Origin of the sequence: Shewanella sp. SP1S2-4 (assembly GCF_031932075.1) — a bacterium.
Taxonomy (GTDB): Bacteria; Pseudomonadota; Gammaproteobacteria; order Enterobacterales; family Shewanellaceae; genus Shewanella; species Shewanella baltica.
Map to the genome: position 1 here is coordinate 1 of NZ_JAUOET010000025.1, position 57671 is coordinate 57671.

General features: G+C 46.9%; 47 protein-coding genes (1 of these 47 running past the window's edge). 26 read left to right on the forward strand and 21 right to left on the reverse strand.

Features of this window, described 5'->3' with window-relative positions; translation table 11 throughout:
- Positions 1–371 precede the first annotated feature (371 nt).
- Positions 372–1523 carry a methionine adenosyltransferase gene (gene metK / locus Q4Q52_RS17900; RefSeq protein ID WP_006080333.1) on the reverse strand — a complete coding sequence of 384 codons (1152 nt, stop codon included), beginning with the start codon at positions 1521–1523 and terminating at the stop codon, positions 372–374.
- Positions 1524–1923: 400 nt separating this feature from the next.
- Between metK and tkt the strand changes: the two genes are divergently transcribed.
- The 9 genes from tkt to Q4Q52_RS17945 all read left to right on the forward strand — a co-directional run bounded on the left by tkt (position 1924) and on the right by Q4Q52_RS17945 (position 13305).
- Positions 1924–3918, forward strand: a complete 1995-nt coding sequence (gene tkt, locus Q4Q52_RS17905) for a transketolase (RefSeq protein ID WP_311991254.1) — start codon at positions 1924–1926, stop codon at positions 3916–3918.
- 116 nt (positions 3919–4034) lie between these two features.
- Positions 4035–5051 carry an erythrose-4-phosphate dehydrogenase gene (gene epd / locus Q4Q52_RS17910; RefSeq protein ID WP_012588472.1) on the forward strand — a complete coding sequence of 339 codons (1017 nt, stop codon included), beginning with the start codon at positions 4035–4037 and terminating at the stop codon, positions 5049–5051.
- Positions 5052–5188: 137 nt separating this feature from the next.
- On the forward strand, positions 5189–6364 hold the full coding sequence (locus Q4Q52_RS17915; RefSeq protein ID WP_006080336.1) for a phosphoglycerate kinase: 1176 nt from the start codon (positions 5189–5191) through the stop codon (positions 6362–6364).
- A gap of 249 nt (positions 6365–6613) precedes the next feature.
- Entirely contained in the window at positions 6614–7681 is a 1068-nt protein-coding gene (gene fba, locus Q4Q52_RS17920; protein WP_006084020.1) for a class II fructose-bisphosphate aldolase, read from the forward strand.
- A 205-nt stretch (positions 7682–7886) separates the two neighbouring features.
- Positions 7887–8624 carry a DUF481 domain-containing protein gene (locus Q4Q52_RS17925; protein WP_311991255.1) on the forward strand — a complete coding sequence of 246 codons (738 nt, stop codon included), beginning with the start codon at positions 7887–7889 and terminating at the stop codon, positions 8622–8624.
- A 242-nt stretch (positions 8625–8866) separates the two neighbouring features.
- Complete coding sequence (nhaD, locus tag Q4Q52_RS17930; protein ID WP_311991256.1) at positions 8867–10336, forward strand: sodium:proton antiporter NhaD; 1470 nt, start codon at positions 8867–8869, stop codon at positions 10334–10336.
- Positions 10337–10502: 166 nt separating this feature from the next.
- Positions 10503–11252: a helix-turn-helix domain-containing protein gene (locus Q4Q52_RS17935; RefSeq protein WP_311991257.1), complete on the forward strand. Its 750-nt coding sequence runs from the start codon at positions 10503–10505 to the stop codon at positions 11250–11252.
- Positions 11245–11808 carry a hypothetical protein gene (locus Q4Q52_RS17940; protein WP_311991258.1) on the forward strand — a complete coding sequence of 188 codons (564 nt, stop codon included), beginning with the start codon at positions 11245–11247 and terminating at the stop codon, positions 11806–11808. Before Q4Q52_RS17935 ends, Q4Q52_RS17940 begins: the two co-directional genes overlap by 8 nt.
- A 93-nt stretch (positions 11809–11901) precedes the next feature.
- On the forward strand, positions 11902–13305 hold the full coding sequence (locus Q4Q52_RS17945) for a hypothetical protein (protein WP_012090100.1): 1404 nt from the start codon (positions 11902–11904) through the stop codon (positions 13303–13305).
- Here the strand turns inward: Q4Q52_RS17945 and Q4Q52_RS17950 are convergent.
- The 6 genes from Q4Q52_RS17950 to Q4Q52_RS17975 all read right to left on the reverse strand — a co-directional run bounded on the left by Q4Q52_RS17950 (position 13286) and on the right by Q4Q52_RS17975 (position 23664).
- Positions 13286–15523, reverse strand: a complete 2238-nt coding sequence (locus Q4Q52_RS17950; RefSeq protein WP_006080344.1) for a PAS domain-containing protein — start codon at positions 15521–15523, stop codon at positions 13286–13288. The two genes, Q4Q52_RS17945 and Q4Q52_RS17950, sit on opposite strands and share 20 nt — an antisense overlap.
- Positions 15524–15714: 191 nt before the next feature.
- On the reverse strand, positions 15715–16422 hold the full coding sequence (locus Q4Q52_RS17955; RefSeq protein WP_311991259.1) for a TatD family nuclease-associated radical SAM protein: 708 nt from the start codon (positions 16420–16422) through the stop codon (positions 15715–15717).
- A 263-nt stretch (positions 16423–16685) separates the two neighbouring features.
- On the reverse strand, positions 16686–19877 hold the full coding sequence (locus tag Q4Q52_RS17960) for an efflux RND transporter permease subunit (protein WP_311991260.1): 3192 nt from the start codon (positions 19875–19877) through the stop codon (positions 16686–16688).
- Positions 19877–21088 carry an efflux RND transporter periplasmic adaptor subunit gene (locus Q4Q52_RS17965; RefSeq protein WP_311991261.1) on the reverse strand — a complete coding sequence of 404 codons (1212 nt, stop codon included), beginning with the start codon at positions 21086–21088 and terminating at the stop codon, positions 19877–19879. The genes Q4Q52_RS17960 and Q4Q52_RS17965 overlap by 1 nt, the downstream gene beginning before the upstream one ends.
- Positions 21089–21451: 363 nt before the next feature.
- Positions 21452–22711 carry an ATP-dependent RNA helicase SrmB gene (gene srmB, locus Q4Q52_RS17970; RefSeq protein ID WP_006080348.1) on the reverse strand — a complete coding sequence of 420 codons (1260 nt, stop codon included), beginning with the start codon at positions 22709–22711 and terminating at the stop codon, positions 21452–21454.
- Between the two features lie 236 nt (positions 22712–22947).
- Entirely contained in the window at positions 22948–23664 is a 717-nt protein-coding gene (locus tag Q4Q52_RS17975; protein WP_311991262.1) for a methyltransferase, read from the reverse strand.
- Positions 23665–24192: 528 nt separating this feature from the next.
- Here Q4Q52_RS17975 and brnQ point away from each other — a divergent pair.
- The 6 genes from brnQ to Q4Q52_RS18005 all read left to right on the forward strand — a co-directional run bounded on the left by brnQ (position 24193) and on the right by Q4Q52_RS18005 (position 30109).
- On the forward strand, positions 24193–25605 hold the full coding sequence (gene brnQ / locus Q4Q52_RS17980) for a branched-chain amino acid transport system II carrier protein (RefSeq protein WP_311991263.1): 1413 nt from the start codon (positions 24193–24195) through the stop codon (positions 25603–25605).
- A 114-nt stretch (positions 25606–25719) separates the two neighbouring features.
- Complete coding sequence (gene xerD / locus Q4Q52_RS17985) at positions 25720–26622, forward strand: site-specific tyrosine recombinase XerD (protein WP_006080351.1); 903 nt, start codon at positions 25720–25722, stop codon at positions 26620–26622.
- A gap of 140 nt (positions 26623–26762) precedes the next feature.
- Positions 26763–27488, forward strand: a complete 726-nt coding sequence (dsbC, locus tag Q4Q52_RS17990; protein WP_311991264.1) for a bifunctional protein-disulfide isomerase/oxidoreductase DsbC — start codon at positions 26763–26765, stop codon at positions 27486–27488.
- A 94-nt stretch (positions 27489–27582) separates the two neighbouring features.
- Positions 27583–29307 (forward strand): single-stranded-DNA-specific exonuclease RecJ, encoded by a 1725-nt coding sequence (gene recJ / locus Q4Q52_RS17995; protein ID WP_311991265.1) that lies wholly within the window; start codon positions 27583–27585, stop codon positions 29305–29307.
- 84 nt (positions 29308–29391) lie between these two features.
- Entirely contained in the window at positions 29392–29814 is a 423-nt protein-coding gene (locus Q4Q52_RS18000) for a GNAT family N-acetyltransferase (protein ID WP_311991266.1), read from the forward strand.
- 52 nt (positions 29815–29866) lie between these two features.
- Positions 29867–30109: a DUF4287 domain-containing protein gene (locus tag Q4Q52_RS18005; RefSeq protein WP_311889764.1), complete on the forward strand. Its 243-nt coding sequence runs from the start codon at positions 29867–29869 to the stop codon at positions 30107–30109.
- A gap of 261 nt (positions 30110–30370) precedes the next feature.
- Here the strand turns inward: Q4Q52_RS18005 and ahpF are convergent, their stop codons facing one another.
- From ahpF to Q4Q52_RS18025, 4 genes are all read right to left on the reverse strand, one after another.
- The gene (gene ahpF, locus Q4Q52_RS18010; protein WP_311991267.1) at positions 30371–31957 is read right to left on the reverse strand and encodes an alkyl hydroperoxide reductase subunit F; all 1587 of its coding nucleotides are present in this window, start codon (positions 31955–31957) and stop codon (positions 30371–30373) included.
- Between the two features lie 164 nt (positions 31958–32121).
- Complete coding sequence (gene ahpC, locus Q4Q52_RS18015; protein ID WP_063884140.1) at positions 32122–32691, reverse strand: alkyl hydroperoxide reductase subunit C; 570 nt, start codon at positions 32689–32691, stop codon at positions 32122–32124.
- 361 nt (positions 32692–33052) lie between these two features.
- Positions 33053–34585 carry a leucyl aminopeptidase gene (locus Q4Q52_RS18020; protein ID WP_311991268.1) on the reverse strand — a complete coding sequence of 511 codons (1533 nt, stop codon included), beginning with the start codon at positions 34583–34585 and terminating at the stop codon, positions 33053–33055.
- An 89-nt stretch (positions 34586–34674) separates the two neighbouring features.
- Positions 34675–35418 (reverse strand): spermidine synthase, encoded by a 744-nt coding sequence (locus Q4Q52_RS18025; RefSeq protein ID WP_311991277.1) that lies wholly within the window; start codon positions 35416–35418, stop codon positions 34675–34677.
- Between the two features lie 106 nt (positions 35419–35524).
- Here Q4Q52_RS18025 and Q4Q52_RS18030 point away from each other — a divergent pair, with 106 nt between their 5' ends.
- Both Q4Q52_RS18030 and Q4Q52_RS18035 read left to right on the forward strand, forming a co-directional pair.
- Positions 35525–36070 (forward strand): mechanosensitive ion channel family protein, encoded by a 546-nt coding sequence (locus Q4Q52_RS18030; RefSeq protein WP_106651494.1) that lies wholly within the window; start codon positions 35525–35527, stop codon positions 36068–36070.
- A gap of 233 nt (positions 36071–36303) precedes the next feature.
- The gene (locus Q4Q52_RS18035; protein WP_261272210.1) at positions 36304–36852 is read left to right on the forward strand and encodes a DUF3332 domain-containing protein; all 549 of its coding nucleotides are present in this window, start codon (positions 36304–36306) and stop codon (positions 36850–36852) included.
- Positions 36853–36965: 113 nt separating this feature from the next.
- On the opposite strand, the gene Q4Q52_RS18040 is transcribed toward Q4Q52_RS18035, so the two are convergent.
- The 3 genes from Q4Q52_RS18040 to Q4Q52_RS18050 all read right to left on the reverse strand — a co-directional run bounded on the left by Q4Q52_RS18040 (position 36966) and on the right by Q4Q52_RS18050 (position 41254).
- Positions 36966–37748: a PepSY domain-containing protein gene (locus Q4Q52_RS18040; protein WP_311991269.1), complete on the reverse strand. Its 783-nt coding sequence runs from the start codon at positions 37746–37748 to the stop codon at positions 36966–36968.
- The gene (locus tag Q4Q52_RS18045) at positions 37745–38410 is read right to left on the reverse strand and encodes a peptidase (protein ID WP_311905253.1); all 666 of its coding nucleotides are present in this window, start codon (positions 38408–38410) and stop codon (positions 37745–37747) included. The genes Q4Q52_RS18040 and Q4Q52_RS18045 overlap by 4 nt, the downstream gene beginning before the upstream one ends.
- 129 nt (positions 38411–38539) lie before the next feature.
- A complete protein-coding gene (locus tag Q4Q52_RS18050; RefSeq protein ID WP_409373434.1) occupies positions 38540–41254 on the reverse strand; it encodes a TonB-dependent receptor in 2715 nt (904 codons plus the stop codon).
- 242 nt (positions 41255–41496) lie between these two features.
- On the opposite strand from Q4Q52_RS18050, the gene Q4Q52_RS18055 reads away from it, so the two are divergent.
- Positions 41497–41901 carry a DUF1801 domain-containing protein gene (locus tag Q4Q52_RS18055; protein WP_259573063.1) on the forward strand — a complete coding sequence of 135 codons (405 nt, stop codon included), beginning with the start codon at positions 41497–41499 and terminating at the stop codon, positions 41899–41901.
- A 218-nt stretch (positions 41902–42119) separates the two neighbouring features.
- Here Q4Q52_RS18055 and Q4Q52_RS18060 read toward each other — a convergent pair whose 3' ends face one another.
- The 3 genes from Q4Q52_RS18060 to fccA all read right to left on the reverse strand — a co-directional run bounded on the left by Q4Q52_RS18060 (position 42120) and on the right by fccA (position 45971).
- A complete protein-coding gene (locus Q4Q52_RS18060; RefSeq protein ID WP_311991271.1) occupies positions 42120–42857 on the reverse strand; it encodes a dienelactone hydrolase family protein in 738 nt (245 codons plus the stop codon).
- 68 nt (positions 42858–42925) lie between these two features.
- Entirely contained in the window at positions 42926–43915 is a 990-nt protein-coding gene (locus Q4Q52_RS18065) for a 2-hydroxyacid dehydrogenase (RefSeq protein ID WP_311991272.1), read from the reverse strand.
- A 265-nt stretch (positions 43916–44180) separates the two neighbouring features.
- Positions 44181–45971, reverse strand: coding sequence for a fumarate reductase flavoprotein subunit FccA (gene fccA, locus Q4Q52_RS18070; protein WP_261272204.1), 1791 nt, complete (start codon positions 45969–45971; stop codon positions 44181–44183).
- A 498-nt stretch (positions 45972–46469) separates the two neighbouring features.
- Here fccA and Q4Q52_RS18075 point away from each other — a divergent pair, with 498 nt between their 5' ends.
- From Q4Q52_RS18075 to Q4Q52_RS18085, 3 genes are read left to right on the forward strand one after another with little or no spacing between them, the layout of a single operon-like run.
- Positions 46470–46880 carry a hypothetical protein gene (locus tag Q4Q52_RS18075; protein ID WP_311991273.1) on the forward strand — a complete coding sequence of 137 codons (411 nt, stop codon included), beginning with the start codon at positions 46470–46472 and terminating at the stop codon, positions 46878–46880.
- A gap of 5 nt (positions 46881–46885) precedes the next feature.
- On the forward strand, positions 46886–47431 hold the full coding sequence (locus Q4Q52_RS18080; protein ID WP_311991274.1) for a methyltransferase domain-containing protein: 546 nt from the start codon (positions 46886–46888) through the stop codon (positions 47429–47431).
- A gap of 31 nt (positions 47432–47462) precedes the next feature.
- Positions 47463–47753, forward strand: coding sequence for a hypothetical protein (locus Q4Q52_RS18085; protein WP_311905196.1), 291 nt, complete (start codon positions 47463–47465; stop codon positions 47751–47753).
- A gap of 82 nt (positions 47754–47835) precedes the next feature.
- Here the strand turns inward: Q4Q52_RS18085 and Q4Q52_RS18090 are convergent, their stop codons facing one another.
- The 3 genes from Q4Q52_RS18090 to Q4Q52_RS18100 form a co-directional block, all read right to left on the reverse strand.
- Positions 47836–48021 (reverse strand): cytoplasmic protein, encoded by a 186-nt coding sequence (locus Q4Q52_RS18090; protein WP_106651481.1) that lies wholly within the window; start codon positions 48019–48021, stop codon positions 47836–47838.
- A 122-nt stretch (positions 48022–48143) separates the two neighbouring features.
- On the reverse strand, positions 48144–49577 hold the full coding sequence (locus Q4Q52_RS18095; RefSeq protein WP_311905195.1) for a cytochrome C biosynthesis protein: 1434 nt from the start codon (positions 49575–49577) through the stop codon (positions 48144–48146).
- 274 nt (positions 49578–49851) lie between these two features.
- Positions 49852–50277: an organic hydroperoxide resistance protein gene (locus tag Q4Q52_RS18100; protein ID WP_311899791.1), complete on the reverse strand. Its 426-nt coding sequence runs from the start codon at positions 50275–50277 to the stop codon at positions 49852–49854.
- A 139-nt stretch (positions 50278–50416) separates the two neighbouring features.
- On the opposite strand from Q4Q52_RS18100, the gene ohrR reads away from it, so the two are divergent.
- From ohrR to Q4Q52_RS18125, 5 genes are all read left to right on the forward strand, one after another.
- Complete coding sequence (gene ohrR / locus Q4Q52_RS18105) at positions 50417–50914, forward strand: hydroperoxide resistance transcriptional regulator OhrR (protein ID WP_311899790.1); 498 nt, start codon at positions 50417–50419, stop codon at positions 50912–50914.
- A gap of 133 nt (positions 50915–51047) precedes the next feature.
- Positions 51048–52223, forward strand: a complete 1176-nt coding sequence (locus tag Q4Q52_RS18110; RefSeq protein ID WP_311905194.1) for an FAD-dependent oxidoreductase — start codon at positions 51048–51050, stop codon at positions 52221–52223.
- Between the two features lie 109 nt (positions 52224–52332).
- Positions 52333–53505, forward strand: coding sequence for a 23S rRNA (uracil(747)-C(5))-methyltransferase RlmC (gene rlmC, locus Q4Q52_RS18115; protein WP_311905193.1), 1173 nt, complete (start codon positions 52333–52335; stop codon positions 53503–53505).
- Between the two features lie 200 nt (positions 53506–53705).
- The gene (gene chrA / locus Q4Q52_RS18120) at positions 53706–54854 is read left to right on the forward strand and encodes a chromate efflux transporter (RefSeq protein WP_311905192.1); all 1149 of its coding nucleotides are present in this window, start codon (positions 53706–53708) and stop codon (positions 54852–54854) included.
- A 127-nt stretch (positions 54855–54981) separates the two neighbouring features.
- The gene (locus Q4Q52_RS18125; protein ID WP_311991275.1) at positions 54982–56646 is read left to right on the forward strand and encodes a methyl-accepting chemotaxis protein; all 1665 of its coding nucleotides are present in this window, start codon (positions 54982–54984) and stop codon (positions 56644–56646) included.
- A gap of 186 nt (positions 56647–56832) precedes the next feature.
- Here Q4Q52_RS18125 and fdhF read toward each other — a convergent pair whose 3' ends face one another.
- On the reverse strand, positions 56833–57671 hold the 3' portion of the coding sequence (gene fdhF, locus Q4Q52_RS18130) for a formate dehydrogenase subunit alpha (protein ID WP_311991276.1). It continues 3439 nt past the right edge of the window; the window shows 839 of its 4278 coding nt (coding positions 3440–4278); its start codon lies off the right edge, out of view — the gene reads right to left on this strand; the stop codon is at positions 56833–56835.

Genomic DNA, 57671 nt, shown 5'->3' on the forward strand with positions numbered 1-57671 from the left:
CGTCGAGCCTATAGGGATATATTTACGGCGAGTCACTGGGGAAATAATGACAATTCATGCTGCATAACTGACGATAAAGTTATCTTGCTTTGGGGTAATAGCTTTTTAGCTGAACGAACAGCTAGAGGGTTGGTGAGGATTGGCATTGTTACACCTGTGACCTTCTAAAACAGGATGTTTTAGTTGAGCCCTCAGGGACGCTTTTTGTTAAACAAATGAGGTGGCGAGTCACAGGGGAAACAATGACAATAAATGCTGCACAACTGAAGATACCATTATCTTGCTTTGGGGAACCAAATTGCAGGCATAAAAAAACCGCTGGGTAGCGGTTTTTATATTTTGCAATCTTAACGGGGTTTAATCGAAACCGATTATAGACCCGCGTCAGCGCGCAGTGCTTCAGCTTTGTCCGTTGCTTCCCAAGGGAATTCGTTACGACCAAAGTGGCCATAAGCGGCAGTCGCTTGATAAATCGGACGTGCTAAATCGAGCATGGCCGTTAAACCGTATGGACGCAGTTCGAAGTGTTGACGTACTAACTTGATCAGCAAATCTTCAGACACTTTACCCGTACCGAAGGTCTCGATGCTGATAGAAGTCGGCTCTGCCACACCAATAGCGTAAGACACTTGGATTTCACAGCGATCAGCAAGACCTGCTGCAACGATGTTTTTTGCCACATAACGGGCAGCGTATGCCGCGCTACGGTCCACTTTTGATGGATCTTTACCAGAGAATGCGCCACCACCATGACGGGCCATGCCGCCGTAGGTGTCAACGATGATCTTACGACCGGTTAAGCCGCAATCGCCTACTGGACCACCGATAACAAAACGGCCAGTTGGGTTGATAAAGAACTTAGTGTCTTTGTTTAGCCATTGAGCCGGTAATACTGGCTTGATGATGGTTTCCATCACGCCTTCAATTAAGTCGGCTTGTGATACGTCATCTCTGTGCTGAGTTGACAATACGACGGCATCAATACCCACAATTTTGCCATCATCATAGGCAAATGTGACTTGGCTTTTCGCATCTGGGCGTAACCAAGGCAGGGTGCCGTTTTTACGCACTTCAGACTGACGCTTCACTAATGCGTGGGCATAAGTGATAGGCGCTGGCATTAGGACGTCGGTTTCGTTGTTGGCATAGCCAAACATTAACCCTTGATCGCCTGCACCTTGCTCAGCAGGGTCAGCACGGTCTACACCTTGATTGATATCAGGTGATTGCTTACCAATGGCGTTTAATACCGCACACGAGTCTGCATCAAAACCCATATCTGAGTGGGTATAACCAATTTCACGCACCGTTTTACGGGTGATTTCTTCGATATCAACCCAAGCAGAAGTCGTGACTTCGCCACCGACTAATACCATGCCTGTTTTGACATAAGTTTCACACGCCACGCGTGCTTTTGGATCTTGAGCCAGAATTGCATCTAGCACAGCATCAGAAATCTGATCTGCAATCTTATCGGGATGACCTTCTGAGACCGACTCAGAAGTAAACAAGTGCTTTGCCATAGTAGGAAAATCTCGTCGTTAGCATTCAAACGTGTAGAAGCATCTACATCTAGACGGCTATTTTAGTTTAAATCCGATTGCCGATCACCCCCAGTGAGAAAAAATCCTCTCAGATTGTGACCTGAAAATGACTATGCTCAGTCTTAAAATGGTTATTTTACTTATATTTCATGGTATTAGGAGCAATCGATTTTTAATAAATTTATTTCTCCATTACAAGTGATCCTTGTGATGCCCACTCAAGTAAACGCCAGTAAAGTGACTAGCTTGTTTCTGCGAGTTTACGATTCGGCCATCTTTTGCTGAGTGAATGATAATTTTAGTTTGCGTCACACTGGCATGTAGGGGAAAATATGCGTCCAAATTGCCCGCTAGACCCCACAAACAAGCAGGAGAGAGCATGTCTTCCCGTAAAGTACTCGCAAACGCAATCCGTGCGTTAAGTATGGATGCAGTTCAAAAAGCAAATTCAGGCCATCCCGGCGCCCCAATGGGTATGGCAGATATTGCTGAAGTGCTGTGGAATGATTTCCTTAAGCACAACCCGACCAATCCTAAATGGGTAGATAGAGACCGTTTCGTCCTTTCTAACGGTCACGGTTCAATGCTGATCTACTCTTTACTTCACCTGACAGGTTATGAATTACCAATCGAAGAACTGAAACAGTTCCGTCAATTGCATTCAAAAACCCCGGGTCACCCAGAATACGGTTACACCCCAGGTGTTGAAACCACAACGGGTCCACTCGGCGCGGGCATCAGCAATGCTGTCGGTATGGCGATTGCTGAAAAAACCTTAGCGGCACAGTTTAACCGTGATGGTCACGATATCGTTGATCACTACACTTACTGCTTCGTCGGCGACGGCTGTTTGATGGAAGGTATTTCCCACGAAGCCTGTTCATTAGCCGGTACTTTAGGTCTAGGCAAACTGGTCGCATTTTGGGATGACAACGGTATTTCTATCGATGGTCATGTTGAAGGCTGGTTCACCGATGATACGCCAAAGCGTTTTGAAGCTTACGGCTGGCATGTGATTGCCGGTGTTGACGGTCATGATAGCGCGGCAATCCGTGCTGCTATCGAAGCGGCGAAAGCGGTTAGCGATAAACCAACCATGATTTGCTGCAAAACCATTATCGGTTTTGGTTCACCCAACAAATCTGGCAGCCACGATTGCCACGGCGCGCCATTAGGCGATGCGGAAATCGCCGCAGCCCGTGAATTCCTTGGCTGGCCATATGCACCATTTGAAATCCCTGCTGACGTTTATGCGGGTTGGGATGCCAAAGAAGCTGGTGCTGCCCGTGAAGCGGCATGGAACGAGAAGTTTGCGGCTTATGGCGCAGCTCACCCAGAACTGGCTGCTGAATATGAGCGCCGCGTACTGAAAGGTGAATTACCTGCTGATTTCGAAGAAAAAGCGCAGGCATTCGTGCAAGCATCACAGGACAAAGCCGAAGGTATTGCGAGCCGTAAAGCCTCACAAAATGCTATCGGTGCTTTCGGTGCTATGTTACCTGAACTGTTAGGCGGCTCTGCTGACTTAGCGGGTTCTAACTTGACTTTGTGGTCTGGTTCTAAAGGTATTCAAGACGATCCTGCCGGTAACTACATTTATTACGGCGTGCGTGAATTCGGCATGAGCGGCATTATGAACGGTGCTTCGCTGCATGGTGGTTTCATCAATTACGGCGCAACTTTCATGATGTTCATGGAATACGCCCGTAACGCAGTCCGCATGTCGGCGCTGATGGGCATTCAAAACATCTTCGTTTATACCCATGACTCTATCGGTCAAGGTGAAGATGGCCCAACGCATCAACCAGTTGAGCAATTAGCTAACCTGCGTATGACGCCAAATATGGCCGTATGGCGTCCATGTGATGCGGCAGAAACGGCAGTTTCTTGGAAAGCTGCGATTGAACGTCGCAATGCCCCAACGTCACTGATCTTCAGCCGTCAAAACCTGAAAGCCCAAGCACGTACCGCTGAGCAATTAGCCAACGTGGCTAAAGGTGCTTATGTACTGCAAGACTGTGCGGGTACACCAGAACTGATCCTGATCGCAACCGGTAGCGAAGTACAATTGGCGATGGATTCTGCAGCGGCATTAACTGAGCAAGGTAAACAAGTTCGCGTGGTCTCTATGCCATCGACAACTGAGTTCGATAAGCAAGATGCAGCGTATAAAGAATCTGTATTACCACGCGCTGTGACTAAACGTGTGGCTATCGAAGCGGCGCATACCGATTTCTGGTACAAGTACGTCGGTTTTGAAGGCACTGTTGTTGGCATGACCACTTTTGGTGAGTCAGCGCCGGGTAACGTGTTATTGAATCACTTCGGTTTCACCGTTGAAAATGTGCTGAATGCTGCAAAATCATTGGGCTAATCGCTCAAGGGATTAGATTCAATACAAAAGGTTAAACTTTTTAAGTGTTAATCTGTATAATGCGGCCTGCAATCTTTTGCAGGCCGTTTTTGTATTTAGAGGAAATTGAGACCTCAATGATCCGAGTCGCTATCAATGGTTATGGCCGTATCGGCCGCTCTATTCTTCGTGCTTTGTACGAGTCTGGAAAACGGCAGCAAATGCAGATTGTCGCGATTAATGAATTAGCTAAACCTGAAGCCATTATTCATCTGACCCAGTACGACACCACCCACGGTCGGTTTGCGCACAAAGTGAAACTCGTCGATGATCACATGCTGATTGGCGACGATGCGATAAAAATTCTCCACGAGCCCGATCCCACAAAACTCCCTTGGCATGAAATGGACATAGACATTGTCTATGAGGCCACTGGTGTATTACTCGATCGTCAAAGCTGCGAAGCCCATATTCATGCCGGCGCTAAACAAGTGCTGATAAGCCATCCATCCTCGGCCGATGTCGATGGCACTATTGTCTATGGTGTGAATCACGATTTACTCCGCGCCGAACACACAGTGGTTTCCAACGCTTCTTGTACGACTAACTGTATCGTACCTGTGATCGACGTGCTCGATCGCCACTTCGGCGTTAAAAGCGGTGCCATTACCACTATCCATTCGGCAATGAACGATCAGCAAGTGATTGATGCTTATCATGATGATTTGCGTCGTACCCGCGCCGCTGGCCAATCGATTATCCCTGTAGACACTAAGCTTGCCCGCGGTATTGAGCGGATTTTGCCGCACATGAAAGATAAATTTGAAGCGATTTCGGTGCGCGTACCGACCATCAACGTGACCGCAATTGATTTGTCTGTGACGCTTGAGAAAACCGTCGATATTGCCACTGTGAATCATGTGCTGGAGTCGGCCGCCAATGGGCGATTTAACGGCATTTTGGGTTATACTGATGAACCCTTGGTTTCATGTGATTTCAACCATGATCCGCGCTCCAGTATCGTTGACGGTACCCAGACCCGTGTCAGCGCCGGTCAGTTGGTGAAGCTGTTGTTGTGGTGCGATAACGAGTGGGGTTTTGCCAACCGTATGTTAGATACGAGTTTGGCGATGATCGCAGCCAAGCGAGGCTGATAAAAAGTAGATTATTCACCGGTGGGTCACTCAGTTATATGCCAATTCGACGGGATGTCGAGCGCCTAGCGGCAGTAAACTGATACCGGCCATGTGTGAAACCAGTTTGTTTTTTGATTATAAAAGGAAGCGTTACTATGGCAATTATCAATATGTCAGATTTGGATCTACAAGGTAAGCGCGTGCTTATTCGTGAAGATCTCAATGTGCCTGTTAGCAACGGCGTCGTCACCAGTGATGCACGTCTGCGCGCCTCTCTACCTACTATCGAGTTGGCCCTTGCTAAAGGCGCCGCTGTGATGGTGATGTCGCACTTAGGTCGTCCGACCGAAGGTGAATACAATCCCGAATATTCTATGCAACCTGTGGTCGACTACTTGGCTAAAGCCTTGTCGTGTCCTGTGCGTTTAGCGACGGATTATTTAGACGGCGTCGACGTTGCCGTCGGTGAAGTGGTTGTGTTCGAAAACGTGCGTTTCAACGTGGGCGAAGGCAAGAACAACGAAGCGCTGTCGCAAAAAATGGCGGCATTGTGTGATGTCTATGTTATGGACGCCTTTGGTACTGCACATCGCGCCCAAGCATCGACCCACGGCGTTGGCATGTTTGCCCCCATCGCCTGTGCCGGTCCATTACTGGCGCAAGAATTAGATGCCTTAGGCAAAGCGTTAGATAACCCTGCGCGTCCTATGGTGGCGATTGTCGGTGGCTCTAAAGTATCAACTAAGCTGACTGTGCTAGAAAGCCTTTCTGGTATCGTTGATCAGCTAGTGGTTGGCGGCGGTATTGCCAATACTTTCATCGCGGCGGCGGGTTACAATGTCGGTAAATCACTGTATGAAGCGGATTTGATCGACGAAGCTAAACGTTTAGTGGCCAATGCTAAGAGCCGTGGCGCCGATATTCCTGTGCCGACAGACGTAGTCGTGGCAGGCGAGTTTAGCCCAACAGCTGCGGCAACCTTAAAATCAGTTAGCGAAGTCGCTGATGGCGAAATGATTTTTGATATTGGTCCAGATAGCGCTGAAGCACTGGCCAAAATCATCGAATCTGCTGGCACTATCGTGTGGAACGGCCCTGTGGGCGTGTTCGAATTCGACCAATTTGGTGAAGGTACTAAACGTATCGCCCAAGCGATTGCCGATTCAAAAGCCTTCTCTATCGCAGGCGGTGGTGACACTTTGGCTGCGGTTGATAAGTACGGTATTGCCGATAAAGTGTCTTACATTTCGACTGGCGGCGGCGCTTTCCTCGAGTTCCTCGAAGGTAAAGAATTACCGGCTGTGGCTATGTTAGAAAAGCGCGGCGCTTAATTATTAAGTTTTAAAATACGCGGCGCATAAGACGCCGCGATAAGCTCTGATATCATCAAAGCTTGATAATAAATAAAAGAATTATAAAAAACCGCCCGTGTTTATTTTAGATATTTTTCAGGTACTTATTTTAGGTGCTTGTTTAAGGTATCTATCTGAATACGGGTATAAAAATCCATCCAAACGATAGTGACCTCGGTGACCAAGCGTTGCAGAATGTGACAGTCACCCTATTATTGGAGTTAAAAAATGGCGTTAATTTCCCTACGACAACTACTCGACCACGCGGCAGAACATGGATACGGTGTGCCTGCGTTCAACGTTAACAACTTAGAGCAGATGCGTGCCATCATGCAGGCCGCTGAAGCAACAGACAGCCCTGTTATTGTGCAAGCTTCTGCTGGTGCGCGTAAATATGCTCGCCCACAGTTCTTAAAATATTTGATGGCTGCAGCCCTTGAGCAGTATCCAGATATTCCTGTGTGTATCCACCAAGACCACGGTACCGATCCTGATATCTGTCAGCGTTCTATCCAATTAGGCATGTCATCAGTGATGATGGATGGCTCTTTGATGGCTGACGGCAAAACCCCTGCATCTTATGACTACAACGTCGATGTCACTCGTCGCACAGTGGCATTTGCCCATGCGTGTGGTGTGTCAGTTGAAGGCGAAATCGGCTGTTTAGGCAGTTTAGAAACTGGCCAAGCAGGCGAAGAAGACGGTATTGGTGCTGTGGGTACATTAAGCATGGATCAAATGCTGACTACCCCTGATGAAGCGGCGCGTTTCGTTGCTGATACCCATGTTGATGCACTTGCCATCGCTATCGGTACTAGCCACGGTGCTTACAAGTTCAGCCGTAAACCTACGGGCGATGTACTGCGTATCGACCGCATCAAAGAAATCCATGCGCGTATTCCTAACACCCACTTAGTGATGCACGGTTCATCTTCAGTGCCACAAGAATGGTTACAGATCATCAACCAATACGGTGGTCAGATCCCAGAAACCTACGGCGTGCCATTAGAAGAAATCGTTGAAGGTATCAAGCACGGTGTGCGTAAGGTGAATATCGATACTGACTTACGTTTAGCATCAACAGGTGCGGTACGTAAGTTCTTAGCGGAACACCCAAGTGAATTTGACCCACGTAAATTCCTGAAAGCGTCAATGGAAGCCATGGCAGACATCTGTACTGTTCGCTACGAAGCTTTCGGTTGTGCTGGTCAAGCATCTAAGATTAAACCATTGTCTTTACAAGCAATGTACAAAGCGTACCAGTCTGGTGCCTTAGATCCTAAGATCAACATGTAAGCGTTATCGTTAAGGCAAAAACCCGCTGATGCGGGTTTTTTTATGGATGAAATAGCGGTCGTTTTCATTTTTTAAGCGCAAATGTTAATATTGCGCGGATTTTCAGGGGAAAAAACTAACCCATATTAATATGTGCTTATTCAGCTTCGCTGGGACGAACAGATATTTATAGGGATTGGATTTAACGGAACAGGAACGATTAAACATGAAAAAAGTACTGACCGCAGCACTATTAATGACTGCACCTTTTATGGCGACAGCAGGGGCCGATTTTGTAAAAGGCGACAAGACATTCGCTGGTGAAGCTGAGTTAGGTGCCACCTTAACCACAGGTAACACTGAAACCTCATCATTTAAGGGACGTTTAAATCTTAAGCATGAGCTTGGCGATTGGGAAAATCAGTACTTACTAGAAGGTTTATACAAAGAAGATACCGGTTCTGTCACCGCGAAACGCTATTTAGCAGGCGCACAGGGTAACTACAAGATGACAGATAGTAGCTACCTGTTTGCGAATGCCAGTTATGAAGTCGACCCGTTTACTGGTTATGACTATACCCTATCTGGCGCAGCGGGTTATGGTCATAGACTGTATGACACCAGCAAGACCTTTTTAGATGTCGAAGTGGGTCCGGGTTATATTTACCAACGTCTGGATACTGAGCAAGCGCTTATCGAAGGTTATGACACCAACGACAGCGTTGTTGCCCACGGCGTGATTAACTTTGAAACTGAAATCACTGAAACTTCTAAATTCCAACAGCGTTTCGTTGCCGATTACGGTGACAAGTTAGATGCCCGTTCTGAAACTTCATTAACGGCAAATATTATTGGCGCATTGGCGATGAAGTTTGCCATTATTGTGCGTTACAACAGCGAGCCGCTGGATGATAAGAAAAGCACTGATACCGAAACCAATATGACCTTGTTATATGCTTTCTAATGCTGTGACACTGATTTAAAACAAAAAAGCACCTTCGAGGTGCTTTTTTATTGGCTGTTTTTGGACTAAGTTGAATATACGTTAAGCTTTTCTTTATTAGTAACATCTGTAGTTATACAAAAATTAATGTTTTAAATGCCTTTGGTTATAGGGTAATGCATAGAAAGTTGCGTTTTATCAACATTTGCTATGCCGAAGCTATGGTAATTTTCGACTAATTTCCTACGTAGAGATGAACTTTAATGAAATTACAGCGGTTGTTTAAAGGCAGTGGAATGGCGTTGTGGAGTCTATTCTGCGTTGCAATATTGAGCGGATTCTCACCTGCAGCATGGGCTATGACAGAAGGGGCAGATCGGCTTAATTTAACCGCCGCGAGCGTGGGTTATGTTGCTGTCTGTGTGTTTGTGCTGGCTTATGTACTTGTGATGGCCGAGGAGACATTACATTTACGCAAGTCGAAACCTGTGCTCGTTGCGGCAGGGATCATCTGGGGCATGATAGGTTTTGTCTATATGCAAAACGGCATGTCCGAAGTGTCGGAAGCGGCATTCAAGCAAAACTTGCTCGAATACGCCGAGCTACTGCTCTTCTTGCTGGTGGCGATGACCTATATCAATGCCATGGAAGAACGTAATCTGTTCGATGCGATCCGCGGCTGGCTGGTGGGCCGTGGTTTTAGCCTGCGAACTGTGTTTTGGTTAACGGGCTTTATGGCGTTTTTCATCTCGCCCGTAGCCGATAACTTAACCACGGCTTTACTGATGTGCGCTGTGGTGATGAAGGTTGGTGCAGGGCAACGCAAGTTTATAACCCTTGCCTGTATCAACATTGTCGTAGCGGCCAACGCGGGTGGCGCGTTCAGCCCCTTTGGTGACATCACGACCTTAATGGTATGGCAAAAGGGCCTAGTGCACTTTGGCGATTTCTTTAATCTGTTCATTCCCGCCCTCGTTAACTTTGCCTTACCCGCCGCCATTATGAGTGTGTTCATCCCGCATTTTGTGCCTGAGCCTGAAAAAGAGCATGTGTACACTAAGCCCGGAGCTAAGCGTATTGTGGGGCTGTTTTTACTCACTATTGCTACGGCAGTGTGTGCCCATTCCTTCTTAGGTATGCCGCCTGTATTGGGCATGATGACGGGATTAGGCTTCCTGCAATTCTTTGGTTTTTACCTGCGTAAAACCTTCAATCGTTCTGTTGCCCGCGAACGTGAAAAGGCGGAATTAAGACAAGACAAATTACGCCTGCAGCAACTTGGCAGTGTGGTGCCATTTGATGTGTTCAGCCGCATTTCTCGCGCCGAGTGGGATACTCTACTGTTCTTTTATGGCGTGGTGTTATGCGTCGGTGGCCTAGGTTTTATGGGATATTTGAGCTTAGTGTCTGAGGCCATGTATTCGCATTGGGATGTCACCTATGCCAACATCGCCGTGGGTATACTCTCGTCTGTGATTGATAATATTCCGGTGATGTTTGCGGTATTGACCATGAATCCCGATATGGCTTTGGGGCAGTGGTTATTGGTTACCCTGACAGCGGGTGTGGGCGGTAGTTTGCTTTCGATTGGGAGTGCGGCAGGGGTTGCCTTGATGGGACAGGCTCGTGGCATTTATACCTTTGGGGCGCATCTTCGTTGGACGCCTGTGATAGCTTTAGGTTATGTGGCGAGTATTTTAGTGCACATGTGGTTAAACGCCGCGATGTTCTAACACTGCATTAGCTTGATTGTCGTTTATCGAGACATGCCGTTTACCGAGACAGGCATGCGGCTTGTCTCACGAAAATTAACTATTTGCTGGCTTGGGTTAGCAAGATCACATTAATTATTTGTGGTCTTGCATAGACTTAACTCTGTGTTTTTATGGAGTTGAGTTAATGTGTATGCAATTGGGAGGCTGCAGGTTTGATCGAGAACGAGGCATACTGATTGAGTTGTCTCGCGATGAATCTTGGCATCTTTCTCGAGCCGAGCTACAAGTGCTCACGTTATTGCTTGCACACCAAGGACAGTTAGTTTCAAAGCACATGCTGAAAACGGGGGATGGACAAGGTCCGCCGTTAACTGATGCCTCTTTATCCCACGTCATATCCAGGCTCCGCTCTTTTCTTGGCCCTTCGCACGAGGGCTTGATCGAAACCGTTAAAGGCCAAGGCTATTTATTGCGACCATCAAACGGCAGCGAATATCGAGGCATCAATTACCTCAGGCTGCACACTGTGCCTTTGTGGAGTGCCTTAGTGTTATTTGGGGTGATGTTGGCGTTTTCGGTGTTTTATCTGAAACACACAGACCACAGTAAACCGACTCAAGCCTTGATGATGTCGATACTGTCGTTAGCCTCGGGTCAGCAAGTGCGCTTGAACTTATATGCCGACTCCAGTGCGAGCAACACCTTACTGTTTGAAATGGGCGAACGCTTAAGCACGGGACTTATTGCCTGCGGTAAAAGCGATTGGGCAGATGTTTATGCGTCTTTATCCCATGATAAACAGGTGCTTAATATGACCTTTCGCGGTGAAAAACTCGGCCAGTCAGTGCTGCGCAATATTAGTATCAGCGATTTATCTCGTCCCAAAACATTCATCGACTCTGCCTGGCTACGCGAGGTGAATATCTGTGGCTAAGTGGCTCAAGTGGACCATTAGTATTGTTATTTTGTCGGCCTTGATTGCGGCTTGCGGGGTGATTTATAAACAATTGGCAACGAGCCGGACCATGATGTTAAGTTGCAGCTCAGAATTATTTGATCGGCACACGAGTGCCAATCCATATGTCAGCGCCAGTGCTGGCAGTAACAACAGCGACAATAAATTTTACCTGCTCGTGGACGTATTGATTGCCGCCGACAAAGCGCAAATCAACTACCGTTACTTTAATTTTGATGGCACCAGTGCGGGCCATATTTCGATGCGTGGCAAGGTCGACAGCATTGAGGCCAATAGCATGACCTATAGGGTGGCGGTGGAGACGAAAACTGAATCGGAAATGGAAAAGCAAAAAAATTGGCCAGAACATATGAAATATCTATCTAACATCAGCAGTTTACCGTTTCGCGATTCTGGGGTGAATAATTTCAGTATTGAAGTGTTAGATATGGATGACACTAAGGATTATGCCGTGGTGTTATTCCAACCCAGCAATACGATTTGTGGATGCCGAATCGTAAATAGTCGAATTTAATCAGTGAATTTGAGTTTATTTCAGTTAAGATTAGTGCTCATTGATTTATGTCTACTGCGATGAGTCTCTGTGAGGGCTCATGAAAAGGGTGTTGTGTCTAAGATACGTGTAAAGCAAGAAGAATCCCTGTCGATTAAGTTCAGCCATCAGATGGAAAAGGGCGATAATCGTCAGCTTGATCTCTATTTCTTTTTACCAAAGGAAATGGGCATAGGCTCGCACACGCTCAATGAAGAAGAGTACTACTACAGCGCGATTGTCGGCCGTCGTTCTTACTATTCAGAAGGCTTGCACTTACCTTTGGTACAGGGCCGCTTTGCTAGTTTAAATCGCCGCACCGTTGAAGAATTCAGATTGTACTTGAATCTGTTCGCCTATCAGTTTGCCGTTGCAGTCGAAAACGACGTTAAAGAACTCAATCAAATCACAGATGTAACCCATTTCTATTTTGCCCTCGACGAATTACGCGAACAAGTTGGCCAGTTGCTGAAAAAGTTTCGCCGTAACGAACCGGGCGATCCTAAATGGAAATCCTACTTCGAAAATGCCGACAACTACCTGTCTTGGTTCTGCGAGCAGCAGTTACTAAAAGTGCTCGCCCATGCTACACGCACCAGTGATTTCAACGATATCCAAGAACGGGTGCTAACACTGTGTCGCAATGAGTGTGCCTATCGGGATGAGCATAACTACAACTCGGCGCAAACTAAGCAAGATCCTAACCGCATCTCAAACAAGATGTTGTTGTTACGACGTTTAATCCAACAAGGTGTGGTACTTAAAGAAGAGTTAAAGCCCTTAGGGATTGGCCTTAAAAAGTTCACGACGGGACTGGCGACGGCGTTAGTGATGTTGGTAGTGTCGGCGTTGATTATTCAAGCGCAGGGCGCCTTCAGCGGCTTTACCATTGCCTTAGTGCTGACCTTGGCGGTGATTTACGGCTTCAGGGAAATCTTTAAGGATGACGTGCGTAATGCCATGTGGCGTTTTATTCAGCGGGGCAGGCCACGCTGGAGCCGGATTTTGCGCGATACCACCAGTCAGGCAGTAATCGCTAAGCAGTTGGTATGGCTTGAGTTTATGCGCCAGCAAGATCTGCCCGATAAAGTCAGCGAAATTTTAAAGCACAGGCATAGCCAAAATAAGGTCGATGCGGAAATCCTGCACTATAAAATTGCCACTAAGGTGAATCAGAGTGAGTTTCAAGCGGGATACTCCACCATTCAAGAGCAAGTGAACTTTAGCTTAGTGCCCTTTGCCCGCTACTTAGAGCGGGGTAAGGCGAAGATTTATAAGGAAGTTGAAGGCAAAATCAGCCATGAATCGGTTGAGCGACGCTATCAAGTTAACTTGATTTTAGTGCTGCGCGATGGCCGTGAAGCTCCGCAGTATATTCGCTACAAGATCACCATGAACCGCTCGACGATTATTGAGATTACCCAGAGCCAATTGCCCGATTCGGTCAACATGCCTGAATCTACGATTGATGACGAGTAAAGGCCTGACCGATATTTTGATCGTTATTCTGTTTCGCCCGTTTTAGGGCGACTTCGGCATTATTCAGATACTGCTCAAGTGTTTGGCCTTCTTGATAACCCGCAATCCCGATACTGATCCCTTCACCTAAGCCATTGCCATTAAGCTTTTCCATCATATTGAGGGCAAAGTTGTGTGCATGGGTCGCATCTGTGTCAGGTAACATCACAATCAGTTTCCCGAGTTGCCAATGCAAAATCTGATAATTAGCAGGAATTTCAAGCAGTAATTGAACTTCGACTTCCTGCTGGCGGTTCGCCAGTTGGTCGATGTCACTCATGTGGCTCAGTAAACCTTCAGGGTTGATATCCATTAACAGTAGGCTTGAACTCAGGCGGCTTGGCGGCGGCAGCGAGTTAAAGTAACGCTCTAAATCAACTAAGCTCAGCAGAATCGTGCTGCGATGGGGCACAAGGCTGCGTTTCTCTGTGCCTCGGCCGCGTTCGGCGGCTTGTTCTAAGGTACAGACGATATAATCAATCTCACCATCGGCGGCCACATGGCCCTTTAAGGTGGCTTGCAAACAATTGGAGTGCGCCTGTTTAGGTGAGCACAGAATTTGCCCCTGCCACTGACCTTGCATGGCGATTTGAGCACTAATTCTTTGCCATTGATTACCTAAATCGTTGGCGAGCAGCGAGGCTAAATCTTGATTTAAATCGCCATTGAGTTGCATTAGCGCATCAAATACGGGGTTGATTTTAATCAATTTACCATTGGCATCTGTCAGCGCTGTTGCGACTGTGCTATCGCATAAAAGCTCACTGAGAAATGCTTGTTCTTTACTGCTGACTAATTCACTGATGTCTTCAAGGGTGATCAATAGATGCGGTGACCCTCGGCTCGCCCTTGGCGCTTGGCGGATATGCACCCGCAGCGTTGGGCCATTGATACTTTCTAGGCTGATTTCACCAGACCATTGACCCGTTTTATGCACTTGCTCCATCAGCTCGGCATAGGTTCTGTCATCGAGGCATAAGGTGCGTTGTAGACTGCGGTCTGTGAGTTCATCCAGTGGCACTAAGGTCGCTTCTGCTGCCTTGGTGTTGGCACTGATCACTCTGGCGTTTTCGTTGACCATCATAAAGCCGATATCACTGTTAAATAAGCCATTGGCGACATCGATACTGTATTGGCGTGAACGCTGTTGTAAACGATACATATGGCTGAGCAGCACAACCCAAGCGGCGAGTACGGTTAAGATTAGCGATGCCACTATGACAATGTTTTGCCACTGGGAAAAACGTGCGGCTATGTCGGAGTTACGCACATAGGAGAGTAAAAAGTATTCTCTGCGGGTTTCTGGCTGGGCGGTAAGCTCGATCTTAAGGTAAACAAATGTCGCTTCTTCACCGTGGAATTGACCAAAATTACTCATGGACATATCACGCCACAGAGCAGGATAACTTTGTCTCAAACTTGCCCCTAAGGTTTCTGGCATATTGCTTAACGGGGCGAGATCGCTCGCGCCAGCATAGAGTAATCCCTGCGTGTCGAGCACTAACATAGGCGATTTGTTACTCGAAAAAGCCGGCTTGATGGCTTCGAGCATTTGCACCATAGAGTTGTATGTCACTAGATAACCCATAGAACTCTGATCGGGCTTTTCGAGCCACGCCATTTGATACATATAAGGTTCTAGCATGCCTTCAATTGGAACAAACTCCAGTGGAGAGGTGTAAACCTCTTTACCACCCATATTACGACTCGCGCCAAGCAAGGTCGGCGGTAAGGCATCTTTACTGAAATTAGAAGGGGTAGAGAACTTATAATTGCCTTGGGGATCGTACAGCGCAATGCCGAGCAGTTCAGGAATATGCTTCACCAGATCTAGCCAAGCTTCCTGTAATTTGAGTTGCTGCTTGGCGGTCGGATTGCTCAAGTACTGCTTTAGCAGCTCACCATTGGCAAAAATTTGGGTGCGAAATTGCTGGAAAGACACTTTATCTGTGATCAGTGTGCCTATAGTTTGCAGTTCACTGTATCTCTGCGTCGCCCATTCTTCCTGTAGACGTCGCTCTCCTAAAGTAATGATTAAGTTGGTTAAAATGATCATGCCAATCACCAGCATAGAGAGCTGGCTTGCAACGGCTAATAAGCGTTGATGCGACCAATGGATCCCTTGAGTTAAAGAGAGCAGCGGCGCTAGGGGATACGTGCTTGGGTTATTCTTCAGCATGAACCGATTATGAGTGGGTGATCTGTTAATTTCGCTATGTTAACACGAAAGAATTGTTACGACAGTGCCAAGTTACTAAGCAAGATTTCCTTAGTAAAAGTTAAGACAGATTTACATCTCTACTCATTCGCTCAGTGGCGAGTTCATGTGGCTCAGTGCTTCAGTCGATTTTAGCCGTATTGGAATGGTGTTTAGCCTAATGCGCCTAGCACTCTATGCTTAAATTCACAGCCGTAGGACTCCACTTGTTCACGGCAAATATCAATATCGACGCCCGCTAATCCTTCGATGGCGGAGACTTGTACCGTTTCAATATAGTGTGGTGCCAAGGCGATAAAGGCATGCACGGCGGCGTAGGAACCAGCGAGTTTTGGGCGGCAGTGTTCAATATAGGCGGTTTCATTATCCGCATTGAGTGAAATCGATAAGCTATCAACGCAGTCGGCAAGTTCAAGCAGAATATTGCGCCTATGGACCAGATTGCCTAAACCATCGGTATTAATCCGGACTCGTCCGCCCCTGCGTTTGATCTCTTTTGCCACAGTGAGTAGCGTTGGAAGATTTAAAGTGGGCTCGCCATAACCGCAAAACACGTATTCTTCAAAGTCTTTAACATTGCCAAGCAGAGGGATAATTTCCTCTGGCTTAGGTTGGTGGCACAGGGCGAGTTGGTATTCGTGGATTTGTTTACTGCCATTATGTTTTGGGCAGAAAGCGCAGCGCAGGGTGCAGCGACCAGTGATATTGAGGTAGCGACTGCGGCGAATATCATAGACTAGGGTTTCGGTCGCACAGGTTTCATTTGTGCAAACTTCATCTGTGATGTGACCGTTCGCGAGGGTTTCAGTAGTGACAACGTGCGGGTTATCAAGGTGTTGCTTATGCAGATGCTCAGACATAATGATAGGTTCATTCTAACGATAACTGACGACTTGGGCACAGTGTAGCGAAAGCCCGATGGCATAACTGTCAGCTAGATCGCAACTTGAAAGCTCAAACCCACTCACGGCATAGTGACTTTGATGCTGATGTGGAATTGAATGAACACTGGCAATAAAAAAGAGAGCCTAAGCTCTCTTTTTAAGGATAAGACATTGATTCACAGTCTATTGCTAACTGCCTATCGCTAACTGCCTGTCGCTAACGGTCTGTCGTTATCAGCCTATAGATAGTCTTTCTTATAGTCAGTCGTGACAGCTTGCTCAAAATCCGGATGCTTAACGTCCTCATCATTGGTTTTCTTAGGCTGCCACCACCAGTTGAAGAAGCGGCTGCTAGAGCGGCTAACATCGTCGAGTATGATGTACAGCAGCGGCACTAAGATCAGCGTTACTACGGTCGAGAACAGGATACCGAAGGCGAGGGACGTCGCCATAGGGATCACAATTTGCGCCTGCAAACTGCGCTCGAGAATAATAGGCACTAAACCGACAAAGGTGGTGAGTGACGTGAGGATGATCGCCCTAAAGCGATAACAGCCGGAATCCACTGCCGCCTGTCTAACCGATTGACCTTGCTCCCGCGCACGGTTAACAAAGTCGACCAAAATCAAAGAGTCGTTTACCACCACACCCGCGAGTGCCACTATGCCGCAGAGACTTAATACGCTCATCGCGAGTCCCTGAATCAAGTGACCGAACAGGGCGCCGATAATCCCGAAGGGGATCACCGACATGATGATCAACGGCTGACTGTAGGATTTTAGCGGGATTGCCATCAGTGCATAAATGGTAAACAGCGCAAAGAAGAAACCTTGCATCAAACCGACCATAGCATTCTGTTCATCTAAACTGCCGCCATCTAACGCGGTTTGGATTTTAGGATACTTGGCCTGTAATTGTGGCAGGTAATCTTTTTGGATTTCCTGTACCACTTTTGAAGGTTCAACTATGTTTTTGTTGGCATTTGCCGTGATGGTGATCGCCCGCTTACCGTCAACACGGGTAATTGAGGCGTAGGATTCGCCTTTCTCAATTTGTGCCACGGTCGAGAAGGGAACCGAGGTGCCCGTTGGCGTGCGGATCAGCATGTTTTCCAGATAACCCACAGTGCGGCGCTGCTCTAATGGATAGCGCACCATTACCTTGATCTCTTCTTTATTACGCAAAATACGTTGGGCTTCATAACCATAGAAACCATAACGCACTTGGCGAGCTAAATCGGAAAGGGTCAGGCCAAGGGCTTCCGCCTCTGGACGTATCTTCAGGCGAATTTCATGGCTACCCGAGGAAAAGTTGTCGGCAATATCGTATACGCCTTCATAGCTGGCGAGTTTTTGCTTCAACTCTTTAGAGGCCGCGGACAGTTCATCGAGATCACTTGAGGTCAACCTGAAGGAAATATCGCCACCGGCATCGTTAGTACTCGCGTTAAAGCTGAGTTTTTTGACCGATAGAAGCTCGGGCAATTGTTCACGCCATGCGGCAGCAATCGTCACACCATCGACTTCGCGGTCTTCACCTTTCGTCAGTTCGGCAAAAATAAAGGCAGAGGTGCGGGAGCTCATATTGATAAAGCTGTGTTTCACCACTTGATAGCCGTTATCTTGCTCCATTTTGTCATTCATCTTGTACAGGGCTTCTTCTATGCTCTGCACCACTTTCAAAGTGTTATCTTCCGAGCTGCCTTCGTCCATTTCCAACTGAACTTGGATAAAGTCCGATGGAATATCTGGGAAGAATACCCAACGCACTTTACCACTGGCGACTAAGGCAATCGACAGGACCAACACACCGATAAAAGCCGCGACCACGTTGTATCTTTGCTTGATACAGCGCTCGAGGAAATTACGATAACTGTGGTGAATAAAGTGCTGCACTCTGTCGTTAAAGTTGGCTTTAAGGCGACCAAAGAATCCCCTTGGCGCACCGGGCTTTTTAAACTTCATGTGTGCTAAATGCGCTGGCAGAATGAACTTAGATTCGACCAAGGAAAAGGCCAAACAGAGGATGACCACCATGCCGATGGATTTCCAAATAATCCCCATAGGGCCAGAAACCATTAACATGGGAATAAAGGCCGCAATCGTGGTTAATACCCCGAAGGTCGCGGGCATCGCCACTTTTTGCGCGCCGCGGATCACGTTTTCAACCGAGTGACCGTGGCGTTCGACTTCTGTGTAGGCGCTCTCGCCGATGACAATCGCATCGTCCACCACTATCCCGAGCACCAAGATAAAGGCGAACAGGGTCAACATGTTGATCGTCATTGAGAAAGGTTCGAGCGGCATGATCAGCATAGTGCCGAGGAAGCATACCGGCAGACCCATCATGACCCAAAATGCCAACTTAAGATCGAGGAACAAGGCTAAGATGATAAAGACCAACAAAGCACCGTAAAACATGTTCGACATCATCATGTTTAAGCGGCCTTTGAGGTAGTGAGTCATATCACCCCAAGTATCGAGTTGCGCGTTGGCAGGAAGTGTCGCGCGGCGATCCTCGACGTATTGTTTTACTTGAGCGGCAATGTCTAAGGCATTTTGATCATCAACACTGGTGACTTCGATAATCGCGGCCGGTTTACCGTTAAAGCGGGTATATTCTAACCTTTCTTCAAAGTCATCTTTGATAGTCGCCACTTGCGGCAACATCACGCGGCTACCGTCGGGGCGAGTGGTGACGACGATATTCGCAAAGTCATCACCCGTGTAGGCTTGGCCTTTGGTGCGCAGCAGGATGTCGCCATCTTGGGCGCGAATCGAACCGCCGGGTAAGTCAAAGGAAGAGTTTTGCACCGCTAACGCGACCTGTGTAAATGTTAGGCCGTATTCGCGTAGTTTATCTTCTGATACTTCGATGGCGATTTCATAATCGCGCACCCCAGTGACTTTGGCACGGGTCACGGCTGGCAGTTGGGTTAAATCGTCACGCACCGACTTAGCCAACTCCTTCATATCGTGCAGTGTCATATCGCCATAGACAGACACCCAAATGACGTTATTTTCAGGTTTAATCTGATAGATATTGGGTTTTTCGATGTTCACTGGGAAGGTCGAAATCGCATCTAATCTTAGTTTGGCTTCATCGAGCACGGTTTGTACTTCGTAACCGTCTTCGACTTCAACCGTAATCGAGCCTACCCCTTCGCTAGCCACTGACGTGACCTTCTTGATACCGTTGATATCTTGGATGGCTTCTTCAATCTTGATGTTGATGCCTTCTTCGATTTCCTGCGGCGCCGCGCCCGGATAGGCGACGGAAATATTCAGTAAATTGAGTTCGAAAGAAGGAAAAACCTCTTTATTGATCAAGACAGTGCTGAACAAACCGCCGACGAGCAATGCCCACATTAACAGGTTCGCGGCCACACTGTTGCGGGCGAACCAGGCTAAGATCCCTTTTTGAGTGTCCATTATTTCACTCCAGTGGCCGCAAGACTCGACTCAGGCGTGTCTTCTTTTGGCGTCTCAGTCGGCAATGCCGCTTCACCTAAGACCTTGACCAGTTGACCGTTTGCCATGCTGTTGAAGTGAGTGGTGGCGACGCGCTCGCCCGTTTTTAGACTGTCCTTGATATACACATTGTCGAGATCGCTACGAACGATATTTACATGGCGCATTTCAACGATATTTTTATCGTTAACTAAGGCGACATGATCGTTACGAACCACATGGCGGGGTAGTTTTACTATGCCATCGACTGTGCGACCTTTGATGACTGCATTGACGAAGCTGCCATATTTAAGCGGTAAGCTGCCAGCAACTTTATTGGCGCGCAGGTAAGGGTCTTTGATTTCAGCGACTAAATACACCATGCGATTTTCAGAATCGATCACGCCTTCGCTGCGGATAATATTGCCTTCCCAAGTATTTTCTTTACCCGCCAAAGAGGCGCTCAGCGTCACTTGGGTATCGGGATTATCGACCGACTCTAGATAGGCTAGATCGTCATTGGAAATCGGTAAGCGGATTTCAGCAACGCTAGTGTCATAAAGCTCACCTAAGTTTGTACCTAAGCTAACATACTGACCTAAATCGACATTGCGCGCTTTGATTATGCCATCGAACGGCGCGCGGATAACCGTGCGCTCAAGGTTACGTTGGGCACGCGCCAGTGCTGCTTGCGCATATTTAACGTTGGCTTGCTCTTTTTTAAGCTGTGGAATACGCAGACCTAACTCTGGGGGTAAGCCCTTGTCGTAGCCTTTGAATTCGATTTTAGCGACTTCACCGCGGGCAATTTCTTCGTTCAGCGCGGCGGTAGCTTGGGCCAGTGTTGCTTCGGCTTGCATTAAATCAGCCTCGTAATCTGAGGGCTCGATTTGTGCGAGTTGGTCGCCTTTTTTGACTATGCCACCCGCCACAAAATCAGCGGAAATACTCAGCATTCTGCCTTGAACTTCGGTCACAAGCTGGGTTTTATATTTTGGCGTAACCACACCGTAGGACGGTAAGTTTAGCGATACCGTTTGCTGAGTCACTTGCGTGACGTCAACGATAGGAATGGGCATCTCTTCCGGTTTTTGTTCTGGCGCCTCCTTAGTTTTCATTAATAAGGCTGCGCCAAAGACAAACAGCAGCAGAATAAGAAAAGGAGAAAGTCTCCTCAGTAGGGTCTTCATCATATTATTGTTACATCCATGCTAATCGCGTAATGGGGTTAAAGTAGCAGAGTCGGCCGCGCCAATAAATTTATTTTTGTAAATTAAATGTGTCTAAAAGTGATGGTTTGACACAGGTGCTCACTAGGTACCGATATTTTGGCGAAATTTAGAGCAGGTAAATGATAAAAGGTTCACTTAGGTAATTGGAAGGTATTGAAATAAAGAGTAATGAGCTTACGGATTGGCAAAGCTAAATAGGCCGTATTTCATGTTCTATATTTTGTGATTAGCTTTTACTCGCCAGTTGATTTATTGCATTGAGTTAAATTTAGGTAATAAAAAAGCCGCATATAGCGGCTTTAGTTGGATTATTTCAAGCAGAGGTTACTTCTTCTTGCGGGCGATTTTACTCGCTTTCTTTGCCGCTTCTTTCTTACTGGTTTTCTTCGCTGCTTCTTTCGCTTTCACTTTGGCTTTTTTCTTACCCGGTGTCCGCGCTTCTTTGTTCTTAGGACGCAGCTCTTCGATCACGCGGCGTTTCAACGGTTGCTCGATATAACGCTCGATTTTACCGACGATACGCATATCGTGGGCTTCGGCCAACGAAATCGCAGTACCTTTGGCGCCAGCGCGGCCAGTACGACCGATACGGTGAATATAGGTATCGGCAGAGCGTGGCATGTCGAAGTTGATCACATGGGTGATATCGTCGATATCGATACCGCGTGCAGCCACATCGGTTGCCAGCAAGACGTTCACTTCACCTTTGGTAAAGCGGCTCAAAGCTTGGAAACGTTTTTTCTGTTCCATATCGCCACGCATGAAAGCGCAGGCAATACCGACTTTAAGTAACTGGCCTTCTAAGCTAGAAACGATGTCGCGGGTTTTTACGAACACGATAGTCCGTTTCACATCTTCTTGGCGCAGCAGATGACATAACAGGGCAAATTTATGCTCTTTATCATCGGCTAAGTGGATCCATTGGTGGATCTTGGCTTTTTCGCTGCGAGGTGCTTCAACATCGATTTCAATCGGGTCGTTTAACACTTCACGGGCAAAACGTTGCACACCGCCGCCTTCTAAGGTGGCAGAGAACAACATGTTCTGCTTGCGGCCTTGGGCTTCGATAGCAATCGCTTGCACCACAGAAGAGAAGCCCATGTCTAGCATGCGGTCGGCTTCGTCGATAATTAAGATATCGACTTCTTGGGCGTTGAAATTGCCTTTGTCTAAATATTCCATCAGGCGGCCAGGGGTCGCGACCAGAATATCGACGTTGCCTGCTAAGGCTTCTTCTTGTGGTCCGTAAGGCACACCACCGGTCACGATCGCTATGTCTAAACCTTGGCCAGTGGCTAAGTGACACGCATAACGGTGGATTTGGCTGGCTAACTCACGGGTTGGCGTGAGGATCAGGATACGTGCTTGCCCAGCGAAACGGCGGGGGAAGTCGATTAAATGTTGCAACGATGGCAGTAAAAAGCTCGCTGTTTTACCTGTTCCTGTCGGGGCGCGCGCGAGAATATCTCTTTGCTCTAGGGCATAAGGGATAGTTTCTTGCTGAATAGTGGTGGGTGAATGATGCCCCATGGCATTAAGCGACTCTAATAAGCTAGGGTCAAGCTGGAAATCTTCAAATTGCATGCGCAGCGTCTCGACGGATAATAGCGAAGCATTATAAAGGTTATAGCGGTTAACTTAAATAACTTATCTAGATCTCCGGTGTTTATCTTCTCAGCCGGTAAAGTTTTATGGTAATAGGCATAAGTTAATTACTTTAAGCTCAATGTATTAGCATCTAATTTTGGGGGAATTGGCCCCTTCGTTACCTTTGCCAAACTTAGCGGCCTTTACTTTACGTGTCAGGGCTGGGCTCGATATCAGTATTTAAGGTAAAAATCTCGGATCAATTGCACCATGGTTTGGGTGTATTGGCCTGAAAGTTCTCGAATAGTGATATCACTGATCTTCGTGGCAATTTGAGGGTGAGTCTTGTGCGCGAGTACGCAGAGTGCTCGATTGGCGCTTTTTCCTACAATACTGATAAGGTTAGTCATTTCAATAAGACTGAGCGGTGAGTGCGTTAAAATCTCATTGAAACGCGCCATGCTCTGCATTGGTAATATGAGGCTTGCGTTTCCTTGCGGTGCTAGGCACACATGAATGGCATCGAGTAGCGCGGTAAAACTTAAGCTATCTGTGTGACGGGCCATAGCGCGCTGGGATTGTATCGCCTGTGTGCCTTGCTCAAAATAGGGCGGATTACAAATGATGTGATCAAAATACTCTTGATACTCAATCTGTTGGCAAAAGTCTTGGATACTGCTGTTGACTAAGGTGAGTCGATTCGCCCACGGACTATTGTGGAAGTTATGCTGGCAAGCCTCGGCAGCACTGGCGTCTAACTCGACACTGGTAATGTGTGCTTGACTGCGCTGCGCTGCCATTAAACTGAGTAAGCCGCTGCCAGCACCAATATCTAAAACGGTTTTTGCTGCGGTCAGTTGAGCCCACGCGCCTAGGACGACACTGTCTGTGCCTACGGCCATGCCGCAATTCATATCATCGATATGAAATTGTTTAAAAGTGAATGCCATGGAGAGTTAATTTTTGCCGTTCTAAGGTGGTTAGGCCCAATATTGGGCGGGCAGTATTCTAATTCTAGCCCTCGTTTTTAGCCAATGCTTTTAAACAGAAGATGTTGCCCTAGATGTATGAATTTGTGTCGGCATAAGATTTTATTTTTTATGGCGCAATACAGATTTTACTTAATTAACGCTTTATTTTATTGCCTTAGAAACCTTTTCTTAGCAGTTAATTAGCATTATTTCGCTTTTTTTATCCTAACGGTCTTGTTGTCTTGTATTGGTGCTTTAAGTCTGGTATTAGTTTCGCCCCCATTTTTAATCACTTTTATGATTAACGGATAGGTAAACGAGTTTGGTGGTGAATTAGTAGTCAGTGCGGCTGCGCAAAAGTTTGTCATAGATTATAAACTCGACAGATATCGAACATATTTACCACGGAATTGTGTAAACAAAGATTTGCACTCCGGATGGGCTTTGTTTTAGCTATGGCTAATCGACACATAATCACTTAAGTTTGTAAAAAAACAATAAGACAAGATGGGGCTTTCAGTGCAAGACAATCAGATGAGTATCGCAGATACATTGGGCTTAGGTTTTATGACCTTCGCATTCTTTTTAGGGGCAGGTAACCTAATTTTTCCACCGTTCGCGGGAATGTTAGCGGGTGGTAATATGCCCCTCGCCATGTTGGGTTTTTTGATTACCGCCGTAGGTTTACCTTTAGTTGGACTGATTGCTGTCGCTAAGGCTCAAGGTAAGGTTATGGCTATGCTGCCAGTATTTGCAGCAACGACATTGGCTATCGCGATTTATATCATTATCGGCCCTGCGTTTGCTGCGCCGCGTACCGGTTTAGTGGCTTACGAGATTGGCGCTAAGCCCTTTATCGATGACACCACGGCCACATTTTTACTGGGCAGTTTAGAACTGAATCTGTCGCAACTGCTATACACCATGTGTTTCTTCACTGTGACTATGTTATTGGCGCTTTTCCCTGGCAAGCTGCTCGATAGTGTAGGTAAAGTATTAACGCCTATTTTATTGATCTTGTTGGTTGGATTAGCAGCATCTGTGATGTTTTTACCCGCATCCGAAGTGGGCCAAGCCGTAGGCGATTATCAAAACCATCCGCTGACCAAAGGTATTTTGGAAGGCTACAACACTATGGATACGTTAGCGTCCTTGATGTTTGGTATGCTGATTATCGATATCCTGCGCAAAAAGGGGATTGATCAACCGAGTGCTCAAACTAAATATCTGATCCGCGCCGCCTTTATTGCTGCTGCTGGTTTAGCCTTTGTGTATGTGTCGCTGTTCTTTTTAGGTGCGACCGCAGGCGATATCGCCATCGGTGCTAAAAATGGCGGCGAGATTTTAACGAACTATGTGACCCGTGAATTTGGTGATTTAGGCTCAGTCTTGTTGTCATCGGTCGTGACCTTAGCTTGTTTAACCACAGCGGTTGGCCTTGTGAGTGCATGTTCTGAGTTCTTCAATGAGCTAATGCCTAAACTGTCTTACCGTTTCCTGGTGATCTTCTTAAGCGTGATTTGTGCTGTGATTGCTAACGTGGGCCTAAGTCAGTTGATTGCTATTAGTATTCCCGTATTAATGACGATTTATCCTGTGGCTATTGCTCTTGTGGTTGTGACTTTCCTGACCGCTTATTTTGCGAATCCACAGTTTGCACATCGTGCAGTACTGAGCGTGGCACTGTTTTTCGGCATCTTCGATGGTCTTAAAGTGGCAGCGAAAGGTTTGACTGACGCTGATGGTCAAGCGGTGAATGGCTTAGCGCAGGGCTTTATCCATGTCGTGGATATGATGTCTCCCGTGTTATCTAAGCTGCCACTCTATGAAGAAGGCATGGCTTGGTTACTGCCAACGATTGCAACCATAGTACTGTGTTTAGTGTTTGGTCGTGGTCGTGATCAAACGGCTGCTGCTTAAGCCTTGTACTCGCGTTTTTACGCGGGACTCAGTTAAGCTGATGTAGGCTTAAATCTAGTTAAGTTAATATCAACGGCGTATCATTTGATGACGCCGTTTTTTTATGGAGTTTTTGTGCCTAAGACATATCAGCCCGATCCGCTCATTGATGTTTTTCTTGATGATCTCTGGTCGAGCAAGGGACTGAGTGACAACACCTTATCGGCCTATCGCACCGATCTGCGCCATTTTGATCGTTATCAAGCTCAGCAAGGGGTAACGCTGCTTGCGGTTTCTCAGGCCGATGTCAGAGCGTATTTAGCCTTTAGAGTCGAGCAGGATTTTGCGCGCACCAGTAGCGCTCGGCTGCTCAGCAGTTTACGGCGTTTCTATACCTATTTAGTGCAGACCAAACAGATTTCAGCCGATCCTATGGCCCTAGTTGAGTCGCCTAAATTAACCCGCCATTTGCCGGATTCATTGAGTGAATCACAGGTCGATCGCTTGTTGTCTGAGCCCAATGTGGAAGATGCCGTCGAATGTCGTGACAAAGCCATGCTAGAGCTTTTGTATGCGACAGGCTTGAGGGTGAGCGAGCTCGTTGGCTTGACGATGGAACAGATGAGCCTGCGCCAAGGCTTAGTACGCATTGTGGGTAAGGGCGGCAAAGAGCGTCTTGTGCCGCTGGGTGAATTAGCGATTACCGAAGTTGAGAGCTACATGAAGTTTGCGCGCCAAGAGTTGCTCGGCAATAAACAGTCCGATGTGGTGTTTCCGTCAAAACGCGGGCAGATGATGACGCGGCAAACCTTTTGGCATCGGATTAAGCTGTATGCCCTGCGTGCTGGGATTGAAACCGCATTATCACCGCACACATTGCGCCATGCTTTTGCTACCCATTTGCTTAATCACGGTGCCGATCTGCGGGTAGTGCAATTGCTGTTAGGCCATAGCGACCTGTCGACCACGCAGATTTATACCCATGTGGCGCGGGCAAGGTTGCAGGAATTGCATCAACAGCATCATCCAAGAGGCTGAAAAAGGATTTAGTTACAGCATAAATTTGCTTTCCGCGCGGCTTGTCTGTAACTTTTTGCCACCATACGGGGTCTATTAAGTATATCGCGTTTGAACGACCTCAAAATCTCCTCGTCGAGACCCAATTTATAGGATGTCCCATGAAGTTAACCCGAGCATTATCTTTAATTTTTGCCCTTGTTGTAGCTCCTCTTGCTCACGCCGCAACAGCGACCTCGCCAGATACCGCTGCTATTAAGCAAAAACTGACGGAGATGTTGGATGTTGAAGTCATTTCTATGCAGGATTCGCCGATTGAGGGTTTATATCAAGCCATGACCAACCGCGGCGTGCTCTATATTAGTCGTGATGGATCAAAACTGTTCCACGGCAGTTTGTATGACCTAGATAAAGGCATGAAAAACTTAACGGAAGCAGCATTAGCTGGCCCACGTTTAGAAATGATGAAGCCGCTTGAAGATAATATGCTTGTCTATAAAGCGAAAAATGAAAAACACGTGGTCACTGTATTTACCGACGTCAGCTGTGGTTATTGCCGTAAATTGCACAGCCAAATGGCTGATTACAACAAGCTTGGCATTACCGTACGTTACTTGGCTTTCCCGCGTGCGGGTGTGCCGTCAGCTAACGCCGACGAAATGCAGGCTATCTGGTGCGCTAAAGATCCATTAAAAGCCATGACAGACGCTAAAGCTGGCCAAAAAGTATCTGCCGCCACCTGTGATGCAAAAATTGCTGAGCAATATGCTTTAGGCACCACCTTTGGGGTGAATGGTACGCCGGCAATTGTGTTAGAAGATGGCAATATGATCCCAGGTTATCAACCTCCTGCGGACTTATTACGCACCTTAGAAGCACGTCAGTAACAGTCAAAATAATCAGATTTATCCCACTAAAGGTGAGCTTAAGGCTCACCTTTTTGTTATCTTATCGCCACGATTTCATGAGAGTTTGAGTCCCTTGATCCATAAGATAGTCCGTCGCCCAACCGTTGATGATAGCCATTTACCTGCTCATCTTTCGCCGCTATTGAAGCAGCTTTACGCTCGCCGCGGTGCGCTCACCCACGAATGCGAACTTGTCCTTAAGGGTCTATTAAGGCCTGAAACCATGAAAGGCTTGCCCGAAGCTGCGGCGCTTATTGCCGATGCCATGCAGGCGAATAAGTCGATTCTGATCGTCGGTGATTTTGATGCCGATGGCGCCACATCGACCAGCGTTTGTATGCTGGCGCTACGGATGATGGGGGCGGTGAAAGTGGATTATTTGATCCCCAATCGCTTCGATTACGGCTACGGCTTAAGCCCTGAAATTGTTGCGGTTGCGGCGTCTAAACAGGCTGAAATGCTGATCACTGTCGATAACGGCATTTCATCGATTGATGGTGTTGCCGCAGCCAAAGCCTTTGGTATGCAAGTGGTGATTACCGACCATCATTTACCCGGACACGAGTTGCCCGCTGCCGATGCGATAGTGAATCCGAATCAACCGGGTTGCCCCTTTGCCAGTAAATCGATTGCCGGTGTCGGTGTGGCCTTTTATTTGATGACAGCATTAAGGGCTGAGCTGCGAACGCGAAACTGGTATCAAACTCGCGCTATTGCTGAGCCTAATCTCGGCACGCTGCTCGATATCGTCGCCCTCGGCACCGTTGCCGATGTGGTATCGCTGGATGCCAATAATCGCATTTTAGTCGAAGCAGGTTTGCAGCGCGTGCGAGCGGGTCGTTGCCGTGTGGGGATTACCGCACTGCTTGAAGTGGCGAAGCGAAATCCTGCGCGTATTGTTGCATCCGACTTTGGTTTTGCCGTGGGCCCAAGGCTTAATGCCGCAGGCCGGCTCGATGAAATGGCGCTTGGGGTCGAAACCTTACTCTGTGAAGACATGATGTACGCGCGGCGTATGGCGGCCGAGCTCGATGGGTTAAACCAAGAGCGTCGTGAGCTGGAAGTTGGCATGCAGCAGGAAGCCTTAAAAAGCCTTGAGCAGTTAAAGCTCAACGAAGACGAGTTACCTTGGGGGATCGCGCTATTTCAAGAAGATTGGCACCAAGGCGTCATTGGTATTCTGGCCTCGCGCATTAAAGACAAATACCATAGACCCGTGATCGCCTTTGCCGACGCGGGCAATAACGAAATTAAAGGCTCGGCGCGTTCAATCAAAGGCTTGCACATGCGCGACTTGCTGGAGCTGGTCAACACGCGCCACCCAGGATTGATTATCAAGTTTGGCGGTCATGCGATGGCGGCGGGCTTGTCACTCAAAGCGGGCAGTTTTGCGACCTTTGCTAAAGCCTACGATGACAGCGTACGTGAACTACTCAAACCTGAACTGCTAACCGGCGAGCTGTGGTCCGATGGTGAACTCACTCCCACAGAACTGAATCTTGAGATGGCCCAGTTACTGCGTAATGCCGGGCCTTGGGGGCAAGCCTTCGAGGAGCCGTTGTTCGATGGCTATTTTAAGGTTATCCAGCAGCGGATAGTCGGTGAGCGCCACCTTAAACTCGTGCTTGAAACCCAGTGCGGCACTGTGATGCTCGATGCGATTGCTTTTAATGTGGATTTACAAACTTGGCCCGATGCGACCATTCACCATGCCCGTATCGTTTATAAGCTTGATGTGAATGAGTATCGCGGTAATTTCTCGCTGCAACTCATGGTTGAGCAAATCGAAGCCATGTAGTTGCAGTAATAGATAACGTGGTTATAGCCTAGGTCTTGAATGCCAAATGCTGCACTTAATTGGGGATAAAAAGAGAATTGAGTCATGCCGACATATAGTGTGAGTTGTGATCAAGCGGAAATGGATTTTGAGGTTATTCATGGTTTTATCAGTAACAGCTATTGGGCGCAGGGCATGCCAAAGGCATTGTTGCGTAAAGCGTTAACCAATAGCCTGTGTTTTGCTGTGCTTGATAGTGAAGCTAAACAAGTGGCTTTTGGCCGCTTAATCACAGATAAAGCCACCTTTGCCTACCTTGCCGATGTGTTTGTACTTGAGTCGCACCGTGGCTTAGGCTTAAGCAAGTTGATGATGACATCAATTATGGAACATCCTGATTTACAGGGATTAAGGCGGATAATGCTCGCCACCCGCGACGCCCATGGACTCTACGCCCAGTTTGGTTTCAACGCGGTCGATACGCCTGAAACCTTAATGCAAATTCGGTTAGAGAATCCCTACCTTTAGGCTAGATTTTATTGACGTAAATTCTATAAATATCAAGATAAGGGCATCTGTTATGACAGGAAAAACTCACCCAACGACAGTAGCCGATAGCGTAAAAGTGAAAGGTCCCGCATCTTATTTCCCTTCTATCGAGAAAACCTATGGTCAGCCGATTGCCCACTGGCTAACGTTATTGCAAGGTCTCGAAGGTAAAAAACATATGGAAATGGTGGCTTGGCTTAAGAGTGATCATCAACTCGGTCATGGGCATGCCAATGCGCTGGTGGCGTATTTTATTAACGAAAAAAGTCGATAGCGGTACCTAGCATGACACAATTACAATATGCCTATCTTGCCAGTTTTTCTGTTTCGTCTGCCTTTCTTAATTGGTTACTTGATGGGCAAGTGCCTTGGGTGAGGCTGCTTTGCTTAATCTTGTTGCTTTCAACCATGGGATTTGCCTGTTTGTACCATAGTTTAAAGCGTTCGATAAACTCACAAGACTCGAATAAATCCTATTAAAAACAAGAAGCCAGCTTGCGCTGGCTTCTTAGCTTATGCGGTTAATTTTTAACGATTAGGCCGCTTTCGTATCTGTGGTTTTCGTCTCGGCGATTTCTTCATCGCTGTGACGAATTAAGTAATCAAATGCGCCCAGTGATGCACTCGCGCCGCTGCCCATGGCAATGATAATTTGCTTAAACGGCGTGTCAGTGACATCGCCTGCCGCAAATACTCCAGGGATGGATGTTTGACCACGGGTATCAACAACGATTTCCCCACGTGGCGTCAGTTCAACCACACCTTTTAGCCACTCGGTATTCGGCACTAGCCCAATCTGTACGAAGATACCTGCTAGTGCGACATGGTGACTCTCGCCAGTGGCTCTGTCGGTGTAGTTTAGGCCATTAACCCGAGTGCCATCGCCAGTCACTTCTGTGGTCATGGCTTGGGTAATAATTTTGATGTTACCCATAGACGCTGCTTTACGTTGCAGCACATCGTCGGCGCGTAGGGTTTTATCAAACTCTAGCACAGTGACATGTTCTACTATGTTGGCAAGGTCGATAGCTGCTTCGATACCTGAGTTACCGCCGCCAATCACCGCCACACGTTTGCCTTTAAATAACGGGCCATCGCAATGTGGGCAGTAAGCGACACCTTTGCCGCGGTATTCTTTCTCGCCGGTGACGTTCATTTCACGCCAGCGTGCCCCTGTGGCTAACAATACGGTGCGGCTTCGTAATTTAGCGCCGCTAGCCAGTTCAAGCTCGAACAAGCCATCTGTGCCTAACGACACGGCTTTTTGGTTGTCCATTATGTCGACTTCGTAGTCTCGTACATGGGCTTCAAGGTTTGCCACTAGCTTCGGACCTTCGGTCGCTTTGACCGAAATAAAGTTCTCGATACCAACCGTTTCAGCGACTTGGCCGCCAAATTTATCGGCAACAATACCAGTGCGAAGGCCTTTACGTGCTGCATAAATAGCGGCCGCTGCGCCGGCTGGGCCGCCACCCACCACTAAAACTTCGAATGGGGCTTTTTCATTGATTTCATCGGCCTTGCGGCTTGCGGCATTGGTATCCAACTTATTTAAAATCTCGCCAATGCTGATACGGCCAGCAGCAAACACTTCGCCATTTAAGTAGACAGAAGGCACGGCCATAATGTTACGGCTCGCAACTTCTTCTTGAAACAGGGCGCCGTCGATCATCACGTTGGTGATATTCGGGTTAATCGCCGCCATCATGTTCAGTGCCTGTACTACGTCTGGGCAGTTTTGGCAGGTCAGTGAGACATAGGTTTCAAAGGCATATTTGCCCGGCAGATTGCGGATCTGCTCGATAATGTCATCGCTGAGTTTGATTGGGTGTCCACCCGTGTGCAGTAAAGCCAACACAAGTGAGGTAAATTCGTGACCCATAGGCAGACCCGCAAAGCTGATTTGCGTATTAAGCTCTGGGTTAATCACTGTCATCGCCGGGGTGCGTTCGCCCTGAGTTTCTTTCAGGCTCACCAGAGAAGATAAGCTGACAATGTCTTGCGCTAAGCTTTTTAATTCTTGAGACTTTTTGCTCTCATCTGCAGACACGACAAGTTCAACTGGTCTCTTGAGGTTTTGCAGATAGGTTTGCAGTTGATTTTTTAAATTCGCATCTAACATGTGATGACTCCAAAATCGCGTAAAAGGGAGAGGTAAGGGGGCCAGTCTAGGCCCTTGCAGGGGGCGGGCTCAATCCTTTGCTGCGTGGCGCTACAACTGTGTTGGTTGTAACGCCAATCAGCTTGGGACGCTAGACTGGCGGGGTTGACGCTTTGCAGGCTAAATTAGATTTTGCCAACTAGGTCTAAAGACGGTGCTAATGTGTCGTCACCTGGTTGCCATTTAGCTGGGCAAACTTCACCATCGTGAGTCGCAACATATTGAGCTGCTTGAATTTTACGAACTAGCTCTTGAGCGCTACGACCGATGCCTAAATCGTGAACTTCGCTGACCTTGATTTGGCCTTCTGGGTTAATCACAAAAGTACCACGTAGTGCTAAACCGTCTTCTTCAATCATCACGCCGAAGTTACGGCTGATAGTGCCTGTTGGGTCAGCCAGCATTGGGAAGTTGATCTTCTTGATGGTGTCTGACGTGTCATGCCACGCTTTGTGAGTGAAGTGAGTGTCAGTTGATACTGAGTAAACTTCAACACCCATGCCTTGCAGTTTTTCATAGTGATCAGCCATGTCGCCTAATTCAGTTGGGCAAACAAAGGTAAAATCTGCTGGGTAGAAGAACACAACTGACCATTTACCCAACAGGTCTTGTTCCGTTACTGGAACGAACTCACCATTGTGATAGGCAGTGGCTTTGAATGGTTTGATTGTGCTGTTGATAATTGATTGAGTCATTTTATGCTTCCATTTAGTTGATGATTGCTTAAGTTCATAACGAGGACATTTGCTTGCGTCCTGTCGATGTGAAGCATATTACCGACTCGCTTAAAATTAAGATAACGGATAAAAGCTATTATCCTAATCGATTTAATCGAATGCAAATGCGATTCGGTCGGACTCAATCGGTTTTTCCACAGCTGCTGCGGACTTGGTGTGATTGGGGTTGGATCTGGATTGTATGCGATGACTTTTCAGTGGATAGGTTGAGCTAAATCTCAGGCATAAAAAAGGGATATCAATGATATCCCTTAAATATAAATTCAATTAAAACAAGGCCGCGTTGCGAATGCCGAGGTGTTCGGCAAGTGAGCCGTGATTATTTAGCTTTAGGCTGAGTTAACCAAGTGCTGAGCAAGCGCACGCCGTAACCTGTGGCGCCCGCAGGCACAACGGCGGTATCGGTGGCGGTTAAGGCGTTGCCCGCGATATCGAGATGTGCCCAAGGCTGTTCGCCCGCAAAGCGTTTTAAGAACATGGCCGCAGAGGAAGCGCCCGCGCTACCTTCTTTACCGGTGTTTTTCAGATCCGCGATCGTGGACTTAAGCTCATCATCGTAGGCTTGATCTAAGGGTAGACGCCACACTTTCTCGCCAACCTGTTGTCCCGCATAGGTTAACTGCTGAACCAAGGTTTCTGAGTCGGTAAACAATCCCGCATATACGCTGCCGAGTGCGCCGACTTTAGATCCCGTTAAGGTCGCGACATCCACTATGATGGAAGGCTTATAGTTTTCTCTGGCATACCAGAGGCCATCGGCCAGTACTAAGCGACCTTCGGCATCGGTATTGAGCACTTCAACGGTGAGCCCTTGGGCAGTTTTAATCACATCCCCTGGGATCATCGCGTGGCCAGAGATCATGTTCTCCGCCATCGGCATAATCGCGACTAGGTTGACTGGCGCCTTTTGGAGTGCCATGGCTTTAATGGTGCCAAGCACAGTGGCTGCGCCCGCCATGTCTGACTTCATCCGCGCGATTGAAGTGCCTGTCGCCTTAATGTTGTAACCGCCTGAGTCGAAGGTGATACCTTTACCGACCAGCGCGATTGGCGCGTCTTTGCTGCCCGGCCAATGGGCCACCACTAACTTAGGTGGGCGTTCGCTGCCTTTACCTACTGCCGCCAAGGCGCCAAGTTGTAGGCGTTCGATATCTTTGGCTTCTAATACTGTGACTTTAACGCCGAGGGATTTGAGTTTTCTCGCCTCATTGGCAAAGCTGTCGGGATACATAATGCCTGCGGGTGCGTTGGTGAGATCGCGCGCTAAAAACACGCCAGCTTCAACCGCTTGCAGGTTTTTATGGTGTTTCTGGTTGCCACTTAAATCATCGACGGCGATTTGGTAGTTCTTCTCGGCATGGGTACTCGCCTTGAACTGAGTGTAACGATAGCTGCGCAGTTCAATACCGTGAGCCAGCTCTGAGGCAAATAGTGGCGCGGCCGTTAAACCTTGGGTGAGTACGCGTACTGTAGCTTGGGGAACCGTATCGAGTTTGGCTGCAACATTACCACCGATTGTATTGATATCACCGGGCGTTAGGGTTTTTGCATCGCCAATGCCGACCAGTAAGACCCGCTTAGCATCGATTTCGCTCGGCACTAAAATCTCGAGGATTTCACCTTGCTTGCCGGAAAAGCTGTTATCTGCCGTCGCTAGGTTTAATTGGTCTTGGGTCGACTGAGGTAAAAAATCGATCCCATAGGTGGTAGCATCAGCGCTTTGGAATAGCACTAATGTATCTGAATTCAGTGAGCTACGAGTGTCAAAACTAAAAATCTCGGCGTTAGCATTGAGAGAGTTAAGGCACGCCAGAGCCATAACGCTTAACATAAATTTGTGCTTATTTTTCATGGTGACAGCTCATATCATGGGAGTGTGAGAAGAATATCAAAGCTCAGCCTTAGGGTTAACTAATTTAAGCTATTTTGCTGATATTAATATTAAATCCAAGGCCCAAAGCGTGTCAGTGATCGCTCAAGGGCAAAATCCAATTGTTGCGACAAAGTTTGAGCCTGACTTTTAAGGGCCGAGGTGCCTAAAAGTTGTGGCGATTGGCTGGCAAATATCACCCAATTACCGCCACCAGTGAGGCAAGCATTCACATGGGCAAAGTGCTGTTGTAAGTCAGCCAACAACTCGCGATTTTGGCTATGTTCTTTCCAGCAGTTCAGCACTAAATAACCGTTGGGTTTGATAAGGTTAGTGCATTGCTCAAGGAATACTGGTGAAAGCTGCCCGGTTTCAACACCTTTGGCTGTGTAGATATCGGCAAAAATTACATCGACTTTTTTATGATCGCCTGCGGCTAAAAAGGCGATGGCATCATCATTGATAAGATTGAGCTTTTTACCTATCGGCAGCTGAAAATAGCACTTAGCTAACTCAATCACCGCGGGGCGTAATTCCACTGCCGTTAACTTTATTGCCGCGTCGAAATTACGTAGAGAGTGAATAATCGAGCCGCCACCTAAGCCTAAGACAATGGCGCTCTTGGGCTTACAAAACAGTAAAACCAACAACATGGCTTGCACATAAGTGTGCTGGGGAATATGGGGCGCCGCCTTGAGGATTTTACTCTGCTCGTCGTTGTCCCCAAAGGACAGGATCCGTGAGTCGTCGTAATCGATTACGCGGATTGGGCCTAGTGCGTCTTGGGTTTCATGTAAGAGGGTAGAATCGGCCATATTGGGTTTATTACTCGGTTTCGCTGCTTGGCTAGCTTGCACAGGCTATAACTGCTCGCGCAAAAAAGTTAGAATTCAGACAGTTTTAGTTAATTGAGCCGCTATTATGACAAATCAAATCCTGCTTGCCTGTATTTATCTTGCAGTGTTTATCTTTTTACAGCGCGCCTTAACCCATTGGGTGAGAAAACTGGCGCAAATGAAGCAAGTGAGTGTGGCGCGGACCAGTTTAGTCACTCGTTTTATCTCTTATGTGATGTTTTTTATTACTCTGTCATTGATGGCGGTCTCGCTCGGGCTGGGATATCAAGATGTGTCGCTATTTGTGTCATCCGCCTTCGCTGTGATGGGCGTGGCATTAGTCGCCCAGTGGTCGATATTGAGTAATTTAACCGCTGGCGTGCTGATCTTTTTCGTGTTTCCTTACCGTATCGGCGAGCGCATTCGAGTCGTGGATAAGGATGAAGATATTAGCGGTGTGATTATCGAAATCGCGTTATTCCATGTGCTAATCCACCGCGATAACGGCGATACCATTACTTATCCCAATAACTTAATGCTGCAAAAGGCAGTGTTAAAGCTCGCCGATCAGACTCCCTTAGCCGAACGTCAGGCTTTACTCGAAGGCAAGAAGAAGTTTGATCCTGAGTAGTTTGGCTAGCTGCGCAGTGCTACATTGATTATCAAACTGTTGTGAGTGATTGCCGGGGCTCTTAATCCTATTATCTTCTCATTATGTTTGCTTGCTTACTGAGTGTTTACTAACAAATACAGGGGGTTTTATTACATGCCACGCTGTTTTTTTACCTCATACTGTGCTTGAACGCACGGTTTAGTTATTCACTCTGCTTAGACTTCGCCCTTTTGTTTTTAAGGGAGAATTCAATGAAATCTAAACTTCTAGCTGTGACTATCGCGGCGGTGTTAACGACTCAATTAACGGCCTGTATGGGGCAAATGGGTTTAAGCCAAATGGTGACTAAGGGAAATTTAAGTGCAGTGGATAACCGTTATGGTCGTGCTGGGCTGTTTATTCTATTGAGCCCGATTTATGGCATTGCGGCTACAGGCGATTTGTTTATCGTGAATACTATCGAGTTTTGGACGGGTAAAAATCCCATTACCGATAAATCTCCTGCTGTGGTAGATATGCCCGTCGATGCTATTTTCAAGCTTAACCCCCATGTAAGTGATGAGCTAAAGTCAGCCCCTGTAAAACTCACACAGGCACAAATTACCTATCCTGATGAACAAACCGTCGCTATGACCTTAGCCTATGAAGACGGCAGCACTCAGTTATTAGCGGGCCGTAAATCCGGTGATGATGTAGATTTTTTTCTTGATAATATTTTTATTACCCGTGTTAGCAATCAAGAATTAGTTGCCTATAGCGAAAGTCGTTTGCTGGATGCTGAGGTAAACCCTGCAGCATAAGGCGATTAGCTGAAGCCCAATTTGTTATTGGGTATCAAAATTAGCGAATTTATTCCAGCCCCTCAATAGGGGCTTTATTCTCCATAGGCCGATGTAAGACCGTATTTAGCCATTTAACCAATACTAATTCGATAGCGCTTGAGTACCAGATTCTCAACAACCCAATACAGGCCAGATAGGGATAGCAACAAGGTCAGTATGCCCAGCAGCCAGCTAAAGGGGTTGTTGAAGCTGCCTTGATTGAGGTAATCCATAAAGTGCAATTTAAACATCAAGTCGGCGATATCTGTGTGGTCATTTTTATGGCCAACTAATTCACCGTTAACCGCATTGATGTAAATCCGCGTCGACAGGTCATCATCCATACGTATTTGCCACAGTGAATTGCACTGGGTTGGCCATTCGCTAATGGGGGCTGAGATTTGCTTAACTTGGGTAATCTTGCCCGGCCCTGTGTAACTTTCAAGCGCCAGTTGTTGTGCGCTTTGTTTATCAATGAGTAAGACATTGCCTGTATAAGCATCAATCAAGGTTTGCTGCTGGCACTGGTGTGCATAGCGCTGCACCTTGGCATCGAGTACATATACGGGTTGACCTGCGAGCGCCACTAATGTCAGGCTTTCAACCTGAGTGTGCTTCGCCAGCAAGGGGGCGATATCCACGAGCTTTTGTGTCTCAAACGCTTGCCTTTGCGGCTCAGGATGATGGCTCAGCTGGTACTCCATTCCCTTGAGTTCATCATGGGGCGTTAAATTGAAATAGACCCCAGTAACCAGCCAAAGTAGCAGTTGAATGCTAACTATGGCACCGAGCCAATAGTGGGCGATTTTGACCCAGCGTTTGAAGCGTTTGCTGTGAGGTTTAGGTTTATGTTTAGATTTAAGTTTCGGCATCATCTCAGATACTTCCTTCTGCGTTGCCACAGTAAAACAAAGCCGGCTAACACAGCCACAATAGAGATTAGAGCCGTGGTCAGCAGCAGAAGATTGTCGATGGCTTCACCTTCGTCGTAATCCATAATGTGCCATTTCCAAAAGAGATCGAATAAACGCCAATAGTCATGTCTACGCGTGACTAACTCTCCCGTTGTCGCTGATAGGTAAAGGCTTGTAGCTGCGCTATCGTTAAAATCCATTCTCCAAACGGGCAAGTATCGCGGCGCTAATTCCGCAGGGGCGATATCGGTGTACAGGGTTGCACTAATAAGCTTAGCCTCGACGGCTAAAGACCCGTGATGCTGATAGTTTGAAGCTATCATTCGGGCTTGTTTCTCCGTTATTGAAGGCAATAACTCACCCGAATCTGCGTTCACGAGAATGGACTTATCGCTCAGTTTAATCCGGTAGTATAGGGTATCAGTGACTGAGGTTAACGCGATTGCTTGAGCCTTAGGGAAACGTTCATAAACCGCTGCCATTGGGTAATGGATCTGGCTGGGATCGATATGCTTTATGTCTTGCACTTTAATATGATCGCCACGGATAAACCCAAGATCCATTAAGACAAAATAGCTGCCGGTGACTGACCAGATCCCAATCGGCAGTACCAGCAATAGCATCAACCATCGGTGCAGAAAGTGTGCCGATGAGACTCGTTTAAGTGTGTTAACCCGCTTCAAATTGATGACTCACCTTTTATTTAATTTAGCCAGCTTGCTTAAGGGGATTGCCCCCTTAAGCCCAAAGCATTACAGAACCCATTTCATCCCGACATAGTAACGACGTCCCATTAGGTCGTACGTCATAGTGTTGGTATTACCGTCGGTATAGCTTTGATGATATGGCGCTTGCTTGTCGAACAGATTATCGATACCTGCTGTGAAAGCAATATTGTTGTCCATTTGATAATGAACCTGTGCGTTATGGTAAGTGAGCGCATCAACTGAGTCACCTATCTCTGCGGCATTGGCATATTGATCATCCGCCGCGCCAATATACTGAATGTTGTAGCTAAAGCGCCAATTGTCATTAGTGACATCAAAATAGAGGTTTGAGCGCCATTTGGTGTAGCTACCATCATAACCTATGGTGCCTGCTCGAGACTCAACGGGGGCGCCGGCGTAGGTTTGCAGATCGTATTGATCTAAATAGCTCAGCTCCCAAGTCGTATTTGTCACAACGTTGCCCATCTCTTTCTGGTAAAACATCGCCATATCAACACCTGAAACCACTTCGTTGGCGGCGTTGCCCAGTTGTGTTTGTAAATAGGTGATGTTGCCTGTCATTGCGTCTCGCACAAAATGTTCGTCGCTACAGAAAGGATGTGTCATCCCTTTGCTGTCGTAACAGGCGGCTAATTTGCTCGAACCATTGACTGAGTTAATGGCGTTATCAATCTCAATTTTGTAGTAATCGAGCGTGATATTGAGCCCTTCAATAAACCCCAGATCCCAAACAATACCGGCTGTAAAGGTATTGGCTTCTTCTGGTTCAAGTTCAGCATTGCCACCACGGTCGGTTAATATTGTGCCTTCTTGTTTATAATTCGTTGGCACGTTTGATACCATACAATTAGCGTATCGATTCGAGCTAGGGTCGAGCTTGGCCCACTCGCTACAAGGATCCGTGGTATTCATGGAGCCTTGATCTATGCCGCCAAACAACTCAGGAATATTCGGTACTCTGAATGCTGTAGATTGGGTGGCCCGCAGCGTCACTGCGTCATTGACGACCCACAGCAGCCCCATTTTATAATTGGTATCGCCACCGAAGGTATCAAAATAGGAATATCGCAACGCCGCAGTTAATTCGACCGACTTGGCAAAGGGCAGGCCGCTTAACATAGGTAACAAGGTTTCAAGATAGATTTCGTCGGCAGTGTAACGACCATCAATCGGATCTTGCTGAGCTGAGTTTGCTTCACCACTGATTTTAAGTGGGTCTGGATCATTCCATCCTTTCTCGTTTCTGTGCTCTAGTCCTGCAGCAAAACTCATCATGCCCGCGGGTAACTGCCATAGATCGCCCGTGATATTCGTTGTTAGGCTAAACTGCTCATTGCCGCCGCTATCACGCATATTAAACAGGAAATAGTCCAGCATTTCAGGTGTGAGTGAGCCAGCTCCCCAAAAGTCGGCGCAGGGGACATTGGGATCAAGATGACAACTGCTATAGTCTGTCGCCTCGGCAAGACGAGCCTTATTAATGACATTGGTCACTTCATAGGAACCACGGTTACTGCCGAAGTTAACTGCAGCATCCCATTGCCAACCGTTGTCTAAATCCCCTCTAAAACCTGCCACTAAGCGCCAAGTATCCGCTTGAATATTAAATTGTCGGGGAGCTTCTGCCAGTCTACGACTCTGGAGCAGAAAGTCTGCATCGGTCGGGTTTGACTCATGCCATGCAGGAATGACTATTCCTGACACCGATTGCGGAGAAGCGGGTAATTGTGAGCTACGGCGAGTGTACATAGCTTCAGCAAACACTTGGCTGCTTGCCGTTAAGTCATATTCACCGTAGGCAAAAAGATTGACTCGCTCGTTAGGTTGAACCGCATTAAAGTACTGATAAGTATTGTCTTTATGGCTACTTGTGTATGGCGTGCTTCCCGTTGGTAAAAGCATTAACGGATCGCCGATTGGATTACCATTGGTATCAATGAAATGGCCTCTGCCTCCTGGAAGCGCCGAGCTACCGCCACACACTAGCTCACCATTCACTTCCTCAAGCGGACAAGACGCGCGACTCAGCATATCGACGGCTTGGGTTTTATCGTAACTCATCGCCACATATGCACTGCCCCGCTCACCGACATGACCGAGGGCAAGGTCGAGCTTGTACTGTTCACCATCATTTTGCTCGGTTATGCCAGTTCGTGCTTGAAACTCAACCCCTTCGATTTGCTGCCGAGTGATGATATTGACCACGCCAGCAACCGCGTCGGCACCATAAATGGCGGATGCACCATCTTTTAATACCTCGATTCGTTCAACCACGCTAATGGGAATGGTATTAAGATCTACGGAGGAGTTTGCCCCAGTGCCACTGTTCAGCATACGTCGACCATTGAGCAGTACGAGTGTGCGATTTACCCCTAATCCACGCAGATTAACTTGGGTTGAACCATAGCCACCTTCAGTCCAATAGGCATTCGTTTGATTACCCGCAAACCCCGCAGAGGCTGTCATTCTTTGCAGTAATACTTCAACTGAAGTGGCACCGGTTTTCTCGATATCTTGCGCGGTAAAAACGGTCATAGGCGCAGTGGAAGCTATCTCTTCCCTTTGAATTCGACTCCCTGTAATGGCAATCCTTTCGATGGTAGTGGGAGTCGATACTTGAGGTTTAATTGCAGATGCTGGCAACATTGCTTCAGTTTCGGCTTCGGCTGCTAACCCTGAAAAAGTGGCCATGCTGGCTAGGGATATTGCCATTGAAGTCATTACTGCGGAGCGGGTCATAATAAGCCTATGAAAGGTCTGTTTAAATAATGGTATGTTTTATATAGGATTAAGTGGGTATCTCAATAAAAACTCAACGACCTGCGACACTGTGTCACACCCCTAATGCGCAGTTTATAATAAAGTGCTGATATAATCGCCGCTCACTAAAGGTTTGGAAGTTCAACCATGTGGGCCCGCAGCGTGTTTTTTTGTTTTACAGATATGATGATTCGGAATGGTGTAAATGGGAGGATAAGAGCATGCAAGCGCAAGTGCAGAACAAGTTTGAACGCTATCCTGAGCATATAACACCCTTGCTATTACGGATCCGAACTTTGGTTTTTGCGATTGCTGAAGCGCAGGATTTAGGTGCGGTGGAAGAAAGCTTAAAATGGGGCGAGCCGAGTTATTCAGTTAAAAATGGCAGTACAGTAAGATTTGACTGGAAGCCAAAATATCCCGAACAATACTGCCTATTCTTTAATTGTAAAACTAAGCTGGTTGATACATTTCGAGAGCTACATTCCCATGCGCTGCAGTTTGAAGGGAATCGAGCCATAGTGTTAAGTATCCATGATCCCTTGCCAGAATCCGCGATTTCCCAATGTATTGAATTATCGTTGAAATACAAAAGTATCAAACATCTACCTTTACTAGGTGCTTAGTTTCATTAAATAAAAAGATGATGAATCACTAAAGCCATAATGTTTGTTAAGGTTATAGCTTGTTTCAGTGAGCGTGTTTTAGTGGTTTATTAAACGTAAATAGTGCGGCGAGTTAAGTCTTTTTGGACAACCCGCCACACTATTTGAGCGATACAATAAAGGTTTAACGATGTAATTAAAGATTGCTGACTTTTTGTGGTAAGCCGTTTCAAAGCTAATTATCGCAGCACCCTGTGAAAAAACGCTACCGCTTGCAGGTACATTTGCAGTGCGAGTGCGGGATCGTAGCGTTCGCCTTCATCACGCATAAAGGCGTGTTGGGCGTTAACTTCAAGCCAAGTGAAATTACGGTTCAGCGCCATTAATTGCTGGTGGATTAACACTCGACCTTCAGCTGATACATGGGGATCTTGCTTGCCGAACACTAACACTAATTCCCCTTGAATATCACCGCTGCGGCTCAGAGAGTCATTGCCGTAGGCGCAGGGCAGGGTGTTGGAGTGTATGTCGGTTGGATAGAGGCAAAATGCACCTAAAATAGCGGGGTTGAGTGCGGCGCGGTAGGCCAAGTGGCCGCCGATACACACGCCCATACTGCCCACTTTGCCATTGCAGTAAGCTTGTTGATGGGCAAAGTCGACTAATGCTTGGGTGTCGCTGTCGTGGTGTTCTAAAGGTTTCGCAAACTTATCGGCGTTGCCTTTGTCTTTACCCGGTTCATCGTAGGCGAGCACTGTGCCTAAAGGATTGAGTTCATGGAATACTTCCGGCACAAATACCACAAAACCGTGGCCAGCAAGAATTGTCGCAGCGCGTGCAATAGGTGCCGTTTGCTGAAAAATTTCGGAATAAAAGATGATGCTTGGGAATTGCCCCTGTGCTTCTGGGCGGTAGATATAAGTGCGCATTAGCCCTGAAGGCGTGGAGATATCCTGAGTTTCCTGAGTGACTAACATATTTAGTTCTCTCTGTGAGGCTTCAAACGTTGAAGCCTCACTGTAGCAGTCAGGATTTTATCTGTCAGTTAAAACAATTCGTTACCTGAGAGTTTCCCTGCACATAGCGCTTTTACATTGCTCAAGGTTGTTTGGGCGATGGCGCCTAAGGCTTCTTCAGTGAGGAAGGCTTGATGACCCGTAAAAATCACGTTATGGCAGGCAGATAATCGACGGAATACATCGTCTTGAATGATCTCATTCGATTTATCTTCGAAGAATAAACCTTTTTCGTTTTCGTACACATCGAGTCCGAGTGAACCGATTTGGCCGAGTTTTAAGGCTTCCATCGCATCGAAGGCATTGAGTAAGCCACCGCGACTGGTGTTGATCACCATGACACCGGGTTTCATCTTGGCGAAGCTGGCTTGGTTGAGCAAATGGCGGTTATCGGCCGTGAGCGGGCAATGCAAACTGATGATATCGCTGTTGGCATAAATAAAATCGAGATTTTGATATTCCACATTCAGCGCGACAACCGCTGGATTGATAAAGGGATCGTAGGCGATGACTTTACAGCCAAAACCGAGCAAGACTTTAATGGTGGCCACGCCGATTTTACCCGTACCAATCACGCCGACGGTTTTGCCGAACATGTTAAAACCGACTAAACCTTCGAGGGAGAAATTGGCATCGCGGGTACGTTGGTAAGCTTTGTGGATTTTGCGGTTCAGCGTCAACATCAGCGCGACTGTGTGTTCGGCCACGGATTCAGGTGAATAAGCGGGCACATTGACGACTTGCATGCCTAAGCGTTTAGCGGCGACTAAATCGACATTGTTAAAGCCTGCGCAGCGCATGGCGATAATTTTTGTGCCGCCCTTGGCGAGTTCGACTAGGACTTCTTCACAAAGTGAATCGTTAACGAAGGCACAAACGATTTCAAACCCTTCAGCAAGTTTCACTGTTTGCATGCAGAGGCGATAATCGAAATACTCAATTTGTGCACCAAACGCGGCATTTGTGCGGTTAAAATGCTGCATGTCGTAATGTTTTGCGCTAAAGAATCCAATTCTCATTTCAGTCACCTAACGGATTTTGATGTAGTTATCAGCCAAAGAGTGTAAGTGAGTTAGGGCTTTTTGTCCTCAGCCTTAGAAAATTGGCTATTAAAAGAGTGAGCTTTGTCATCAATTGGCTAAAACTGTTGATAAAAAAAGCGAGCCATCAGGGCTCGCTTATGAATCGACTATCTGTGCTTGAGTTGTTCAAGCTGGACTCTCGCATTTTAAGACGTGCTTTGAGAGCCAAGGGTTAGTCCGTTAACCCTTATACGGTTTGTGACTAGTGATCTTTAGCGAATTTAGCCGCTTCAGCACCGGCGATACGGCCGTAGGTCACAATGTCTGATACTGCGTTACCGCCAAGACGGTTAGCACCGTGAACCCCGCCAGTCACTTCACCTGCAGCATATAAGCCTTGGATTGGTTTACCGGTTTTTTCGCTCTTCACTTCGGCTTTAGTATCAATCACAACACCACCCATAGTGTGGTGAACAGCAGGTGCGATTTCTAATGCGTAGAAAGGTGCTACTGCTAATTCGCGTGGTAGGTTTGGACGTTCAAATTGCGCATCTTTACCTGATTTCACGAAACCGTTGTATGCCGTGATGGTTTTTGCCAGTTCTGCGGCGGGCACATCGATTTGTTTTGCTAACTCTTCGACGGTTTTGCCTTCTTTAACAATGTTCAGATGCACATAACCTTCAATCGCTTTTAAGCTCTTACGGATTGAGTCATCGAATACCAAATAAGCGCTTTCGCCTTTTTGTTGCAGAATCGCGGCAGACGCTTTATCACGGGTAGTGATTTCGTTCATAAAGCGGTTACCTTCACGGTTAACCACGATAGCACCGTTGCCACGTACCGCTTCGGTGATCATTACACCACCCGCTGGTGAGTATGTTGGGTGAGCTTGAATGAACTCTAAATCGCGAGTTGCTGCGCCTGCTTGCAGTGCCACGTCTAAGCCGTCACCGGTTGCACCTGGGTGGTTAGTAGCTTTAAAGCCTTTTAACTTAGGATCGTACTTAGCTACGCGGTCGTTGTTTTTCGCAAAACCACCGGCAGCAATAACCACAGCATCGGCTTTAATAATGTAATAACCAGTGTATTCGCCTTTAACGAGTACGCCAGTCACATTGCCTTTCGTATCTTCAAGAATACGGACAACACGGCTGTTTAAGCGGATGTCAGTACCACGTTTTACTGCGTTGTCCCATAGTACTTGCGCTACGTGTGCACCTACGCCAGCACCACCGGTTGGGCGGTGACTACGGTTAACACTTGCACCACCCATACGGCCCACGTCAGTCATGTCGGCACCCATAGAGGTTAACCAATCGATAGAGTCAGATGAGTTATTTGCAAGCACTTTCACTAATTCAGGATCGTTAATGTTACGGCCACCTTTCATGGTGTCGTCGATCATGATTTGTTTCTTATCTTCAATACCTAACTTAGTTTGCGCCTTCGTTTCGGCAGCGTTCATACCGCCAGCGGCCAACTTAGTGTTACCACCTGGGACAGGTTCTTTTTCGAGCAGAATCACTTTCGCGCCAGCATCACGGGCAGAGACGGCAGCAGCAAGGCCTGCACCACCTGAACCGATAACAACCACATCAGTGGTTTCTTTTACGCCAGCAGCAATGGCTTTATCCTGTGCCGCTTTGTCTGCATCAACAGGAACAAACTTACGTTCCCATTTACCGCCGTAAGGCATATCGAAGCCGAAGCTGTGGCAAGCATCGCAATAAGTGACTGATTTCTCATGGCCTTTATGGCAGCTTGTACAAGCAATTTCGCCAATCAAGTGAGATTTATGGGGTGAGACTTTGTCTTTAGGTGCGGCGGCGGCCAGTTCTTTTAAATCGCCGTGGCAGCTAACGCATTGGGCATTTTCATGGCTAAGGTTGTCATCGCTGACGCCACCTTTGTCTGAGACGTGGCAACTGTCGCAACTGCCCATTTCACCGTGAAAATCGGCTAGCACTTCTGGTGCAGCATAGGCAGTTCCTGCCATTGCGCCAGAGATCAGCATGGCTAGTGCTGTTTTTTGAATCTTTCTTGTGAACATGGTAGTTCCTCCGCCGTACATTCATCTACTTAATAAGGGTTATTCATCGTGGCGTGATATTTATTTTTTACGCAGCTCACGCACTGTTAGAGCATTCTCCATTTGCAAATTTAGCACTATCTAAAGAGGTATATGTGTGTTCAGATCACATAACCTTTGTTGCAGCGAAAATAACATATTTAAAATGTGCAATCGGATGGGAAATATTAATGAAGTTGAGACTGGTCACTGATTGAATACGGTATAACTTGCGCGAGTTAACATGTTGAATGGATTGGTTTTAACTTTTAAAAATAAAAATGATATTAATTATTGGTTTTGTGATGTGATTTATCTATTTGTATTTAATAGATATTATAATGTGACTTAGCACTTTGAGTATGTCACTTAATTATTTTTGAGTATTCTATAAATAATGTTAATTATCCAGCCATTATTGTATAGAGTTGCATTATTAGTTTAACCAGATGTTACGCAGTTGATTATTAAGGGGATGTAATGCGCAAACAAGGCATATCAGAAAAACGTTTTTGGGTTCAACGTTTGAGTAAAACCAGTTTAAGGGCATTGCATATTTTAGGGATCGTCGGTGTCGGTGGTGGCATTTTATTAAGCGTAGATAAAACGCAATGGCTGAATTATTGGTATCTCGCTATGACGACGGGCTGCATATTAATGTTGTGGGACATTGTGCGTGATTGGCGTTGGTTAATTCAGCTTAAGGGTTTGTTAACCTTAGTAAAAGTAGGCTTACTTGGTTTATTTGTCCCTTTGGCTAATTTCAAGCCTGAGTTGTTAATCGCGATCCTCTTTTTGTCCGTGATTGTGTCCCATGGTCCAGCAGGGCTCAGGCATTATTCTATTGTGCATCGTCGGCAAATCGACTCGAAAAAAGAAATTAAGGGCTAATTGCAATGTCTGTAATCCATGCGCCAATCGTGACTCCCGCAGCCTTAATCACTGAGTTTACTTGGCCTGTTTCTCGCTTTGATGGACTTAAAGTACTCGATCTTGCCTGCAGCTCTGGACGTAATGGTTTGTGGTTTCTAGCGCAAGGTGCAGAAGTGACGTTTATCGACAGGGATTTGTCTGCCATGTCGCACATTGAGCATGTGAACGCCCGCAAATATCAATGGGATTTAGAAGCCGAGGCTGCGCCATCGCTACCGATTGAAGAGTACGACATAGTGTTAGTATTCAATTATCTGCATCGGCCATTATTGCCGCAAATTGCCAAGGCGGTTAAGGCTACAGGCCTTATCGTCTATGAAACTTTTACCACACAGCAGGCTGAGAGTGGGCGGCCGCGTAACCCCAATTTCTTGCTGACTGAAAATGAACTCAAATCAGCATTTGCTAACTGGCAACCTTTACATTACTTTGAAGGTCGATTATGTGATCCGCAATCCACTCAAAGCAGTTATAAAGCACAGTTGATTGCACGAAAACCTAAAACGTAAGTTTATCGATTGAGACTCAAGAGGTTGTAGGATGTTTCCCTATCCAGAGCAATATCGCATTGCAACACCGCCGCTTACGACCGCTGTCATGGTGGCTTGGGCTTTATTCAGTCATAGCCTGTTTTCCGATGCCAGCCCTGTCGCTCTGTATCCGCTGTTAGTTTTGTTCCCTTTGGTGATTGGATTGCACTTGTATTTGATTTGGTTAGCAAAAGGAATGGGGCGACTCGATCAGTTTTTCTATGCCTTAGTGCATATCCCGCTGGCGTTCGTGGTGTGGACATTTACGATTATGCATGTGAATGGCAACGCTTTTTCTTAAATTCGCCTGACGTTTCCGTTACAGAAAATAAAAAGCGCCTTGATAATCAGAGGCGCTTTTTTAAATGCTGTATTGCTAACAATTAGGCCGTAGTGTTGATGTTGTGGCCTGCGTTACCTACTGGTTTTGGCGCCGCAGCTGCAATTAAATCTACCGCTATTTGACCTTCGGCTTTTTGCTGCTCTTTGGCTAACTGAGCAACCTTAACGCCAATTGCACCATTTTCTAGATTAGGTGCGATAGCTTGGGTATTCAGTGAAATTGACATAACTAACCTCGATTGTAAGCTGGATCCCTTTATCGGCAAACCCAAGGTTAACTTTAGCCGTTAGCCATGAATTTGCCAATCATCCATTATTTTGTTAATTATTTAGTCGATTGTTTCGTCAATTACTTGGCCTTAGCCGAAAACAGTTTGCGGCCGATAATAATAATGGCTGTGATCCCCAATGAGCCTAAGATCAGCCCCAGTGCCAGCGCCACATTTTGAAGTGCGGTAGGGTCGATAACCAGCGCGATACCCATACCCAACATCATCACACCTGACATGAGTTTTAGGGCTTGGCCTTCTTTTTCAGTCAGTTTACGTTTACCTAAGGTCGCGCTGAAGACGATAACGATAATCGCCAGCGGGATAACATACACAATGTTATATAAAACCAGATACATATAGCGTTCAATGTCTGGCAGATTGTGCATAGAAAGCACGCTGGTGTAGATCATCGGGAAGCCCGCGGTGCAGAGCAGTTCATAGGCGTTGGCGAGGACTGCTAGTACGGTAGAGCCAATAAGTAAGGCGCCTAAGCTACTTGAGTTAGACAGTTTCCCCATGCGCTTTATCAAACTCGTCCGATTTTCCGCCGACATCGACAGCGTCACTTCCCCCTTAGTAAAGAAGTAATCTTTGATGTTGATGACTCCAGCGATTAAGGCTAAACAACCCGCCGCTAAGATGATCATGCCGCCATCACTGCCTGCGCCCAACAGCTGGAAGATGTTCAGCCATGCGGTCATAAATAGGAAATAGATAAAGCCAGAGAAGAACACGAAAATCCCGCCGACGAGCAACATGCGGCTGCGACTCTTGGCATTAACCATGATCGACAATAAAAACAGTAAAACGAAGAAGGCGCAGGGGTTAAAGGCATCCACGCCTGCGAGCACTAAGGTGAGCAGCGGCAAAGACATTGTCTCGGGAGTCACTACGCCTACTAAAGGTAATTCAACGGGTTGAACTTCTGGCTCTGCAACGGACTCCTTTAAGTTGGTGGCATCACAGGTGCCTTCGCCAGTATCTGTGCCACAAGTGCCAAAGAGCGGCGCATTAGTTTCTGTACTCGCGCTCGTACTGATAACGCCTTTGGTGGGCATGTCCGCTTCGCTGAGTTGACCGCCAAGGGATAAATAACAATTCTTCAGTCGATTAACGAGAAACTCGCCCGTGACCGCTTCGCTCGAATAGCCCACCACGGCCTTTTCACAACTGGCCATATAGGGTACAGAACGTGCTTCTGTATTAGTTTTTGCGGCGATATTTTGCCAAATATCCTGCACACCTGGTGCGGACACCATATGAGATTCAAGTTCTATCCAAGGGTATTTTTGCGGCAATGAATCGATGAAAGGATGGGCCTCTGCACAGTGTGGGCAAGTTTTAGACCAGAAGAAATACAGCTTAATTTTGAGCTCACCCTGACCATTTATATAATGCCACGTTCGATCCGCTGAGCTTGCTGGTGTTGTCTCGGCCCAGCTAGGGATTGAAAAGGCAAAGAGGAATAATAGCGAGCAAAACAGAGATAATTTCGATAGATATTTTGTCATAGCGCCTCCCACTGAGAGTGGGTTTAAGTATCGTCAAACGGTTCGATTAGCTCTTACTCTACTTAAATCAATCATTTTGATTAAATTAGATATTAAGAAGTGTTAGTTAACTCGCGAATAACCATTTTTTGGGAACTGAAACCAGTTTATCTCCCTGTTAAATGGTGTGATGCACATTCACTCTCAGCTTGAGTCGTTAATGGCTAATAAGAATAGAGCACCCGAGGGTGCTCTATTTCTGACGTTATCAACAAGTGTCTATGATGGATTATGGTTAGCCTAACGCAACACCATTTACGCTGAGTTTCACGTCGATATTATTGCGAGTGGCGTTAGAGTAAGGACAAACTTGATGCGCATGACGCACTAGGGCTTCTGCGGCTTCTTGCGGTAAATCTAAGCTGACTTCTAAAGCAACCGCTAATGCAAAACCGCCAGCATCATTGGCACCTATGCCGACAATCGCACTGACTGGCGCTTGTGTAATATCCACTTTGCCGATTTTAGCGACATGCAGAATGGCGTTTGAGAAACAGGCGGCATAACCTGCGGCAAACAGTTGTTCAGGATTCGTGGCGAGACCGCTACCGCCCATGGCTTTTGGATAGGCTAAAGCGACATCCAGTAAACCATCATCAGTGCTGACTTGACCTTGACGACCCGCTTTTGCTGTGGCACGTGTTTCATAAAGTGTTTTCATAGTATTAGACCTTCTGAGGTTAAGGATTAAGTAAATCGATTTAAATTGTGCGCAATTCAATTGTGATAAACTATAATTCGATCTTTGGTGTGAATGCAAGTATATTGTGCGCAATATATTTAATTTGTCGGATCTTCCTATGGCAACAACTCAACCCAACACCCGTGTTAATACTGTCGATATGGCCGAAAATACCAGCACAGAGAATGCCTTATGTCTTGAGAATCAAGTGTGCTTCTCTCTTTATAGTGCTGCAAATGCTATGGTGCGTGCCTATCGCCCTTTGTTGGACAAATTAGATCTAACCTATCCGCAGTACTTGGTCATGCTAGTGCTATGGGAAGAGCAGGGCATTAGTGTCAAAACCTTAGGCGATAAACTTTTCCTCGATTCAGGCACGTTAACGCCATTGCTGAAGCGGCTAGAATCTAAAGGATTAGTGACTCGTGGTCGTAGCGAACAGGATGAGCGTGTGAGAGTGCTCGCCTTAACGCCAGCAGGGCTTGCCCTTAAAGCGCAGGCCAGTGAAATTCCCCATTTAATGCGTTGCAAAGTCGGCGGTGAGGCGAGCGAGTTACAAGCCTTAAAGGCCATGTGTGATCAAGCACTTAAACAATTACATGCCAGTATTGATTAAACTCTTATCGTCGAGATTTGATCTAAGACTAACTTATTGACATATTAACGCTTATTAGCTGTTCGACTGAGCTTGATTGAATGTTTGAGGCTCAGTAGGTCGGTCGTCTATGGAAGGTTAGCGAGAGTGAGTTATGGCCAGTTTCGATATAGCCATTATTGGCGGTGGGATCAGCGGTGTCGGCATTGCCCAATATGCGGCAGCGGCGGGCTATTCCACCTTGCTGATTGAAAAGGGGGAAATTGGCGGCCAAACCTCGGCTAATTCCAGCAAACTTATCCACGGCGGCTTGCGTTATTTAGAAACCGGGCAAATCAATTTAGTCCGCAAGTCCTTGCTTGAACGGCGCCATTTACTCAATCTTGCGCCCACTCTGGTTAAAGCTGTGCCTTTTTATATTCCCGTGTACGACAACAGTCAGCGCAGTCCTTGGACCATTCGCGCAGGCTTAAGCATGTATGCACTGCTGAGTGAATTTGATCCTTTAGGCCAATTTGTGTCAGTGCCTGCCGTGCATTGGCATCGTTTCAAGGGATTAAAACTCTCTGGATTAAAAGCCGTATTTCAGTACTGGGATGCGCAGACCGACGATAAATTGCTCACTCAAGCGGTGGCGCGCAGCGCGCAGGCACTGGGCGCTGAAGTGTATGCCGAGGCTGAATTTCTTGAGTTGGAACACAAGCGCGAGACCTGTGAGCTGAGTTTTAGCCACAGGGGCGAAATCCATAAAGCCGAGGCGAAGCTTGTGATTAATGCTGCAGGTCCTTGGGTAAATGCTGTTTTAAGCAAAGTCTTGCCCCCACTTGCGGGTGTTGAACTCGATTGGGTACAAGGTGCTCATGTGTTGCTGAATATTCCCGCGCCCGATGGCATCTTGTACTTAGAGTCATGCTTCGATAAACGGGTAATTTTTGTGATGCCTTGGTACGGACAAACCTTAGTCGGTACCACAGAAACTGAATTAACTTCTTTAGATAAGCCGCCCGAGGCGACCGAATCTGAAATTAATTATCTGCTTGGTATTTATAAGCATTACTTCCCGCTAACGCCGGAGATTGATGAGCTCAAGGCGCTAATAACCAAAACTTTCTGCGGTATTCGGGTTTTACCTAAGCAAAATAGCCAAGCCTTTGAGCGACCGCGGGATACCTTGATGAAAACATCAATTTCCCATCCGCGAATACTCAGTTTATACGGCGGTAAGTTAACGACGTTTCGCAGTACCTCGGCAGAAGTACTTGAATGGATTGAAAAGGCCCTCGGTAAGCGGCAGTCTATTGCTGATGTTGATAAACTCACCCTATCTTGAGTGCGCCGTGAATTATGCACTTGATGCTGATTTGAATATGCTTCAAGGTGATTTTTACCTGTAAAACCGCTACAGTGTGGCGCTTTTTTACTGATATCTAGGATCTGCCGTGAGTGCTGCTATTGTAAATTCCATCAAGCAATGTGGTTATTTTAACCAAGGTTTGTGTCTTTCTTGCCGGCATATACAACAGCCTATGGTGCAGCAAGTGGCGGTTAAGACTCAAACTTTACAGCAACTACTTGCGCCTTTTATCCCAGCTAATTTACCCGATATTTTTCAGCCGCCGGTAATTGGCGAGGACAGCGGCTTTCGTAATAAAGCTAAAATGGTAGCCTTAGGCGCCGCCCATGCGCCTGTGCTGGGGATTATGAGCCCAAGTGGCGAGGCGGTAGATCTTTGTGACTGCCTTTTATATCCATCTGATATGCAAGATTTATTACATCGCTTAACACGCTTTGTGCAGCAGGCTGGACTTCCTCCTTATCGGGTAGATAGAGCCAAGGGTGAACTTAAATTTATTCTGCTGACCCGCAGTCAAGTGCGTGGTGAATATCTACTGCGGTTTGTACTGCGGTCCACCAATAGTATCGAACGTATCGAACGTGAATTACCTGCATTACTAGCGGAATATCCGCAAATAAAAGTGGTGTCAGTCAATATCCAACCGGTTCATATGGCAATACTTGAGGGTGATGAAGAGATTTTTTTAACTGAGAATACTAGGCTTGAAGAACGTTTTAATCATGTGCCTTTGTTCATTCGGCCTAAAAGCTTTTTCCAAACCAATCCACACGTTGCGGCTCAGTTATATCAAACCGCCCGTGAATGGGTTGCCGAGTTTTCACCTCATTCGTTATGGGATCTCTTCTGTGGTGTAGGCGGTTTCGGACTGCACTGCGCATCCAATGACATTACCCTCACAGGGATTGAAATTGAAGCTGAAGCGATTGCCTGCGCGCAAATGTCAGCGCAGATGATGGGGCTCGAAAACGTGCAATTTATGGCGCTCGATTCCACCGACTTTGCTAAGGGTAAAAGCGCTGCCGATAAGCCGGATTTGATCATAGTTAATCCGCCGAGGCGCGGTATTGGCGAGGCTTTATGCCAGTCATTAAGCGAGTTTGCCCCTAAGGCCATTCTCTATTCAAGCTGTAATCCGCAAACCTTAGCGAAAGATCTCGAACATATTCAAGGCTATCACTTAACCAAAGTGCAGCTATTTGATTTATTCCCCCACACGGATCACTTCGAAGTACTAGTCATGTTGGTGAAGGATTAATTTTTTAGCTCATCAATTTATCACTAAGCATTTGTACTTATTCGTTTTACGATTCTTGAAATCCGCTCAAACTATCTTAAGGACTCTGCTGTGTGGAGCCCTTGTTATGCTTTTATCTGCGTTGCACGCGTGAAACTTCATCATAATGTCTTTTTAGTGGCATAATCTTCAGCACTTTATGCATTGATGGGCGGCGATTTATGCTACAGATTTTCCTACGCTTTTTTACCTTGGGCTTGATGAGTTTTGGCGGGCCTGCGGCGCACATTGGTTATTTTCGCCAGACCTTCGTAAATGAACTCGGTTGGCTCGATGATAAGCGTTACGCCAGTCTGGTTGCCTTAAGCCAATTTATGCCGGGGCCAGGGTCGAGCCAAGTGGGCTTTGCCATTGGTTATCAAAGAGGCGGGCTTGTTGGCGCGCTTGCAGCTTTTGCCGGTTTTACACTACCTTCCTTTATTTTGATGTACTTACTGGCGGTAACAACGTCGGCATGGCTCGCGAATCATTATGTTCAAGGGATGATTTATGGGCTTAAATTAATGGCCGTCGTTGTGGTTGCCGATGCCGTTCTTGCCATGTTTAAGCAGTTCTGCCAACGCAAATCCGCCCGTTTGTTAATGCTCATCAGTGCTGCGGCGATTTTGATTGCGCCATTTATGTGGACGCAAATCCTCCTGTTACTCGGCGCTGCGACTATCGGTATTTATAAATTGAGTGCGACGCAAGATGACACTGCGCCGCTTGCACCGATCCGCTTGAATTATCTGTATTTACTGCTCTTTTTTGTGTTACTCATCGGCAGTTTTTTTATGGTGGATTTCGGACCTGAGGCTTGGATCTTCAGCGAGTTTTACCGCGTAGGGAGTTTAGTGTTCGGTGGCGGTCATGTTGTACTACCTCTGCTAGAAACAGCAGTGGGCGATACCATAGGCGGCGATCGTTTTCTGACGGGTTATGCCTTTGCCCAAGCTGTGCCTGGGCCTATGTTCACATTCGCGACCTTTTTAGGCGCCGAAGTCATGCTAGATAAGCCCTTTATGGGGGCTTGCATCGCGACTGCTGCCATTTTTTTACCCGGATTTCTCCTTATGCTGGTGGGCCTGAAGAGTTGGCATGCGATTGCGGCAAGACCGAAAATTGCTGGTGCGATTGCTGGCGTCAATGCCTGCGTTGTTGGCTTACTCGCGGCCGCGCTTTATCAACCTGTTTTTTCTCAGGCGGTATTCTCGGGCAAAGATATGGCCTTGGTATTGCTCGGTTTTGGTGCATTAAAGTTATTTAAACCACCCATGCTGGTGCTGGTTTTAGGCTTTAGCTTGTGTGGGATCTTGCTAAATCTGCTGTGAACTGAGGGGCGATTAATTGAAGTTTTATTGAGCAAGATTAAGATTTTGTTACTTTAAGCGCATAGAGAAATAACAATGTTAGCTATACTCCAAAGATACAAGTTGTATTCCTTTGGAGCATTCAAGCATGTCTAAGTTGAGTTTACGCAATAAATTACTATTGCTATCGCTGTTCCCTTTGATCCTCGCATTACTCATATTGATGTCGGTTTCCTATTATGTCGAACAAGATGCACTTGCCGCTGAAGTGGTCACTTTTAAAACTAAGCTCGTCGATGAGCGTAAACAACAAATTAAAGAAGCCACCGAAATTGCCGCAGGCATAGTGAATTATCAATTATCGTTAAAAGAACAAGGGAATGTGAATCAAGCGCTAAGAGACATACGTTTTGGCAGTGCGGGTTACTTCTTCATGTATGACTCTCAAGGGAAAAATATTTTTCATGCCCTACTTCCTAGCTTAGAAGGGCAAAATAAAATAGATATGACAGATCCCCGAGGCACTAAAATTATTGTCGGTCTGCTCGATGCAGCTAAACGTGGTGATGGTAGTTTTTCCTACTACTATCAAAAACCTAATACTAATGAGCAGATTGAAAAAATCAGTTACGTCATGATGATCCCTGGTACTGACTGGATGTTAGGTACTGGGGCATATATCGATGATATTGAAGCTGTTGTTGAAGATTATCGCGAGACAGTGACTGAGCAAATGGCAGAAAAATCCTTCGCGATTTTGCTGATAGCGCTTTTCCTTACGGGTATTACTGGCTTTATCATTATGATTGCCGCCCACCGTATGGTCGTGCCAATCAAGAATATGGCCGATAACTTAAATGATATTGCTAAGGGCGAAGGGGACTTAACCAAGCGACTCGCCGTAAAAGGGGAGGACGAAATCGCTCAACTTGGGCGCTCCTTTAACCTCTTTGTCGATAAACTTCAGCATATTATCGGCGATGTTGCGACAGCGACGGCAAAAGTAAAAACGGCAGCCAATGCGATTCATGATCAAACTAAAGTCATGTCGAGCCAGTTGGTGAGTCATAACAATGAAACCGATCAGGTGGTGACTGCAATCACTGAGATGTCCTCCACTGCGAACGAAGTGGCTAAGAATACCACTCAAGTAGCCGAAGCGACTCACGCTGCTACTGGTGATGTGGCGAATGCACAGCGCTGTGTTGATGCTTCACTTGAAGAAATTGCCTCTTTAATGTCGCAAATCAATAATGCGGCGGGCAGTATCAAATCACTCAGCGAGCAATCCCAGAAAATCAACAGCGTACTGTCAGTGATTGGTGGTATTGCCGAGCAGACCAACCTGTTGGCATTAAACGCCGCCATCGAAGCGGCCCGTGCCGGTGAACAGGGCCGAGGTTTTGCTGTGGTCGCCGATGAGGTGCGTAACTTAGCCAGCCGCACTCAAGCCAGTACGTTAGAAATCAATGAGATGTTATCGGCATTACATAAGCTAGTGACCCAAGCCGTGAAAGCGATGGAAGAGAGTCAACAAAGCTGCGTGCGTTCGGTGGATTCTTCTCGCACGATTTCCGACAGTCTGGGTTCAGTGACTTCGGCTGTGACTGCGATTAACGACATGAGTACCCAAATCGCGGCCGCGGCGACAGAGCAAAGCTCAGTAACCGAAGAAATTAACCGTAACGTGTATGCCATCCAAGAGATTGTGAATGAGCTACTTCATTCCAGCGAAGATGCGGCTAGGATCAGTATGACAGTCTCGGAAGAAGGCATTAACTTGGGCAAGTTAGTGGGCCAGTTTAAGATTTAGTGGGACAGTTTAGGATTTAATTGCAGTAATCTTGATTAAAAACGGGAGACTTAAGGTCTCCCGTTTTATTTGGATCATATATTTTTTAAAAGCGTTAACCGTTAATTCAGCTTAGTGAATTCATCCAAGCTCATTCACTTTAGACAATTCAAGTAAGTCAATTCACTCTAGTCAATGTACGTCACCTTAATCCATCTTCTCGGCAAGCCGTTCTGCCCTCACAGAGCAGACCTTATATTCTGGGATAAAAGCTACAGGATCGAGTGCATTGATGGTGAGTTTATTCGCCGCCGCTTCCACAAAGTGGAAGGGCAGGAATAGTACGCCAGCTTGAGCTCTTTTCGTCACAAAGGCGTCGATTTCAATTTCACCGCGACGGGTAGTGAGTTTGATTTTATCGCCATTGCCTATGCCGAGTTGCTCGGCGTCATAGACTGAAATCATTACCTTAGGCGAGCCGAGTAAGTCAAGTCCAGCCGTTTTACGGGTTAAGGTGCCTGTGTGGAACTGTTCCAGTAAACGTCCGGTTGAGAGAGTGAGCGGGTACTCACTACAGGGCATTTCTGCGGGTAAGCGATAACTCACTGGCGTGAACTTACCTAAGCCGCGGGTGAATTGGCCTTGGTGCATGATGGGCGTTCCCGGATGGGTTTCATCTGGGCAAGGCCATTGAATACCTTGGGGAATTTTACCGTCAACTCCAGTTCTTAATCGCTGCCAAGTAATGCCGCGATATTGTGGTGTCAGCTCATTGATTTCCTGCCAAATCGCTTCTTCATTAGGGTAATCCCAAGCGGCACCCATCGCATTGGCAATGGCTTGGACAATTTGCCAATCGGGCCGGACCTCACTTGGCGGTAGCAGGGCTTGTTCGAGTCGCTGCACTCGTCGTTCAGTATTAGTGAAATGACCGCGTTTTTCGACAAAGGCTGCGGCGGGCAGAACCACGTCGGCAAGCTCGGCGGTTTCGGTGAGAAAGATATCCTGCACCACTAAAAAGTCGATCGCATTAAGCGCCCTAAGCA

What these genes read in the sequence shown, in the direction of transcription:
- Q4Q52_RS17955 (WP_311991259.1), bottom strand. Translation starts at nt 16,422, where the DNA reads ATGTCTGAGCATCTGCATAAGCAACACCTTGATAACCCGCACGTTGTC.
- fccA (WP_261272204.1), bottom strand. Translation starts at nt 45,971, where the DNA reads ATGTTCACAAGAAAGATTCAAAAAACAGCACTAGCCATGCTGATCTCT.
- Q4Q52_RS17975 (WP_311991262.1), bottom strand. Translation starts at nt 23,664, where the DNA reads ATGGCATTCACTTTTAAACAATTTCATATCGATGATATGAATTGCGGC.
- Q4Q52_RS18055 (WP_259573063.1), top strand. Translation starts at nt 41,497, where the DNA reads ATGCAAGCGCAAGTGCAGAACAAGTTTGAACGCTATCCTGAGCATATA.
- brnQ (WP_311991263.1), top strand. Translation starts at nt 24,193, where the DNA reads ATGGGGCTTTCAGTGCAAGACAATCAGATGAGTATCGCAGATACATTG.
- Q4Q52_RS18060 (WP_311991271.1), bottom strand. Translation starts at nt 42,857, where the DNA reads ATGTTAGTCACTCAGGAAACTCAGGATATCTCCACGCCTTCAGGGCTA.
- Q4Q52_RS18080 (WP_311991274.1), top strand. Translation starts at nt 46,886, where the DNA reads ATGTCTGTAATCCATGCGCCAATCGTGACTCCCGCAGCCTTAATCACT.
- Q4Q52_RS18110 (WP_311905194.1), top strand. Translation starts at nt 51,048, where the DNA reads ATGGCCAGTTTCGATATAGCCATTATTGGCGGTGGGATCAGCGGTGTC.
- Q4Q52_RS18020 (WP_311991268.1), bottom strand. Translation starts at nt 34,585, where the DNA reads ATGAAAAATAAGCACAAATTTATGTTAAGCGTTATGGCTCTGGCGTGC.
- Q4Q52_RS18035 (WP_261272210.1), top strand. Translation starts at nt 36,304, where the DNA reads ATGAAATCTAAACTTCTAGCTGTGACTATCGCGGCGGTGTTAACGACT.
- Q4Q52_RS18075 (WP_311991273.1), top strand. Translation starts at nt 46,470, where the DNA reads ATGCGCAAACAAGGCATATCAGAAAAACGTTTTTGGGTTCAACGTTTG.
- ahpF (WP_311991267.1), bottom strand. Translation starts at nt 31,957, where the DNA reads ATGTTAGATGCGAATTTAAAAAATCAACTGCAAACCTATCTGCAAAAC.
- nhaD (WP_311991256.1), top strand. Translation starts at nt 8,867, where the DNA reads ATGAAATTACAGCGGTTGTTTAAAGGCAGTGGAATGGCGTTGTGGAGT.
- fba (WP_006084020.1), top strand. Translation starts at nt 6,614, where the DNA reads ATGGCGTTAATTTCCCTACGACAACTACTCGACCACGCGGCAGAACAT.
- Q4Q52_RS18050 (WP_409373434.1), bottom strand. Translation starts at nt 41,254, where the DNA reads ATGACCCGCTCCGCAGTAATGACTTCAATGGCAATATCCCTAGCCAGC.
- Q4Q52_RS18005 (WP_311889764.1), top strand. Translation starts at nt 29,867, where the DNA reads ATGACAGGAAAAACTCACCCAACGACAGTAGCCGATAGCGTAAAAGTG.
- Q4Q52_RS18065 (WP_311991272.1), bottom strand. Translation starts at nt 43,915, where the DNA reads ATGAGAATTGGATTCTTTAGCGCAAAACATTACGACATGCAGCATTTT.
- Q4Q52_RS17965 (WP_311991261.1), bottom strand. Translation starts at nt 21,088, where the DNA reads ATGATGAAGACCCTACTGAGGAGACTTTCTCCTTTTCTTATTCTGCTG.
- Q4Q52_RS18030 (WP_106651494.1), top strand. Translation starts at nt 35,525, where the DNA reads ATGACAAATCAAATCCTGCTTGCCTGTATTTATCTTGCAGTGTTTATC.
- Q4Q52_RS18090 (WP_106651481.1), bottom strand. Translation starts at nt 48,021, where the DNA reads ATGTCAATTTCACTGAATACCCAAGCTATCGCACCTAATCTAGAAAAT.
- Q4Q52_RS17950 (WP_006080344.1), bottom strand. Translation starts at nt 15,523, where the DNA reads ATGCTGAAGAATAACCCAAGCACGTATCCCCTAGCGCCGCTGCTCTCT.
- srmB (WP_006080348.1), bottom strand. Translation starts at nt 22,711, where the DNA reads ATGCAATTTGAAGATTTCCAGCTTGACCCTAGCTTATTAGAGTCGCTT.
- Q4Q52_RS18100 (WP_311899791.1), bottom strand. Translation starts at nt 50,277, where the DNA reads ATGAAAACACTTTATGAAACACGTGCCACAGCAAAAGCGGGTCGTCAA.
- metK (WP_006080333.1), bottom strand. Translation starts at nt 1,523, where the DNA reads ATGGCAAAGCACTTGTTTACTTCTGAGTCGGTCTCAGAAGGTCATCCC.
- Q4Q52_RS17915 (WP_006080336.1), top strand. Translation starts at nt 5,189, where the DNA reads ATGGCAATTATCAATATGTCAGATTTGGATCTACAAGGTAAGCGCGTG.
- dsbC (WP_311991264.1), top strand. Translation starts at nt 26,763, where the DNA reads ATGAAGTTAACCCGAGCATTATCTTTAATTTTTGCCCTTGTTGTAGCT.
- epd (WP_012588472.1), top strand. Translation starts at nt 4,035, where the DNA reads ATGATCCGAGTCGCTATCAATGGTTATGGCCGTATCGGCCGCTCTATT.
- ohrR (WP_311899790.1), top strand. Translation starts at nt 50,417, where the DNA reads ATGGCAACAACTCAACCCAACACCCGTGTTAATACTGTCGATATGGCC.
- Q4Q52_RS17935 (WP_311991257.1), top strand. Translation starts at nt 10,503, where the DNA reads ATGTGTATGCAATTGGGAGGCTGCAGGTTTGATCGAGAACGAGGCATA.
- Q4Q52_RS18095 (WP_311905195.1), bottom strand. Translation starts at nt 49,577, where the DNA reads ATGACAAAATATCTATCGAAATTATCTCTGTTTTGCTCGCTATTATTC.
- Q4Q52_RS18040 (WP_311991269.1), bottom strand. Translation starts at nt 37,748, where the DNA reads ATGATGCCGAAACTTAAATCTAAACATAAACCTAAACCTCACAGCAAA.
- Q4Q52_RS18125 (WP_311991275.1), top strand. Translation starts at nt 54,982, where the DNA reads ATGTCTAAGTTGAGTTTACGCAATAAATTACTATTGCTATCGCTGTTC.
- ahpC (WP_063884140.1), bottom strand. Translation starts at nt 32,691, where the DNA reads ATGACTCAATCAATTATCAACAGCACAATCAAACCATTCAAAGCCACT.
- chrA (WP_311905192.1), top strand. Translation starts at nt 53,706, where the DNA reads ATGCTACAGATTTTCCTACGCTTTTTTACCTTGGGCTTGATGAGTTTT.
- Q4Q52_RS18000 (WP_311991266.1), top strand. Translation starts at nt 29,392, where the DNA reads ATGCCGACATATAGTGTGAGTTGTGATCAAGCGGAAATGGATTTTGAG.
- Q4Q52_RS18085 (WP_311905196.1), top strand. Translation starts at nt 47,463, where the DNA reads ATGTTTCCCTATCCAGAGCAATATCGCATTGCAACACCGCCGCTTACG.
- tkt (WP_311991254.1), top strand. Translation starts at nt 1,924, where the DNA reads ATGTCTTCCCGTAAAGTACTCGCAAACGCAATCCGTGCGTTAAGTATG.
- Q4Q52_RS18025 (WP_311991277.1), bottom strand. Translation starts at nt 35,418, where the DNA reads ATGGCCGATTCTACCCTCTTACATGAAACCCAAGACGCACTAGGCCCA.
- Q4Q52_RS17960 (WP_311991260.1), bottom strand. Translation starts at nt 19,877, where the DNA reads ATGGACACTCAAAAAGGGATCTTAGCCTGGTTCGCCCGCAACAGTGTG.
- Q4Q52_RS17925 (WP_311991255.1), top strand. Translation starts at nt 7,887, where the DNA reads ATGAAAAAAGTACTGACCGCAGCACTATTAATGACTGCACCTTTTATG.
- Q4Q52_RS18045 (WP_311905253.1), bottom strand. Translation starts at nt 38,410, where the DNA reads ATGCTATTGCTGGTACTGCCGATTGGGATCTGGTCAGTCACCGGCAGC.